Source organism: Marinobacter flavimaris, assembly GCF_045057155.1.
Taxonomy (GTDB): Bacteria; Pseudomonadota; Gammaproteobacteria; order Pseudomonadales; family Oleiphilaceae; genus Marinobacter; species Marinobacter manganoxydans.
Genome location: NZ_CP171359.1, coordinates 2,617,856 through 2,675,287, shown reverse-complemented (window position 1 = coordinate 2,675,287; position 57,432 = coordinate 2,617,856). Strand labels below are relative to the sequence as shown.

The window sequence follows — 57,432 nt, the reverse complement described above, 5'->3', positions numbered from 1 at the left end:
CAGATCAATGGTCTGGTTCGGTGCCAGTGGGTTGGGTCCGGTCACTGTCTTGGCCGGGGAGTAAAAGGCCATGCCAGAGACATCGAGGTTTTCGGTGAAGCTGTGGGTGAATCCGCCAGTCAAGTGCCACTCCTGAACGCCCGGCGCCAGGATGTTGAACAGCACATCTTCGTCGGAGATAGGATTCTCTCCATAGCTGACGCCGGCCCGCCAGGCATGCGCCGGTGTTTGCTGCCACTGCCAACCCAGCTTGACGATGGTCATGTCGTCCCAGCCAAAGCCTGCGCCGTTATCATCGCCAAGCTGTGCGGTCTGCAGATTGGGCAGCAGCGGGTTGCCCACGCTGTTGATCTCGCTGTAACGGATGTGTTGGATATCCAGCAGGAACCAGTGGTTTTCAAGTCCGGACCAGGCGATGCCCGCGTTGAACATCTGGCGAATGTCGAAGTCGCCCTGTTCCGCAAAAAGGCCGCGGTATTTGTCGAATTCGTTCATCTTCAGAATGTTGCGCCAGCTCAGGCCGCCGCGGAGGGTGTCGGTGATTTCACCTTGCCAGCCGATCTGGTAACCGTAGCCCCAGGCATCGTCGGTGCCGTTGTTGGAAAGCGCGCCCGGGTCTGATGAGAATGGCGCGAAGCTCTGCAGGCCTTCAGCTTCGAAGCGCTGGTAGGCAATGACTGGTGAAATGCCGAAGGCCTGGTTGTCGGAGAACTCCCAGGACCAGGTCGGGGCAATAAAAAGCTGTTCGAGGTTTACGCCGGTACGGCCTGCATAGAAAGGCCCGCCACTTTCACCAGAGTAGTCGGTGTTCATGCCACGATTGGCATACACTGAAACCCCGAAACGTGTGGTGTCGGAAAGTTCCCGATTAAAGCCCAGGTGGGGGATAACGAAACCGTTGCGGCTGCTTTTGTATGTGCCCGGCTGCAATGAGAACGCAGGGGGAGGAGAGACTGGACCCTCTACGGTGTATTCCCGCCGGGGCGAAAAAACTTCGAACCCACCGTCAATCCGGTTCCCGACAAAAGCCATACCGGCCGGGTTGGTTGCCGCTGCAATGCTGTCCTGGGACAGCGCAGTGCCTGCGCCGGCCATGCCTTTGCTGATGGTGCCGTAGCCGTGACTGAAATAGCCGTTGGTGGCCAGGGCAGTCATCGGTGAGAAGGCGGTAAGTGCAGCAACGCCCAGAGCAAGTTTGATTCGCATAAGAAAATACCTGGTCAGAAAATACCATTTCTTGAATAGCGGCCTTTTTACAGAAGATCTGTTATAAGAGGAGGTAATAAATGATGATATGGTTATATTGGATGTGTGTCCCTCGCAAACTGCCGTTAATCGGCCATACTCTGGTTACACCGGATATCTGACTGATAATCTGAACAAAACATGGAACGACAGGACCTAAAGTGGCTTCATTCCAATTAAAAGACCGGCTTCAGGCAGCTGAGCGCTGGATTCTGGCGAATCCCAATCCGCCCCAGAGTTGGCCCTGGACCTGGTTGTACAAGGTCGGCCGCACTGCCTATGCGATGGCCCGGGATGTTCTCAGTGGACAATTGACTCTCCATGCCATGAGTCTTGTGTACACAACCCTGCTGAGTATCGTGCCTCTGCTTGCCCTTAGCTTCTCGGTGTTGAAGGCGCTGGGAGTGCATCAGCGAATGGAGCCGTTCCTGTTCCAGTTCTTTGAACCGCTGGGACCCCAGGGGATAGAGCTCGCCGAGCAGATTCTCGGATTCGTCGATAACATGAAAGTCGGAGTGCTCGGTTCTGTGGGGCTGGCGTTGTTGGTCTACACGGTGGTTTCCCTGCTGCAGAAAATAGAACGCTCCTTCAACATGATCTGGCGCGTCCCGGATATGCGCTCCATGGCGCAGCGCTTCAGTAACTACCTGAGCGTGATCATGGTGGGACCACTGCTGATGGTTTCGGCCATTGGCGTCAGCGCCACCATTTTTTCCTCAACCATTGTCCAGAAGCTCATAGAAATTGAGCCGTTTGGTTCGGTAATTCTTGTTGCCAGCCGTTTCACCCCATTTTTCCTGGTGGTTGGCGCATTCACGTTCGTTTACGTGTTCATGCCCAATACCCGGGTCAAGTTGCGTTATGCGGCCATCGGCGGTCTGGTGGCTGGTGTTTCCTGGCAGGCAGGCGGAATGCTGTTTGCCTCCTTTGTGGCGGGCTCTGCCAAGTACGCAGCAATCTATTCCAGTTTCGCCATCGGCATCATCCTGCTGATCTGGATCTATCTGAACTGGATGATCCTGCTTCTGGGTGCCAGCCTGGCGTTCTATCTGCAGAATCCGGGATCAGTGGCCAAGCGCCGGCAAGTGCAATTGGCGCCGGAACTGCAGGAGAATGTAGCGTTAGCGACCATGTGGCTGGTGGCCAAACCCTTCAGCGAGGGTAAGCCGGCACCTCAGCAGGAGGTGTTGGAACACCAGTTGAGGGTGCCAGGCGAAGTAACCCGCGCGCTCAGTGACAAGTTGATCCGGGCGGGGCTGCTTAGCCTGGCCGGCAGCCAGGGCGATCGACTTGTGCCGGGGCGTGCGCTGGATCTGATCACCGTGGGCGAGGTTTTGAAAGTGGTGCGCAACGATGAGGACCGGATCGTTGACCGGTTACCAAAGGTCATCCCTGCCGAATTGATAGGCCCGCGCAAGGTGGAGGAAACGCGAACCTTCGCTGAGTTGTTGCGGGCCGGTGATGACCTGGAGAAGCCCAGGCGTCGCGCTCAGGCGGAACCTGTGTCAGCTTCTGACAGTTGAGCGGCCGCCCTCCCGGAGCATCTTCTGCAGCGCCTGTCGCACGCTGCTGATTTGCTCCGGGGTCAGGCGCACCACTTTGGGCAGATCCTCTTCCGCAAGATTCCGCTGGTGGGCGTGCCTGAGTACTTCCCGGGTACCAATGACCATGCCATCGGTCAGAGGCGTGTGCTTCTGTCTGGGGGCTGGTCGTTCTGCCGCCAGGAGATAGGCGTGGTACTTGGGAGGAAGGTTCCATTCATTCGCAAGTAGCTGGCAGGTGGCCCACTGGTACCTCGCCAGGGCATGGCGTATAAGCGCCGGCTCCGGTTCACCAGTTGCTGTGCGTGACCGGCAGATACGCTGCAATTCCCGACGGATAGTGATGTAAGCCAATGAGGGCAGCAAACCCACCATGAAGTGCGCACTGGTGTCCTCGCCCTGTGTTCTTGCGATCAGTTCCGCTGCCCGGGCACAGGTCAGACCCCAGCGCCAGGCGCGCTGGCCAAATAGTGCTTCACGGCTGTTCCTCGCCGCCATCATGGGGCGCATGACGGCGGCGGAAATGACGTTCCGGATGCCATCCACCCCAAGCACAAACACCGCCTGGTCTACCGATTCAATGGCATGATCACTGGTTCGGAAGTAGGGGCTGTTGGCAATCTGGAGTAGCTGATCGGTCAGCGACGGATCACCAAGAATGATTTCTGTGAGCCGATGGCGGTCGGTTGATTCATCGGACAGGGCCCGCATGAGCATCGGCAGGCTCATGGGTTGGCGGGGAAGCTCTTCCATCCGGTTGTTGGTAAGGCGCTTGTATAGCTCTTCCAGCACCTCATCCCATACTGAAAGATCGGCCCGCAGGGTTGCGGGTTCTGCATCCAGCAGCCAGGAGAACAAGTGGTCTTCCAGATGTTGGGCGAGTTCCGGGCCTGTGTCCGGAGTGTCGTTGGCCGGGTTCTCCGGAGACGGATTGAACAGCCGCGCTTCCGGAGCCGGCGGTGCAGGCTGCTTTGTTGCGAATAATCCTGAAATCCAGGAGAGAAAACCTGGCATCCGTTGCCTCCGGGTCGAACCTGTTCGAAGTAATGAACCTCCGTTTCCGAGAGTATAGATGTACGACGCATCCTTGCACAGGTTTTAAGCCCGTGAATTATTGCAGGAATTTACAGGAACGACTCCCCGAACACGAACACCAGTTGGCAGACACCGGCGCCAAAGCCGAGGAATGCGCCCACCAGGATCAGTTTGATCTCATCTTCCTGGAAACAGGGCCGGAGCAACTCCTGAAACTCTTCGGAAGACAGGGCAATCATCCGCTCGACCATGATGGATTCCACGGCCCGGGCCCGGTCCTTCTCGAACACCGGGTTGTTGAACGATGTCTGCGATATTTCGATGGCTTTTTCGCCGACCTTGTTCTTGAGGGTGGCAAAGCCGGTGGGCCCGAAGGCCATCTGGGTCAGCGCCTTGCCCATGCCAGCGGTTTCATCCACCAGCGGTTTGATGTGTTTCTTGACCATGTTGCGGGCGCGGTCGCCTTTGGGGCCGTCGAGAATGGCGTTGATAATGTTGCCAACGGTGAGAATCTCGTGGGTAACAATGTGACAGAAGGACTCCGCCACGGCCGGCTGGCGTTTCAGGAACAGGCCCTGAATCCGGAAGGGGCCGACTTTTTTCGCGTGCAGCGGCCGGAAAATCACGTTCAGGGCAATCCAGTTGGTGGCCCAACCCACCAGAAGGCCGAAGAAGGGAAGCACCCACCAGCTCGGGTAGAGATACCAGACCGCCATCTGGATCAGGCCGAACAGGAAGCCGAAGTAGAGCCCCGAGTTGATGATGAACCGGAATTCCACCTCGCCGCATTCAATAAAGATCCGGTTCAGCAGCTCCTTGTCGGCGGCCAGGCGCTCGATGACCATGCCCTTGATATCCAGCAGGTCCTCGATGTTGTCGGACACGTCTTCCACCAGATTGTCCACCAGCTGAGGCGTGGATTTGCGGACGCGATCGTAGACCATCTTCCGGGCCGAGGCCGGCAGGTTTTCCCAGAAGGTGGGGTACTCCTTGAGCATCATCTCATCCACATATTCTTCGATGCGGGGTTCGACGGAGTGAACGATATGGGTGGCGAGGACTTTCGGATCGATCTGCTGGAAGATCTCTCGAACGGTGCCGATCTTTGAAATGGTGGCATCGACACTGATGGCCGCCATTTTTCGCGCCTTGGAGGGAATAATGCCTTGCCAGCCCAGTAGCGGTGGTTTGCCGATGAATTCCAGGGGGTAGAAGGTCATCTTGATGGCGAGCCAGTTGGTGCTCCAGCCGATCAGGGCGGCAATCACCGGGATACTGAGATATTGCCAGAATTCTTGGGTGTTTAGCAGGCTTGTCATCCTGGTACTCGCAGTCTCTTTAGTATTTTTGCTCTGACTCTGAGCGGGCGCGGGCAGGCGCTTCTGAAACACGCTGTGAATACGTCCCTGTATGCTCGGCTCCGCCATCTATGGCTCCGCACGGTTTCAGAAGTGCCCACCCGCTGTCAATGACCTGGGCGCCAGCTTGCGACGGCGGCACGGTCGGGGGTTGATCAACCGCTGATATTGCCTCATAACCATTTCCGGGCAGGAAGTATGTGTTCAGTCTGGATTCAGCTTGATCACATAGACTGGACACTAACGGTTAGCAAGAGCCGAAAGCTACACGCTTTCACCTCGTCCTGTTCTGGCCCATGGGTCGAGCAGATTCCCGTATCGCGGTGAGAGATTGAAGTGCGGATTTTGGCAATGTCTTCCTCGGGGTGGCCCTCGGTTTCATACTGGGCAAAACAGTTGGGGGTGTTCATCTTCGCTTGGCTGGCAATCCGGCTGCGCCTCGCAGAACCAGCTTAACCAAACCATATCCTGACACTGAGAGCTAAAACGACTATGAATACCAAGCTAACGAGAGACAAGGGGCCCGACCCGATGGTCAGGTCTGACAAACAGGCCACCATCCAGAGCAACCCGGCGGCGGAACTGTTCGCCTACCAGACCGACCTGTGGCGGCGCTGGGTGCGCTACCTGGACACCCTGCGCGAGCGAGCCAATAACATGCTCGAGCATGAGCAGGCCGGCAAGCCACCGCTACTCGACTTCGACTATGAAATGATCCTGGACGGCCGCCGACTGGAGCGCCCCGCCAATTATGCCCTGCTACGTATCACCCGGGTCGGCGAGGACTGTCTGGAAGACTGCCTTGACGAGACCAAACCGCCGGTGATGATCGTCGATCCGCGCGCCGGTCATGGCCCCGGCATCGGCGGTTTCAAGCAAGATTCCGAAGTAGGCATGGCACTCCACGAGGGGCACCCGGTCTATTTCGCGATCTTCTTCCCCGAGCCCATGCCCGGGCAGACGCTGGAGGACGTGTTAAACGTACTGCGGCGCTTCGTCGAGACGCTGGCCGAGCGCCATCCCGGCATGCCGCCGGTGCTCTACGGCAACTGCCAGGCGGGATGGGCCATCGCACTGCTCTCGGCTGATTGTGAGGGCCTGGTCGGGCCGGCGGTGCTTAACGGCTCACCGCTGTCCTACTGGTCCGGCGAATCCGGCGTTAATCCCATGCGCCTCGCCGGTGGGCTGTTGGGCGGCGCCTGGATGACGCACCTGCTGGCGGACCTGGGGGGTGGGCGCTTTGATGGCGCCCATCTGGCGGCCAACTTCGAATCCCTTAAGCCGGCAAATACCTTGTGGCAGAAGGACTACCAGTTGTTAGCCGACATCGACGGCCAGCGCGAGCGATTCCTGGACTTTGAGCGCTGGTGGACCGGCTTCTATAGCCTGAGCAAGGAAGAGATTGTCGCCATCGTCGAGAATCTCTTCATCGGTAACAAGCTGGAACGTGGCGAGTTTGAAGTCCATCCCGGTTGCACCGTTGACCTCAAGCGCATCCGCAACCCGCTGGTGATCTTTGCCTCCAGTGGCGACAACATCACCCCACCGCACCAGGCGCTCAACTGGATCCCAGCGGTGTACCCGGACACCAAGGCACTCAAGGCCGCTGGCCAGCGCATCGTCTACCTGATCAACCCACACGTTGGCCATCTGGGAATCTTCGTTTCCGCCAAGGTCGCACGGCTGGAGCACCGGGCGATCCTCGAGAGCATCGGCGATCTCAATGACCTTGCCCCCGGGCTCTACGAGATGAAGATAGACAACCCCACCGGCGACCCGGACTGTCACAAGCCCCAGTTCCAGGTGCGTTTCGAGGAACGTCAGGTGGAAGATCTGGAGTACCCGGACCAGGCACCGGAGTTCGAGCGCGTAAAAGCCCTCTCCAGGCGCAATGTGGCCCTCTACGAGACCTTTGCCGGGCCCTGGGTACGGCGGGTCACCACCCCCTGGTCGGCCGAGATGCTGCGCCAACTGCATCCGGCAAGAACCAGCCGCCTGATGTTCTCGGAGCGCTTCGCGCCCTGGATGGGCGGGGTCAAGTGGCTGGCCGAGAGGATGGAGACCAGGCCAACGCCGGTCAATAGCAGTAACCCCTATCGGCAATGGGAGACGTCAATGAGCGACTCCATCGCCTCGGCACTGACGCTTGCGGGCACGGCCCGCGACAGTGTCTTCGAGATGGCGTTTAAAAGGCTCTATGGCGGGTTATGGCCCGGCAAGGACAAAACAGATACGCGAGGTGATCAATCATGAAAGAATCCAACGTCGTTCTCTGCGCCCCGGTACGCACAGCCATCGGTACCTACGGTGGCACACTCAAGGCCATACCGGCACCCGACCTCGGTGCTACTGCCATCGCCGAGAGCCTGCGCCGCTCGGGCCTGACCCCCGACGATGTGCAGAGTGTGGTGCTGGGTCAGGTGGTTCAGGCCGGCGCCAGGATGAATCCGGCGCGCCAGGCTGCGATCCACGCCGGATTGCCGGTGTCGGTGCCGGCCATGACGGTCAACCGGGTCTGCGGCTCCGGCGCCCAGGCGGTGATTAACGCCGCGCAGGAGGTGATGCTCGGGCATCGTGACTGTGCTATCGCCGGCGGAATGGAGAACATGGATCTTGCGCCCTATCTGGATCTGCACGGGCGCTGGGGCCACCGCATGGGCAATGCCGAGATTTACGACAGCATGCTGCGCGACGGGCTCAATGATGCCTTCTCTGATCAGCACTCCGGGTGGCACACCGAAGACCTGGTCAGCCGCTTTGACATCAGCCGCGAGGACCAGGACCGTTGGGCGGCGCGCAGCCAGCAACGCTTCAGCGAGGCTCAGGCGGCAGGACGCTTCGACGCCGAGATCGTGCCGGTCGAAGTCACATCCCACAAGGGCACGGCGGCCTTCGGGCGCGATGAGCACAATCGCCCCGACGCCACCGCCGAGGGCCTCGGCAAACTCAGGCCGGCCTTCCGCAAGGACGGCACCATTACCGCCGGTAACGCCCCTGGGCTGAACACGGGTGCGGCAGCAATGATCGTCGCTGATCGCGCCTGGGCGGAACGCCGTGGCCTTGAGCCCATGGCGCGGCTGGTGAGTTACGGCATCGGCGCGGTGGAGCCCGGCTATTTCGGCCTGGGCCCGGTACCGGCGGTGCAACAGGCACTGGCACGTGCCGGCTGGAGCATGGGTGATATCGAGCGCATCGAGATCAACGAAGCCTTTGCCGCCATCGTCCTTGCCCTGACCCGGGAGCTCGGTCTGGCCGAGGATATCGTTAACGTGGAAGGCGGCGCGATTGCGCACGGCCATCCAATCGGAGCCACCGGCGCTGTGCTGACCACCCGGCTGTTACACGCCATGGCCCGGGATGGCGTGCGCCGTGGCGTGGTTACCCTGTGCATCGGTGGCGGCCAGGGGGTAGCGCTGGCGTTGGAACGCCTGGCGTAATCACGAATCAACCCGCACGCGCAGCTCGATAAGCTCACCGATGCGGTGGTCTGTTAATGGAAAGGCGCAGCAAAATCTGCATTATTGTGAACTGTAAAAGAGAGAGGGCAACAATGAAACGCGGACGAGAAGAGCAAAAATCTTTCGAGGATCCGGTCTGTGGCATGCAGGTCAGCTACAAGACAGCCCCTGCGGAGTCCGAATACCAAGGTAAACACTATTACTTCTGTGCGACGGCTTGCCGCGAACAGTTCGACGCGGACCCCGAACGGTATGTTCGGGCGCACCGGCAGCATGGGTCAAGGCGTGGGTGAACCTGGCAGCATTCGTGACCGTGATCGGCAACGCCCTGGCTGTTGAGTGATGCCCGGCTTTGCTGCAGGCTGACAGGGATTCTGTCGCCGACCCCTCTATGTCGATGACGTGGGCGCCAGATCGAGACGGCGGCACGGTCGGGGTTGGTCAGCTGCCGATATCGCCCCACAGCCATTGGCAAAGCGCCATGGCCGCAACCGGTGCGGTTTCGGTTCTCAGTACCCGGGGGCCGAGGGCCACCGGCAGGAAACCTTCTTTTTCCGCCTGGGCGATTTCCTCGGGGGAAAGTCCGCCCTCGGGGCCAATCATCAGGGCGACGCGTTCGGGGGGGATAATGGCTTTGAGTGCGTGCTTGGTGCGGTGGTGAAGGACAAGACGCACCTCGCAGTCCCGGCTGTGTTCCAGCCACTCGGAAACGGTCATCACCGGCAGGATCTCGGGCACCCGGGCGCGGCCACATTGCTCGGCGGCGCTGATGGCGACGGATTGCCAGTGGCGCAGGCGCTTGTCTTCCCGGTCGCCCCTGAGTTTGACGTCACAACGTTCGGTGGTTAACGGCACGATGCGGGTGGCGCCCATTTCCACGGCTTTTTGCACGGCGTAGTCCATGCGGTCGCCTTTGGAAAGGGTCTGGCCAAGGACGATTTCCAGGGGGGACTCGGTGGCGTTGGCTTCCGGCGTGCCCACCTGTACTTCAACGTTTCTTTTGCTGGCACTGATAATCGTGGCGGGGTAGTCGTTGCCGTTACCGTTGAACAGCAGCAGTTCCTGCCCCGGCTGCATGCGCAATACCCGGCCCACGTGCTGGGCGGCATTGTCATCAAGATCAGCGGTTGCGCCCTCGCTGAGGGCGGAATCGGTGTAGATGCGGGGTATGCGCATGGATGGTTCTCTCAGGTTACGGGACGGTTCTCAGTCCCGAACCGCGATTTCTATGCCTTCCGTTGCGACCTGGGCGAGGTGCCGGATCTGTTCTTCGGTGATTACGTAAGGCGGCATGAAGTAAACCACATTACCCAGGGGGCGAAGCAAGGCCTGGCGGGTCAATGAATGCTGATACACCCGGATTCCCCGCCGTTCCTGCCAGGGGAACGGGGTTTTCGATGCCTTGTCTTTCACCATCTCTACGGCGAGGGTCATGCCGTGCTGGCGGATATCTCCCACGTTGGGGTGGTCCGCCAGGTGGGCAACAGATTCGGCCATGCAGGTGGAGAGCCTGCGATTGCTCTCGATAACGTTGTCGTCCCGGAAGATGTCCAGGGTGGCCAGTGCCACAGCGCAGCCAATTGGGTTGCCAGTGTAGCTGTGGCTGTGCAGGAAGGCCTTGAGGGTTTCATAGTCGTCGTAAAATGCGTTGTAGACATCATCGGTGGTCAGCACTACGGACAGCGGCAGGTAGCCAGCGGTCAGCCCCTTGGACAGACACATGAAATCCGGGGTGATGCCCGACTGCTCGCAGGCGAACAGGGTGCCGGTTCGGCCAAAGCCCACTGCAATCTCATCGGCAATCAGGTGCACGCCATAGCGGTCGCAGGCTTCTCTCAGCCTGGTGTGGTAAATCGGGTGGTGCATGCGCATGCCGCCGGCGCACTGGATCAGGGGCTCCACTACCACGGCACAGATTTCGTGGTGCCGTTCGGCCAGCAGCTTGTCCATGGCTTCGAACTGGCGCAGGGCGTAGTCTTCATCGGTTTCTCCCGGCTCCTTGTTGTAGGCATCCGGCGAGGGTGCGGTGAGCACTTCCATCAGCAGCGGCTGGTAGGTGTCTTTGTACAGGGCAACATCGCCCAGTGCCAGCGCGCCCAGGGTTTCGCCGTGGTAGCTGTTGCTGAGGTTAACGAAGTTCTTCTTGCCCGGATGGCCCTGGTTTTTCCAGTAGTGGTAGCTCATCTTCAGGGCGGCTTCGATCGCGGACGAGCCGTTGTCGGCGTAAAAGCATTTGTTGAGTCCTTCCGGAGTTGCCTCAATCAGGCGCTCGGACAGGTTGACCACGGGCTCATGGGTAAAGCCGGCCAGGATGACATGCTCAAGCTGGCCAATTTGTTCCTGGATCGCGGCGTTGATTCTCGGATTGGCATGGCCGAACAGGTTGACCCACCAGGAGCTCACGGCGTCGATGAACCGGTTGCCCTCAAAGTCTTCCAGCCAGACACCTTCGCCCCGCTTGATCGGGACCAGTGGCAGGGTTCCTTCATGGTCTTTCATCTGGGTGCAGGGATGCCACACGGATTTGAGGCCACGGGCGACGAGGTCAGCATTGCGCATGAGAATTCTCCATCAGACGGTCGTGTTCTGGATTGTCGGCGGTTAACCTGTGCGGATATTACCGTTAACAGCGGCGACTGGCCAATGCCGACAAACTTCCAGAGCCTCGGAATTCCTTAAGAAAGACTAAGGGGACGCTGATGGGACGGGGATTAAAAAATCCCAATAATATACTGTAGCAGGATTTCAGGACGCAGGCCCATTGACCGGGCCTGCTTTCACTTGACCAAAATCACTGGAAAAGCGTCCGTAATCAGAAGCTTTTACTCCAGCCAAGCCAGAATTTCGGATCATCCGAGTTGACGGAGCCAAGGGCGCTGTCCGGGTCGATATCCGAATATTCCAGATTGATACTGACGGAGCCGAGCGTTCCCGCATCCTTGGTCACGTTGACGGCGGCGTGTCCATAGCTCGCCTCGCCCACGGACGGTTTTTTGTCGTCGGTAAAGTCGTAGTAGCCTAATGTAACACCTGCACTGAAATCATTTTCCAATGGCATGTGGGCGCTCAGGTAATAGAAGATATCACCTTCCACGAACAGCCCTGGTGTGCTGTTGTCACTGTTTACTGTATAGGCTAGCCCCGCGGATAAATACCCGTAACTCAGCTGCCCGTATATCTCCCCGAAATCAATAGAGGCGGGAGCGTCCGGGTAAGCATAATATATATACCCGACGTCATATCCGATATCGTTGATAGCGCCCGAGTAACCCGCATAGAGGTCAAACTCATAACTGGTCCCGTCGCCAAAATCCACATTGGAACCCCATACACCGGCATACAAGCCGGACGCATGCTCGTAGTCGAGCCCACCCTGGACAGCAGCTGAATTGTCTGTTTGTGTCACGCCACGGAAGAGGTAATTGCTGGAGACGCCTACATTGGCGCTTACGTCAGCGCTGACCATTGAAGGAGTTGCCTGAAGAACTGCAAACAGACCAACACCGAGCAATCCGGATTTTCTGAGAACTTGCTTATCCATTATGTACACCTTTTTAAGTTGCGCTTTTCGCATTCCTCAAACGCAAACAAGGTGCCAATCATTATAACTTATTGTTTATTATAACTTTAATTCTAAAAAGCAGTGGCGAAGTCCGATTCATAAATCCGCGGCGCCCCAAAATGGAGCGATATCCATCGTTCGATCAGGGTGGCGCTCGATTTTAGTGCCAGCCTGGTCGCCCTTGACCTTTTTGCGCCCAAAGTCATCCGGCCAGTCCCGGCGCTGTGCCGGAACAACGCCGGTCAACGCGCTGCGCGCCATGTCGGGCGCACCATAAAAAAGGGGCAGAAAAATCTGCCCCTGAAACCTGATTAACTCTTTATCTCGCCAGTATCAGCGCCAACGCGGACAGAACCCAAACCCAATAACCATCTTGCTGTTTATACAGCAATTTTACCATTTGGCTTGAGCCTTACATAAGCGGAACCGGGGATCATGCATGATCAAAACGCATACTGGAACCGCGCACGGACCTCATCTCCGCTTTCGCCGCTGGCTTGCTCGCCATCCATGTAGCTCATGCCGAGTCGGACATTCTTATTGGCGTAGTAGTTGACACCCAGCGTCGTTTGCTCGCCGTCGGTTGTGGCCAGCCCCACGTCACTGTATTTTCCATCACCCTCTTCAAAACGGGCGATTACTTCCCAGGCACCTCTGGGCGATGACGGCTTTACCCGCTTAAACACGCCCGCTTTGTAGGGGCGACTCTCTCCGGTAATGACCCAGCCGAGCTGCACGTAGTAGCCATCAACATCCAACTGCCCTTCCTCGGAATCGAAGTATTCGGCCTGAGCGTGGAAAGGCCCCATACGGCCAGCCAGTTCCAGATTGTAGGTATCGATTTCATCAGCCTGAACATCGGCCTCACGCGTGGTATAACCCGCGCCAAGATGAACAACGGCATCATTCGTTTGAATCGGCGCAAACGTACCCCGTGCCGTTATCGCCGTATTATTGAAGTCGTTGCTGCCGTCACCATCCGCTTCAAAATAACCGATACCGTAGGTCCAGTTACTTCCCTTTCCGCTCAGCTGAATACCGCCACTGCGTCCGGGAGCATAACGCTCGGTCATGGCGGAGCGCTCTAGCGCGGAAATGTCTTTCGAGCTTGTCAGTTCTTCCAGGCCGAAAGGCTCTTTCTGCTTACCGATGGTGACGCTTGCAACTGAGCCAAACCCCAGGTACCGAATGTAAAGGTCTTCGACGTCACCGCCGTCGGCACCCTCACTTTCCGCGACGTTAAACTGAGTCTTGTAGGCCCAGTCGCCATAATGGCCCTTGACGTATAAGCGTGCACGCCGCACATCAAAATCCTTGGTATCAACGCCGTTGTCATCCGACTGCGTTGCGTCGTAATCCCACTGGATACGGCCACCAAGCTGAAAGGATGCCAAATCATCAGACGTTTTGACCTCAATACCACTCTCGGTATTGATCACCAGGTCCTCACCGTCAGTCGTAACAGTACCGGCCTGTGCGGAAACAGCGGAAACCGCCAGCATCAAGCTCAAATATTTCTTAGCCATGGTTTTCTCTTACCTTGTCGGTTTGCTTGTGTATTTTGGAACACCGGGGTAAGTAAATTTGGCTAACATTGCGAAAAAGTTACAGAAAACCAATTAGTCGACCCTGAAAAAAGAAAAACCTGAAGAAAAGCCCCCGGAAGCAGGGGCTTTGCCTGGGCGGCTTAGCTCAGTGCGCGAGTACCCGTGACAGGAATGACTGGGTGCGTTCGTTCTGGGGGTTGTCGAAGACGTCTTCGGGTTTGCCTTGCTCGACAATCTGGCCCTCGTGGATGTAGATCACCCGGTCGGCCACTTCGCGGGCAAAGCCCATTTCGTGGGTGACGACCATCATGGTCATCCCTTCTTTGGCCAGCTCGCGCATGACGTCCAGCACTTCACCGATCATTTCCGGGTCCAGGGCTGAGGTTGGCTCGTCGAACAGCATGAGGCGCGGTTCCATCGCCAGCGCTCGGGCGATTGCGACCCGCTGTTGCTGGCCGCCGGACAGCTGGCTGGGGTACTTGTCGGCCTGGTTGCCGATGCCCACACGGTTGAGCAACCGCTCGGCGGTGGCATTGGCAACAGTTTCCGGAGCATCCTTGACCTTCTTGGGCGCCAGCATGATGTTCTTTTTCACCGTGAGGTGAGGGAAGAGGTTGAACTGTTGGAATACCATGCCGACTTCCTTGCGGATTTCAGCCAGAGCTTTCGGATTGCCGCTCTTGGGCGCGAGCTGTTGGCCGTCCACTTCCAGTGTTCCGGATTCATATTCTTCAAGGCCGTTCACACAGCGAATCAGGGTGGATTTGCCGGAGCCGCTGGCGCCGATAATAACCACCACTTCGCCCTGTTCAACGGTAAGGTCAATATCTTTGAGGACATGCAGTTTCCCGAAGTACTTGTTCATGCCCTTCATTTTTACAATCTGAGTCATGGGTAACGTTCCTTCAGACAGAAGCCAGTCCGCGGCGCTCAACGAAGCGGAGAATGATGGACAGGGACAGGGTGATGGCCAGGTAGAGGATCGCGACCACAAAATACACCTCGAAGGCGGTAAAGGTGTTGGCAATATAGATCTGGCCCTGGCGGACCAGCTCGCCGACGCCGATCACCGAGAACAGGGATGTGTCCTTGATGCTGACAATGGCCTGGTTACCCAGCGGCGGAATCATGCGACGGAACGCCTGAGGCCACACGACAGACCAGAAGGTCTGGGTTCGGGACAGCCCCAGAGAAAGCCCGGCTTCGGTCTGGCCCTTGTCGATGGACTGAACGCCACCCCGGACCACCTCGGATATGTAGGCGCCGGAGTTCAAAGCGATGGCCGCGATGCCGGCCGTCAAGGGATCAATTGGACCGCCAATCAGGTCCGGCAGGCCGTAGAAAATAAAGAGGACCTGAACCAGGATCGGAGTGCCACGAAAGATTTCGATGTAGGCGGTGGCCGGCCACCGCAGGAACCACTTCTTGTTGATGCTCAGCAGGCCAAAGAAAATGCCCAGAGCAAAACCGATCAGAAGACCGCCGAAGGAAATCAGCAGGGTGTAGGGGATCCCTTTTATCAGAAAAGGGATGGAGTCGATGGCTGCCTGCCAGTCGAACTGAAACTGGAATTCCACAGTGAGAGTCTCCGCAGAGTTTTGGAGTCACGAAGTGCCGGGGCAGTGAAGCCCCGGCAAAGGGAATCAGACCTCTGGGGCCCGGGAGCCCTTACATGCCCTCGGGCATCGGGCCAAACCATTTTTCGTAGATGGTTTTGTAAGTACCATCTTCCTTCATTGCGGCAAGGGCTTCGTTTACATCATCAACCCACTCACTGCCACTCTTGAGGGCGATACCATACTGCTGGCCTTCGTAAAGCGGGCCGACGGTTGTCACCTTGCCTTCACCTTTGGTGCGGGCAAAGTAGCCTACGTTTGGCGCATCGTAGAACACTGCATCAATGGCACGGGACATCAGCGCCATGTACATATCAGAGCTGCCCGGGTAGGGGGTTACACCGTCATCGGCGTCAAGGTTCTTGACCAGGTAGTCATAACTGGTGCTACCAATCTTGGTGCCGATTTTCTTGCCTTCGAGGTCGTCGAATTCGCTAACGTCGTCATTACCCTCGCGAACGAGGATTCGCAGACCCGAGTCGTAGTACGGGTCGGAGAAATCGACGATTTCTTCACGCTCTTCAGTAATCGTGATGCCGGCAATGGCAATGTCGACGTTGCCGGTTTGCAGGGCCGGGATGATGCCGTTGAAATCCATGGTGTTGAGGTCAATTTCGAAACCTGCACGGTCGGCTACCTCGCGGATGATCTCCATATCGAAACCGATCATCTCACCGGTTTCCTGGTCCATCATTTCAAACGGAACGAAACTCGGGTCAGTGACGACGCGCAGGGTTTCTGCGCTGACGGTTCCTGCGGCAACGGTCAGTGCCAGGCTGGCGCTTACGGTCTTCAGCCACTTCGTGCTCATACATTCTCCTTTTCTTTCTTATGAGGCTCCATTTGCCCGGTAAGGCAAGCCGGACCAATCACTGCTGTTGACTGCGATCTCCGGGGAGCGTTGATGGAACTGCATCACATACACTCTAGACTATTACGCAGATGTATACAGGAAATCAAATGCTTGGCGGGGAGGTCCCGCCGGACGGGGAATAAAAAAGGGGCAGATGAAAGTGTTCATCTGCCCCTTTTATTTCGTGGAGAGCGGATAGCGCGAAGCCTTAAAACGCAATCTTCTCCCGCCCACTGATGCCCAGATTCTTCCAGATGCTGATGCTGGGCTCTACCTGATTCAGGGTGTAGAAATGCAAGCCCGGCGCGCCTGCTGCCAAGAGCTTCTCGCACATTTCAGTAACCACTTCCTCACCGAACTTGCGGATGGAATCGCTGTCGTCGCCGTAGGCTTCGAGCTGCTTGCGAATCCAGCGGGGGATTTCCGCGCCGCACATGTCGGAGAAGCGGACCAGGCTGGAGAAATTGACGATGGGCATGATGCCCGGCACCACCGGAATGGTAACGCCCATTTTCTCCAGCCGGTCGATGAAGTAGAAGTAGCTGTCCGCGTTGAAGAAGTACTGGGTGATGGCGCTGTTGGCACCGGCCTGAACCTTGCGGGCAAAGTTCTTCAGATCTTCTTCGGCATTGCGGGCCTGGGGATGAAACTCAGGGTACGCTGCTACTTCCAGGTTAAAGGTATCGCCGCTGTGCTCGCGGATAAACTCCACCAGCTCGTTGGCATAGCGCAGCTCACCGGCGGCCCCCATACCGGAGGGCATATCGCCCCGCAGGGCGACAATCCGGTTGATTCCGTGCTCCCGGTACAGATCCAGCAGCTCCCCGATTTCCTGGCGGGTGCCCCCGACGCAGGAAAGGTGAGGTGCCGTGGAAACCCCCTGGCTGTGCAGGTTGAGCACGGTCTCAATGGTGCGGTCCCGGGTGGAACCACCGGCGCCGAAGGTGACGGAGAAAAAGTCCGGATTCACCTCGGCCAGCTGGTTGCGCACGTTCTGCAGCTTTTCCTTGCCCAGGTCGGTCTTGGGCGGGAAAAACTCAAAGCTGAAACGGCGCTTGAACTGTTTCTGGGATTGCATCTGTTTACCCGATCAGTACTTGTAGCTTTCCGGCTTGTACGGGCCTTCGACCGGTACACCGATGTATTTGGCCTGCTCTGGGGTCATCCTGGTGATCACGCCACCAAAGCCTTCCACCATGGCCCGGGCCACTTCCTCGTCCAGGTGCTTCGGCAGAACCTGCACATAAACGCCTTTCTCCCGGGCATCTTCCGGCAGGTCGGCGAACTTGCGCTCGAACAGGTACATCTGGGCCAGAACCTGGTTGGCAAAGGAGCCATCCATGATCCGTGACGGGTGACCGGTGGCGTTGCCCAGATTCACCAGGCGGCCTTCGGAGAGCAGGATCAGATGGTCGTTGGTGGCCTTGTCGCGGTACACAACGTGAACCTGCGGCTTTACCTCGTCCCATTCCCAGTTCTTGCGCATATAGGCGGTATCGATCTCATTATCGAAATGGCCGATGTTGCATACCACGGCACCGCTCTTGAGCGCCTTAAGCATGTGCGCGTCGCACACGTTCATGTTGCCGGTGGTGGTGACCAGCAGATCGGTGTTCTGCAGCAGGTCGCGGTTCACCGCAGCCTCGGTACCGGTGTTCACACCGTCAATGTACGGAGACACAACCTCGAAGCCGTCCATGCAGGCCTGCATGGCACAGATCGGGTCTGCTTCGGTGATCTTCACGATCATGCCCTCCTGGCGCAGCGACGCGGCGGAGCCCTTGCCCACATCGCCGTAACCAATCACCAGTGCCTTTTTGCCGGCCATCAGATGGTCGGTAGCGCGTTTGATGGCATCGTTCAGGCTGTGGCGACAACCGTATTTGTTGTCGTTCTTGGCCTTGGTGACCGCATCGTTCACATTGATGGCCGGAACCTTCAGCGTGCCCTCGCGCAGCATTTCCTGCAGGCGGTGCACACCGGTAGTGGTTTCTTCGGTCACGCCGTGGCAGTTCGCCAGCACTTCCGGATACTTTTCATGGAGCAGAGCGGTCAGGTCACCGCCGTCGTCCAGAATCATGTTCGGTTCCCAGCCATCCACGTCGGCTCCGACGGTGCGCTCGAGGCACCAGTCGTACTCTTCATCGGTCTCGCCTTTCCAGGCAAACACGGGGATGCCCTGAGCCGCGATGGCGGCGGCGGCCTGATCCTGGGTGGAGAAGATGTTGCACGAAGACCAGCGCACGTTCGCACCCAGTTCTACCAGCGTCTCGATCAGTACGGCGGTCTGAATGGTCATGTGAATACAGCCCATTACATTGGCGCCTTTCAGGGGCTGCTCGGCTTTGTACTTATTGCGGAGCTTCATCAGGGCAGGCATCTCGCCTTCGGCGATGTTGATTTCCTTCCGGCCCCAGCCGGCCAGGGAGATATCGCGGACCTTGTAGTCGTCAAAGCTGTTCAGTTTTTCTGCGGGAGTGCTCATGGTGTTCTCCTGTCAGTCAGTTTGGCTTGGGCGTATGCCAGATGACATACGCCCCAAATCGGTTTAGATACCAGCAGCATCCTTGAGGGCGGCCGCGCGATCGATTTTCTCCCACGGGAACGCCGTGAAGGTCTTGCCACCGACGGTCATCTCATAGGGCTCGCGACCGAAGTGGCCGTAAGCTGCCGTCTGTTGATACATCGGGTGCAGCAGATCGAGCATGTTGGTGATCGCGTACGGGCGCAGATCGAAGTTCTGGCGGACCAGTTCAATGATCTTGTCATCGCTGATCTTGCCGGTACCGAAGGTGTTCAGAGAGATAGAGGTCGGCTGCGCCACGCCGATGGCGTAGGAAACCTGGATCTCGCACTTGTCGGCCAGCCCGGCGGCCACGATGTTCTTGGCCACATAACGGCCGGCGTAGGCGGCGGAGCGGTCGACCTTGGACGGATCCTTGCCGGAGAACGCGCCACCACCGTGGCGGGCCATGCCGCCATAGGTGTCTACGATGATCTTGCGGCCGGTCAGACCACAGTCACCAACGGGACCACCGATCACGAACTTGCCGGTCGGGTTAATGTGGAACTGGGTGTCTTTGTGCAACAGCTCTGCCGGCAGGGCATGCTTGACGATCAGCTCCATCACCGCTTCTTTCAGGTCTTCCTGGGTAACATCTTCATCATGCTGGGTGGAAAGGACCACCGCGTCGATGCCGGCAACCCGGCCATTTTCATAGCGGCAGGTCACCTGGCTTTTCGCATCCGGGCGCAGCCACGGCAGCAGGCCGCTCTTGCGGGCTTCGGCCTGGCGCTGTACCAGACGGTGGGAGAAGGTGATCGGCGCCGGCATCAGTACGTCGGTTTCGTTGCTGGCGTAGCCGAACATCAGGCCCTGGTCGCCGGCACCCTGGTCTTCCGGCTTCTGGCGGTCAACGCCCTGGGCAATATCGACGGACTGCTTGCCGATAATATTGATGATGCCGCAGGTGTCGCCGTCGTAGCCCACTTTCGAGGAGGTGTAGCCGATGTCTTTGATCACACCGCGCACCAGGTCTTCCAGATCCACCCAGGCGCTGGTGGTGATCTCACCGCCAACGATGGCCACACCGGTTTTTACCATGGTCTCGCAGGCAACGCGGGCATGGGGATCGTCGGTCAGGATGGCATCCAGCACGGCATCAGAGATCTGGTCTGCCAGTTTGTCCGGATGGCCTTCAGAGACCGATTCGGAAGTGAAGATGTTGTAGTCAGCCATAGCGCATGCTCCTCTGTGAGCGATTCAAATTCAGGCCGGTAAGCGGTTTTCTTAAAGCGCTTTCCGGTATCCGGTTTGTTGGTCTGTGTGAGGATACGTAAAACTACGTATCCGTATATCAAAATTTGTTGATATTGCGATCCAGGTCGTCAAATCTGACCGCTGTGTTTCCAGAATTCCCGAACCTGGATCTGGAACCCGTTCCGCAAGCCGATAAACAGCTGTTCTCCGGCAACCAGGCCGGCGTCCGCGGCCCAGGTGGTAAGCTCTTCCGGCTCAAACCCGAGCCAGAGATCACCGCAGTTTGCTTTTGCCCAGTCCTGGTCGTGACTGCACAGGTCGCTGATTACGAAGCAGCCGCCGTTGTTCATCAACGCCGCGGCATCAAGGAAGATGTCAGCGGGGCTGGGCACGTGATGCAGAACCATATTCGCAACGACCAGGTCGAAGGCGTCGCCCCTGGCCAGCAGGGTATCGGTAACACCTTCTATCAGGTCGATGTTGTTCAGCCGTTCGTCAATGCAGGTGCGGGTTGCCTTGGCCAGCATGTCCCGGCTGTTATCCAGTGCAACCACATGCCCACAAAGCTCTGCCAGAACCGGTAGGAAGGCACCTTCGCCGGGGCCGATTTCCAGTGCGGCCTGCCATTGATGTTTGCGGGACCGTTTGCGGATCATTTCCGCGACCGGCTCTGCGTAAAGATCAAAAGCGGCGATCAGTTCCTGCTGCTCGCGGAACTGCTCCGCATGCCGGGCGAAGAAAGCCTGGGACTGGTCTGCGCGCTGTGTGCGGATGGCCTCAATGCGCTCCTGCAGATGTGGTGGCAGTGGCACCCGGTCTACCGCTTCAAATATCTGTCGGATGGTCTGGTCGGTTGGCTTGTCGCTGTCCAGGTGCAGCGGGCGACGGTAGAAAATCGCATTGCCTTCACGCTGGGGCTCAAGCAGACCAGCCTTGTTCATTACCTTCAGGTGGTGGCTCATACCGGACTGGCGCATATCAAACAACTGGCTGAGCTCCAGAACTCCGAACGTATCCCGTCTCAACACACGCAGAATCTCCAGGCGCAACGGATCCCCGCCTGCTTTGAAGATCGGGGCCAGTGCGTCCACGGAGGACAGGTTGTCGGCGTGTGTGTTCATGGATGTCATGGAAACGAAGTGTAGGGGGCTTCGGGTGGTCAATCAATAGGCATATCAAAAAATTTTGATATAGACTTATCGTTCTTTGAAATCAGACCTTTCGGAAATCCACAGGCAAACAATCGTGAAACAGGCACATGCCGATTTGCCCCGGCACACACTAATCGGCGAAAATACGCGCCTCATTTTGATCGCCCTTTAATCACTGCGAATTCTTTTCCTGCAAAACACTGGAGAAACGTCAATGCCGTCTCGTAAAGATCTCGCCAACGCCATTCGCGCGCTGAGCATGGATGCGGTTCAGAAAGCCAAGTCCGGCCACCCGGGTGCGCCCATGGGTATGGCGGATATCGCCGAGGTTCTGTGGAACGATTACCTGAGCCACAACCCGGCCAACCCTCAGTGGGCCAACCGGGACCGCTTCGTGCTGTCCAACGGTCACGGCTCCATGCTGCAGTATTCCCTGCTGCACCTGAGCGGGTACGACGTTTCCATCGACGACATCAAGAACTTCCGCCAGTTGCACTCCAAGACGCCGGGCCACCCCGAGTACGGCTACACCCCGGGCATTGAAACCACCACTGGTCCTCTGGGCCAGGGCATTGCCAACGCCGTTGGTTTTGCCATTGCCGAGAAGTCCCTGGCAGCGCAGTTCAACCGTCCGGGCCACGAGATTGTTGACCACTACACCTACGCGTTCCTCGGCGACGGCTGCCTGATGGAAGGCATCTCTCACGAAGTTGCCTCCCTGGCAGGCACCCTCGGCCTCGGCAAGCTTGTGTTCTTCTATGACGACAACGGCATCTCCATCGATGGCGAAGTGGATGGCTGGTTTACTGATAACACCCCGCAGCGTTTCGAGTCTTACGGCTGGCAGGTGATTCCCGCAGTCGACGGCCATGATGCTGACGCCATTCGCGCCGCGATCGAAGCCGCCCGTGCCAACACCGAACAGCCCACGCTGATCTGCTGCAAGACCATCATCGGCTTTGGTTCCCCGAACAAACAGGGCAAGGAAAGCTGTCACGGTGCCCCCCTGGGTGACGACGAAATCACCCTGACCCGCGAGCAGTTGGGCTGGCAGTACGGTCCGTTCGAAATTCCGGCCGACATCGCCAGTGCCTGGAACGCCCGTGAAAAAGGTGCCGCTGCCCAGTCCGAGTGGGAACAGAAGTTTGCCGCCTACGAAAAAGCGGAGCCGGAACTGGCGGCTGAGTTCAAGCGCCGCATGGCTGGCGACCTGCCCGCCGACTTTGCCGAGAAGGCCCAGGCTTACATCCAGGAATGCCAGGACAAGGCCGAGACTGTGGCTTCCCGCAAGGCGTCCCAGAACACTCTGAACGCTTACGGCCCGCTGCTGCCGGAACTGATGGGCGGCTCTGCCGACCTGGCCGGTTCCAACCTGACTATCTGGTCCGACACCAAGGGTCTGACCAAGGAAGATGCCAGCGGTAACTACATCTATTACGGTGTCCGTGAATTCGGCATGGCTGCGATCATGAACGGCATCGCCCTGCACGGCGGTTTCGTGCCCTACGGCGCGACCTTCCTGATCTTCATGGAATATTGCCGCAACGCCGTGCGCATGGCTGCGCTGATGAAGCAGCGTTCCATCTTCGTGTTCACCCACGACTCCATCGGCCTGGGTGAAGATGGCCCGACTCACCAGCCTATCGAGCAGATGGCCAGTCTGCGCACCACGCCCAACATGAGCATGTGGCGTCCGGCGGATACTGTTGAATCCGCAGTGGCCTGGAAAGCAGCTCTTGAGCGCACCGATGGCCCGACCGCCATGGTCTTCTCCCGTCAGGGGCTGCCGGCACAGCCGCGCGATGCCCAACAGCTGGCGGACGTAGCCAAGGGCGCCTATATCCTGTCAGACAGCGAAGGCACGCCGGACCTGATCCTGATTGCCACCGGCTCCGAAGTCGGCCTGGCGCAGGATGCGGCTGCCCAGCTTCGTGATCAGGGCAAGAACGTGCGCGTGGTTTCCATGCCGTCCACGGACGTGTTCGATGCCCAGAGCGCCGAGTACAAGCAGCAGGTCCTGCCGCTGGATGTCACCAACCGCATCGCCATTGAAGCCGGCATTGCCGATTACTGGTACAAGTACGTTGGCCTGGACGGTCGCATCATCGGCATGACCACCTTCGGTGAGTCCGCCCCGGCCGGTGAGCTGTTCAAGGAATTCGGCTTTACCGTCGACAATGTCCTGGAAGTGGCTGCTGAGCTTCTGGACGCCTGATGACGGACTCTGCGCCTTTTCGTGTCGCCATCAACGGGTACGGCCGAATCGGCCAGTGCGTGTTGCGTGCGCTTTATGAAAACGGCTTCCGCGATCACCTTCAGGTGGTCGCGATCAACGAGTTGTCGGATATCGACACCATTGCCCACCTGACCCGATACGATTCCACCCACGGGCGTTTCCAGGGTGACATTTCGGTATCGGGTCAGGACCTGATGGTCAATGGCGATGCCATCCGCGTGTTGAGTCACGCTGACCCGGCAGAGCTGCCCTGGCGCCTGCTTGATGTCGATCTGGTACTGGAATGTTCCGGCGCCTTCTCGGATCGTGCTACGGCCGAGAAGCACATCGATTCCGGGGCCAGACGCCTGCTCTTCTCGCAGCCGGCCGAGTCCGATGTGGACCGCACCGTTGTCTACGGGGTCAACCACGCTGATCTCACACCGGAAGACGTGATCGTTGCAGCCGCCTCCTGCACCACCAACTGCCTGGTGCCTGTGATCAAGGTGCTGGACGACGCCTTTGGCGTGCAGCAGGGCAGTACCACCACGATTCACGCGGCCATGAATGACCAGCCGGTTATCGATGCCTACCACCACCAGGATTTGCGACGAACCCGCAGCGCCCTGCACAACATCGTTCCGGTGGAAACCGGTCTTGCGAAAGGTATTGAGCGGTTGCTGCCGAGCATGGAAGGCAAGTTCAGTTCGGTCGCCATGCGGGTGCCGACCATGAATGTCTCCGCCATCGACATGGTGGTGAACGTGGGCAAAGCCACCAACGTGGCAGCGGTGAACAACCTGTTAGAAGAGGCCGCCAACGGCCCGTTAAAGAGCATACTCGGCTATACCGACGAACTGCTGGCCAGCTCCGACTTCAACCACGATGCCCACTCCGGCGTGGTGGATGGCGGCCAGACCCGGGTCACCGGGGGCACCATGGTGAAAGTGCTGTGTTGGTTCGATAATGAGTGGGGGTTCGCGAACCGGATGCTCGATGTCAGCAAAAGCTGGTTAACCAAACATTCTTAATCTGAAATTTTGTTGAAGGGACGAACGTTATGGCCATCAAGAGAATGACCGACCTTAACCTCGCCGGTAAGCGAGTGCTGATCCGCGAAGATTTGAACGTGCCGGTCAAGGACGGCAAAGTCTCCAGTGACGCCCGCATTCGCGCGTCACTGCCCACCATCAAGGCGGCTAAAGACGCGGGCGCCAAAGTCATGCTGATGTCCCATCTGGGCCGCCCGGAGGAAGGCGTTTACGACGAAGCCTCCTCCATGAAGCCGGTCGCCGACCACCTGACCAAGGTGCTGGGCCAGGAAGTTCGCCTGATCAAGGACTATCTGGACGGCGTTGAAGTCGCCGATGGCGAAGTTGTCCTGTTCGAGAACGTTCGCTTCAACAAGGGCGAAAAGAAAGACAACGAAGACCTCGCGAAGAAGTACGCGGCCCTGTGCGATGTCTACGTCATGGACGCCTTCGGCACGGCGCACCGCGCCCAGGCCTCCACCCACGGCGTGGCGAGATTCGCCCCAGAGGCCTGCGCCGGCCCGCTGCTGGCGGCCGAGCTTGAAGCCCTTGGCAAAGCCCTGGACAACCCGGCCAAACCGGTGGTTGCCATCGTTGGCGGCTCCAAGGTTTCTACCAAACTGGACGTGCTCAACGCCCTTGAGAAAGTGTGTGACTCCATCATCGTGGGCGGCGGCATCGCCAACACCTTCCTGGCCGCGGCCGGTCACCCGGTCGGCAAATCGCTATGCGAACACGACCTGATCGACACCGCCAAAGACATCGCCAGTCGCGTTGAAATCCCGCTGCCGGTCGACGTGGTTGTTGCCAGCGAGTTCGCCGAAACCGCCACCGCAACCGTCAAGAACATCTCCGACGTCACCGACGACGACATGATTCTCGATGTGGGCCCAGAGACCGCGGGCGAATTCGCTGAACTGCTGAAAAACGCCAAAACCATCCTCTGGAACGGCCCGGTTGGCGTTTTCGAATTCGACCAGTTCGGCAACGGCACCAAAGCGCTTGCTAATGCCATCGCCGAAAGTGACGCCTTCTCCCTCGCCGGCGGTGGTGATACCGTCGCCGCCGTTGACAAGTACGGCGTTGCTGACAAAATCTCGTATATCTCCACCGGTGGTGGCGCGTTCCTGGAATTCGTAGAAGGAAAGACGCTCCCGGCAGTAGCGGTGCTGGAAGAACGCGGCGCGTAACGAGTTACTGAAAGAATCCAACTATCCCCAAAGTCCAAATGAAGGAGACGACCCATGGCCCTGATTTCGATGCGGCAAATGCTGGATCACGCCGCCGAGCATGGTTACGGTGTGCCAGCCTTTAACGTCAACAACCTGGAACAGATGCGCGCCATCATGGAAGCCGCCGACAAAACCGATTCGCCGGTGATTGTCCAGGCCTCCGCCGGTGCCCGTAAGTACGCCGGTGCGCCATTTCTGCGCCATCTGATCCTGGCGGCCATCGAGGAATTCCCGCACATCCCGGTGGTCATGCACCAGGACCACGGCACCAGCCCCTCCGTGTGCCAGCGCTCCATCCAGCTGGGCTTCAGCTCCGTGATGATGGACGGCTCCCTCGGTGAAGACGGTAAAACCCCCACCGACTACGAATACAACGTTGATGTTACCCGTCGCACCGTTGAAATGGCCCACGCCTGCGGTGTCTCCGTAGAAGGCGAGCTGGGTTGCCTGGGTTCTCTCGAAACCGGCCAGGCCGGTGAAGAAGACGGCATCGGTGCCGAAGGTACCCTGGATCACAGCCAGATGCTGACCGACCCGGAAGAAGCGGCGGACTTCGTCAAGAAAACCCATGTTGACGCCCTGGCCATCGCCATCGGCACCAGCCACGGTGCTTACAAGTTTACCCGTCCGCCCACAGGCGACATCCTGGCCATCGACCAGATCAAAGCCATCCATGCCCGCATCCCGGACACCCACCTGGTTATGCACGGCTCCAGCTCCGTACCCCAGGAGTGGCTGAAGATCATCAACGAATACGGTGGTGAGATTCCGGAAACCTATGGTGTGCCGGTCGAAGAAATTGTAGAGGGCATCAAGCACGGCGTGCGCAAGGTCAACATTGATACCGACCTGCGTCTGGCCAGCACCGGCGCGGTCCGTCGCTTCCTGGCTGAAAACCCGGCCGAGTTCGACCCGCGCAAATTCCTCAAGGAAACCATGAAGGCCATGACCGACGTATGCGTGGCGCGTTACGAAGCCTTTGGTTGTGCCGGCAACGCCAGCAAGATCAAGCCGGTGAACCTTGAGCGCATGTTCGAGCGTTACGCCTCCGGTGAGCTGGATCCGAAAGTTAAGTAAGTTATGTTATTCATTTGGGGCGGATCTCCGCCCCAAATGCCTGACCCACCTCAAGTACGAACGACCTTCCCCTTGTAATTTCCCCAATCTCATCAAATATAGTGGTTAGTAAGCGGGCGTACGCCCAGCAGAATAACCAGTGGTGAGGATCCTGATGGACTTCAAAGACTATTACGCCGTGCTCGGTGTGAGTGAGTCTGCCTCCGCCGAGGAGATAAAAAAAGCCTACCGAAAGCTGGCACGGAAATACCATCCGGATGTCAGTAAGGAAGAGGACGCCGACACCAAATTCAAGGAAGTGGGTGAAGCCTACGAAGTACTGAAAGATCCCGAGAAGCGCGCGGAGTACGACCAGCTGCGTAAATACGGCGCCAGGGCGGATGGTTCTTTCGAGCCGCCTCCGGGCTGGCAAAGTGGTGCCGGTTTCGGTGGCGGAGGTTATACCGATGCCGACGCGCGCCAGTTCAGCGACTTCTTCGAGGAGATATTCGGAGGTGGTCGCCAGGGCGGTTTCTCCGGGGGCTACGGTGGTGGCGGTTTCCGCCAGAACATGAGAATGCGCGGTGAGGATGTGCATGCGAGGCTCGCCCTGTTCCTCGAAGAAGCGTTTCACGGCTGTGAAAAGCAGGTTTCTTTTGCGGTACATGAGGCCGATGAGCATGGCCGGGTGATGCCGCGGCAAAAGACCCTGAAAGTGAAGATTCCCGCAGGCATGCGCGAGGGCCAGCATATTCGCCTCAAAGGCCAGGGGGCGCCGGGCGTTGGTGGCGGAGAACCAGGCGATCTGTTCATTGAAGTGGAGCTGGCACCCCATCCGCATTTCACGGTGGAGGGCCGGGACGTATTGGTCACGGTTCCGATCGCCCCCTGGGAGGCCGCTCTGGGGGCAACGGTGACCGTGCCAACGATTGGCTCAAAGGTGAATGTGAAGGTGCCGAAGGGCTCCACCAGTGGACGGAAGCTGCGCCTCAAGGGTAAGGGTTTCCCGGGCAAGCACCCGGGCGATCAGATTGTCATCCTGCAGATTGCCATGCCCGAGAAACACAGCCCTGAGGCCGAAAAGCTCTACGAGCAGCTGGCCGAGGCCGAGAAGCAATTCAATCCACGCAGCAAGCTTCACGTGTGAGCGGGAGTAAGGTATGAGCAATAAAGATCATGTGCTGACGGTAGAGGTACTTGACCAGAGTGGCAGCACCTTCACCCTGCGTGAAATATGCGAGCGTGGCGAGTGCCATGCCGAGTTTGTCATAAAACTGGTGGACTACGGGATCATTGCCCCGCTGGAAGATTACCCGGAGGCACGGCAATGGGAGTTCGATGTCGCTGCCCTGAGCCGATTGCGCAAAGCGCAGAGATTACAGAGGGACCTGAAAATGAATCTGCCCGGCCTGGCCATGTCTCTGGAACTGCTCGATGAGGTGGAGGAAATGCGTCGGGAAGTGGCCCGTCTCAATCACCGCATCCGGCAATTGATGGGGGAGTAAACGCTCCCCCCGCTTATTTCTTTTCGTCCAGCGCCTGGATCTCGGCGTAGATCTTTTCTGCCTCCTCCATGAGGGTTCCATGAGTTCTCAGATCGCCATTGCGCTGGGCATCCAGTGCCTTGGCGAGCTTCGCCTCGTATTGTTTCTGCAGTTTTTTCTTCGGATCGCCTTTCAAAAATCCCAACATCGTAATGAACCTGTTTTGGCTGAACGTTCAAAGATTTACGTTTTTTGCTCCATAAAGTTCACAAAATTTTCATGATCAAAAACTGGACAGCCATAAATAATGGGATTAAATTCCCAAACAAAGATATGGGAAAAAAATCCCATTTTATTGTCGGGTGCTAAGACGTGGTCGCCCGGGGACGCAACAACAAGCCTGGAGAAGAACGATGAATCGCAAACCTTTAGCAATTGCAGTGAAACTGGCCATGACCGGCGCTCTTGCTGGCGCGCTCGCCGCTTGCGGAGGCGGTGGCTCTGGAGACGCCTCAACAAGTGATGCTTCATCGGGGACCAGTGTCGGGGCGGTATCCGGTTTCGGCAGTGTTTACGTGAACGGTACCCGATTTGAGACCAACGGCAGCGTTAGCAGCGACGATGGCCTGGAACGCGAGGATCAGCTCGAAAAGGGCATGATCCTCAAAATTGAGGGCGATTGGGATGACAGTGGTCAGGGGCGGGCGGACAAAGTCAGTTATGACGATACCCTGCGCGGGCCGATTTCCGGCATGAGCTGGGATGAGGTTACCCGCACCGGAACTCTGACCATGCTTGGCCAGAGCATTGCCCTGGATGGCAAAACCGTCTTCCGCGGCGCAACACCAACGGCTCTTGCCGACAACCCCCAGGGCTATCGTATAAGGGTCAGCGCCTGGCGTCTTGAGGATGGCAGCTTCCGGGCAAGCTTTGTTGGTGCCCGGGCCATTGGCCTGGAATTCGATGACAACAACGAAGTAGAAATCGAAGGCGTTGTTGCCGATCTGGACACAAGCGCCCAGACCTTCACCATCAACGGTTTTATTATCGATTACACCAGTGCGGTAGGAGACGATGATTTCTCCCTCGATGACCTGGCAAACGGAATCGCTGTCGAAGTGGAAGGGACGCTGAACGGCAACACCATCTTGGCCGAGGAAATCGATGATGAGGATGACCTCTTCGACGATGATGACGATGTCGAAATCTCCGGAAGCATTTATGACTATGACGCCGCCAGCGGACAGTTCTCGGTAAATGGGGTGCGCGTCCAGATTGATGGGGGCACCGAGTTCGACGATCTCCGCGAAAGCAGCCTTGCGGATGGCCTGTTCGTGAAAGTGGAAGGGGATTTCCGCAATGGCGTCCTGGTGGCTGAAGAGATCGAAGGCCGGGATTCCGATGCCGAGCTGGATGGTCGCATCGAGTCTCTTGATCTGACCAATGAAACCATGGTCGTCAGTGGCGTCCGGGTTCAGCTGACCGGCAACACCCTGATTGATGACGACGACGATGACGAAGATGGCCTTCGCAGTCGCGTCCAGGATATCCAGAGCCTGCAGGTGGGTGACTATCTCGAAATTGAAGGTCGCCAGCAGAGCAGTGAAGGCGGATTCCTCGAGGCCATCAGCATCGAGCGTGAGGATGACGATGACGATGACGATTTTGAGCTTGAGGCACGGGTGAGTGCCATCGGAGCCGATTCCATCACCATCATGAATCTTGAGGTGCTCCGAAATGGCTACAGCCTGTCCGGCGCCCAGGTTGGTGATGAAGTGGAAATCGAGTATCGCCAGACCAGCGGTGGCGAGTATGAGCTCACCGACAACGTCGAAGTCGATGACGATAGTGACGACGGCAATGGCAGCAATGATGATTGATCAGTGAGCCGAAGGTGCGGGTCGGACAGTTGTCGGCCCGCATCCTGGCTTTCGAAGTCGCTATGGGAATACAATCCCAAACATGAAAAAGCCCAACCCCCTGCATCAAGCGCTGTTTCGCATTCTGCGCCCTCTGGCGAGGTTGCTGTTGCGCAATGGTATTCCTTTTGGTGAGTTCTCCGAGCTGGTTAAACGTGCCTACGTGGAAGCCGCCCTGGAGGACTTCACCGACGACCGGAGAAAGCCCACGGACTCACGGGCTGCAGTCATGACCGGGCTGACCCGCAAGGAAGTCAAACGCCAGCGGGAGATCCTGGCAGGGGAGGATGCTGGGAGCCGCGACGTGCTCCATACCAACCGGGCGTCCCGGGTGGTATCGGGCTGGGTCCACGATGCGGTGTTTCAGGCCAAGGACGGAGAGCCTGCCATGCTGGCTTTCGACGGGCCTGCAAGCTTCAGCGAGCTGGTCAAACGCTACAGCGGCGACATGCCGCCCCGTTCCGTGCTGGATGAACTGCTTCGGGTGGGGGTGGTTTCCGTGGAGGGGGAATCTGGCCGCCTGGTCCTGCAGCAAAGGGCCTTTGTCCCGGCCGGAGACAGCGAGGAAATGCTGCAGATTTTCGGTGAGGACGTATCGGATCTCATCGCAACCATTGATCACAATCTGGTCAGTGACGAGTCCGGGCAGCCACCTCTGTTCCAGAGAACCCTGACCTACAACAATATCCCTCCGGAAGTGATGGAGCGCTGGCGCAGGCATGCAGCCGAACGTTCCCAGTCTCTTCTGGAAGAACTGGACAAGTGGCTTGGTCCCCATGATCGGGATATATCCGGTCAAGAGCCTGAAAGTGTATCCGGTGAGCCCGTCCGAACCGGCGTGAGCATCTTCTTCTTTGAAGAGCCCGCCGGAAAAGGCGGCCGGGGTGGGGAATAAAAAAGTTTCCGCAGGCGCTTTAAACAAGCGATATGACAGATGCCGGCCAGGAACGCCGGTTACGGAGATAAAGGTTATGAAACGGCACTTCTGCAATCGTGTTATTGGGCTGGCAGCCGGCACAGTGGTCTTCGGGGCGATCTCCGCCTGCGGTGGCGCTGGCGGAGGCCTTGATGTTGCCGATGGTGGTATCCGGGGCACCGGGTCCAGCGTTGGTCCGGTTTCCGGATTCGGAAGTGTTTTTGTTAATGGCGTTGAATTCAGCACCGATGACATTCCGAATCGGGAAGTGGAAAGCAATGACGGCATCACTGCTGAAGGCCTTCTGAGTGAAGGAATGATTCTCAGGGTTGAAGGCGAGTGGTTTGATGATGGCGAAGGCACGGCCGAGAAGCTCAGTTACGACGATACATTGCGGGGTCCGGTAGACCTAGTGACCGCCGATCCAAGTGGTGCCGGTGAATTCGTGACCCTTTCAGTGATGGGGCAATCCGTGCGGGTTGATCGCCAGACGGTGGTTCGCGGCACAACTTACGCCACACTGCTTGGCGAACCCTCTATCACAGATCATGTCCGTGTCAGCGCCTGGCGTCAGGCCGATGGCTCCTATCGGGCCGGCTACATCGCGGTCATCAATCCGGATCTGACTAGTATCGAGTTGGAAGGCACATTGTCAGCGGTGGATATATCCCAGAATCAATTCACGATTGGCACGATCACCGTTGAATATGATGAGAACAGCGTCAGTTTCGGATCAGACCTGACCGAGGCGAACCTGATCAACGGCGCTGTCCTGGAGGTAGAGGGAACCCTGTCAGGAAGCGTGTTGACTGCCGCTACCATTGACCGGGACGACGCCCGACGCTTCAGTCGCAGCAGTGCTGACGATATCGAGTTCACCGCGATAATTGATGCGCCCTATACCGCTTCCGGTATCAGCTCACGCCCGGGAGAGTTTACGATGGGAGGTCTGACCGTTCGGGTGACAGATGCAACCGAACTGGATGACAGCATTACTCTCGACGAGCTTACCGAAGGGCTCCTGATACAGGTGGAAGGGCAGTTCGTCTCGGATACGGTTGTTGAAGCGGAGGAAATTGAACTCCGGGACGGCAATGCGAAAGTGAAGGGAGTAGTTTCTTCCTCTGCTGACAACTCTTTCCTAGTCGGCGGTGTTGAAGTTCGGATTTCGTCGACGACTGCCTTCACTGTCGAAGACGGCTCTGGTATCTCATTCCAGACCCTCCCCATTGGTTCGACCACAGTGGAGGTCGAGGGCATTGAGAAAGAGCAGGGTGCAGATGTATTTATCGAAGCTTTGAAGGTGGAGGTTGATGACGAAATTGCAGATTTCGATGATCGAGATCTTTACGAGCTTGAAGGAAAGCTTACGAGCATCACTCCGAGCACCATCACGGTTCTCGGTGTATCGATCGATGCCGGACCAGCGGTTTACGACAGTAATACTCAAAGTGAAATTATTGATCGTTTTGATGATGGCGAGCTTTTGATTCTCGAAGTTGAATATTCGAGGAACGGGAACAACTTCATCGCCGACGAAATCGATCTGGAAGAAAGCGATGACGATTAACTACAAAACCCGTACATAAATGCGGCCCACTCCGGCCCGGGTTTTGCTATACATACGGACACGCCAGGCAGGGACGCTGTTGCCGACTGTGCAGGATGCATGAAGCACACATGCTAGCGGAGTCCGTATGTCACTCAGTTTTATCCGGCGGCTGATCTCTAGCCGCCTTCTCCGACCGGTTTTTGTTGTTCTGGTCGTTGCCGGTCTGGTTCAGGTCCTGGTCAGCCAGTGGCTGATTTCCAGCCAGGTAGAGCGCCTGGTAGACACCGCAGGGTCCGCCCTTGAGGCCAGCAGCCAGCAGGTCAGTGCCTCCTTCGGGGATACCCGTGAGGATGTCCGATCCCGCCTGGAGACCATGCGGCAGAAGACCACCGAGGAACTCTCCGCCGAACTCACCCGCCAGCAGACGGCGCAGCAGGAACGCGTTGCCGGCAACGTTCGCACTGCTGTCATGGCGGAAGCCCAGGGTCTGGCTGATGTCCTCGCCGCTGTTGCGGCCCCGCTGATCTGGGATCGGGATGTCCCACGCCTCACCGATCTTGTCGAACTGGCCGACGCCCGTGAATCGGTTCTGTTTGCCGTGTATTACGACCAGTACGGTGATCGGCTGACCCGTTATGTGGACCGCACCGACGACCGGGTGCGCACCTTAATGGAGCAGGGGGAAGGTCGCGGTGCGGCAAATCGGGTCCTGGATGCGGCAAGTCGCGACCCCAACGTGGTCATCATTACGGCCGATATCGCCCCCCAGGGTTCCGCCATTGGTCAGCTGAAGCTGGGGCTGTCGCTCGAAGGCATCAATCAGGACCTGGCGGCTCTGGAGCAGGAGTTCAGCGCTACCATCACCGGCAGCATCGACGCGCTGCATGACACCCTGGAAGCAGAAACCGAACAGGTTAACCGGCGCCTTCAGCAGCAGTTGGCGAGTATGGACGCTGACACTCGCTCCAGAATCCAGAACACTGTGGAGGCGTTGAATACCGAAGCTTCGAGCCTCTCCGCCAATTTGAGCATGCTGGCAATCGGTTCCGTGGTGGTTCTGATCCTGCTGGTGGCCCTGGTGCTCGGCGGAGGCTTGCTGCCCAGAGTTTTCCGTTTGAGCTCGGCGATCTGGGGTATCGCCGATGGCGAGGCCGATCTCACCCGCCGGGTTTCCATGAAAGGCAAGGATGAGCTCACGGAAATGGCGCAAGGCGTGAACCGCTTTATTGGACGAATCCAGGAGCTGGTCTCGGAAGTCAAAGAGTCCGCTGAATCGGCAGCCGGCCAGGCCCAGGCTCAGGGCGACATAAGCCGTAGTGCCGTGGCCGCGGTGAATCGTCAGGAGCAGGACGTCGCCGAGGTGTCCGGCACCATGGAAGCCATGTCCCGCAGCATCTCTGAGGTGGCTGAGAACATACAGGACATCGCCGGATCGGTGAGTAATGTCAGTTCCGAGAGCGAGGCCACCGCCGGTATTTCCCGGGATGTGCGAAACCGGCTGGATCAGGTGGTCCGTAACGTTGAGCAGGCAGTAGATGCGGTTAATCAGCTGGACCACCAGAGCAAGGAAATCGGTTCGGTGCTGTCGGTGATCGGTGCCATCGCAGAGCAAACCAACCTGCTGGCACTGAACGCCGCCATCGAGGCTGCCCGTGCAGGAGAATCCGGCCGGGGCTTTGCGGTGGTGGCCGATGAGGTCCGCACCCTGGCAAGCCGGACCCAGGAATCCACCACCGAAATCCAGTCCATCATCGAACGCCTGCAGCAGGGCAGTCGACAGGCGGTCAGCGCTATCGGTGAAGTATCAGGCCAGGTTGCGGAATCCTCCTCGGAGTTCCGCCGGGCCGATGAACATTTCGATCGGATCAATCAGCTGCTCAGCAGCCTTCAGGATCGGGCCCTGGCGATTTCATCCGTGGCAGAAGAGCAGGGCCGGCATGCCAGTGAGGTCAGCGTGAGCGTGAGCGATATTGCCGGTTCCTCCCGCCAGACGGTTGAAGCCATTGAGCGCTCCGATGAGGCCAGCGGCCAGATTGCCAGGACGCTGACCTCGTTGAAGGACAAAGCCTCACAGTTCCAGGTTTAGGAGCCTTCAGATAGCAGGCGTTCCCGGGCGCTTCTGTATTCGTCGGCCAGGCGGCTCACCAGGTCCGGGACGCTCAGCACGTCGTCGATCTGGCTGACCCCCTGGCCTGCGGACCACACGGTTTTCCAGGCTTTGGCTTCATCATCAATGGGCTTCAGCTTTTCCCCGTAGTTGATCTCGCCGGCCTGGTTCAATTTGTCCATGGGGAAGCCGGCTGCCTCCAGACTCTGGCGCATGAAGCTGGCGGGCACACCGGATACCGCCGGTGTGTGAATAATGTCGCCAGACACCGCCTCGATGATCATGTTCCGGTAGGCTTCGTCGGCCTGGGACTCGAACGTGTTGATAAACCGGGTGCCCAGGTAGGCCAGGTCCGCGCCCATGGCCTGGGCCGCCAGCAGGTCCTCACCGTGGGACAGCCCACCGGCGAGCAGAATCGTGCCATCAAAGACTTCCCGGATTTCGTGCACCAGAACGAACGGGTTGATGGTGCCCGCATGGCCACCGGCACCCGCCGCCACTGCGATGATACCGTCAACCCCCGCCTCCGCTGCCTTGCGGGCATGCTTCTGGTTGGTCACGTCATGGAACACCACGCCGCCATAGCTGTGAACCGCTTCCACCACCTGGCTGGCGGCGCCGAGAGAGGTAATGATGATAGGCACCTGGTGTTTTACACACAGTTCCAGATCCGCCTGCCAGCGGTGATTGGTCCGGTGCACGATCAGGTTAACGGCGTAGGGCGCCGTTGTGACACCCGGATTCGTGCTTCGAAAGGCTACCAACTCTTCATTCATCTGGATCAGCCAGTCTTCAAAGCCTTCGCTGGTACGCTGGTTCAGGGCCGGGAAGCTGCCAACGATACCTTGCTTGCAGCAGGCAAGCGCCAGTTCCGGGCCAGAGATCAGGAACATGGGTGCGGCCACCAGAGGCAGTGAGAGAGAGTCTTTCATGGAAGCGGGCAACGGCATGAGGATTCCTTAATTTTTGTTGGAACTTTTGTAGGATATAAAGGATCTTAGCGTGCCCGGCCGGTTCTGAAAACGGTCGCGAGCTAATTAATTCCGGAAAACCAGAAATACAAAAAGGAGCCCCTCCATGGGTGAAGCAAAACGTCGCAAAGAAACCGGTGCACCGCCTCCCCCAAAAGCAAAATCCAACAAGCCGCTGTATGCCGGCATTGGTTTGCTGGTTCTGGCAGCGGTGCTTTTCGGTGTCTTTTTCCTGACCGCCGCACCCGAACCGACTTCGGACGAACTGCCTGTGGCTGCGCCCAATGCCGAGGAGTTTCCAGCCCAACTGGACCAGTACGGCGTCTCCGTCGGCCCCGAAGATGCCCCGGTGGTGGTGCGTGAATTTGCCGACTACCAGTGCCCCGCCTGCGGCAGCTTTTCCTCTGCCAGCAAGCAGTTGAAAGAGGAATACGTGGACGCCGGCAAGGTTCGATTCGTCTACTTTGATCTGCCACTGCAGCAGCATCAGAACGCCATGCCCGCCGCCCAGGCAGCCCGCTGCGCCGGTGACCAGGATGCCTACTGGGAAATGCACGATCGCCTCTACGGTTTTCAGACCGAGTGGAGTGCTTCGAACGATCCGGTCGCAACCTTTACCCGTTATGCCGGGGATCTCGGGCTGGATGAGCGCCGCTTTCGCCGGTGCATGACCACCGAACTGCACCGCGAGGCTGTCGAGCAGAGCCGCCAGGTGGCCATGCAGTTACGAGTCACCAGCACACCGACGGTTCTGGTGGATAACATTCGCCTGACCCGACCGGGCTGGGGTCAACTTTCCGCCGTAGTTGAGCGTGAACTGGCTGATGAGGCGGACTGACGATTTGATCCCCGGGTAACCCCGCACTTGATCGTGAGCCTGAGTTGGTTAAAATTTGCGCCCTCTCAGGCTCCAGCCTTTGATACTTTCAACCAGTTCCGAAACCATGCTCCGGATTTACGGTCCGGCCCGCAGGAGAAAATGATGAGCAACAACGTTGTTGTCTGCGCACTGTACAAGTTCGCAGTCCTGAATGATTATAAATCCCTCCGCCAGCCGCTGCTGGACCTGATGCTCGAGAAAGACGTGCACGGCACTTTGCTGCTGGCGCGCGAGGGCATCAACGGCACCATTGCCGGCAGCCGCGAAGGCATTGATGCCGTGAAAGACTGGATCGCCAGCGACGAGCGGTTCGACGGCATTGATTACAAAGAGTCCTTTGTGGACATCCAGCCGTTCAAACGCACCAAAGTGAAGTTCAAGAAAGAGATCGTCACCATGGGTGTGGACGGTATTGATCCGAAGCGGATTGTCGGCACGTATGTGGATCCGAAAGAATGGAACAAACTGATTTCCGATCCGGATGTGGTGCTGGTGGATACCCGCAACCAATACGAAGTCGAGATCGGCACCTTCCAAAACGCGCTGAACCCCGCCACAGACACCTTCCGGGAGTTTCCGGACTACGTGAAACAGAACCTGGACCCGGCCAAACACAAAAAGGTTGCCATGTTCTGCACCGGCGGCATCCGATGTGAAAAGTCCACCGCCTACCTGAAAGAACAGGGGTTTGACGAGGTGTATCACCTCAAGGGCGGCATTCTGAAGTACCTGGAAGAGGTGCCTCAGGAGCAGAGCCTGTGGCAGGGCGAGTGTTTTGTATTCGACGACCGGGTTACCGTCAACCATAACCTGGAGCGTGGTGATTACGACCAGTGCCACGCCTGCCGCCGGCCCATTACCGAAGACGATAAACAGCGCCCGGAATACGAACAGGGTGTGAGCTGCCACCAGTGCATCGACTCCCTGACCGAGGAACAGAAAGCCCGGTTCAAGGAGCGCGAGCGCCAGATGCGTCTGGCCGAGGAACGTGGCGAAGCCCACGTGGGTGGCGAAGCGGCCCGCATTATTGCCGAGCGCAAGGCCCGAAAGAAGGCCGAGCGCGAGCAACAGGCCCGCAGAAGTCTGGAGGGGGAAAACGCACGTAAGTCTACGTCGAATTAAAGAAAACTCAACCAAGGAGAAACTATGTTGATCAGGAAACCGCTGGTAGTCGCCTGTATGGCACTGGCCCCGATGGTTCATGCCCAGGAAAGCGGAAACTGGAAAGGCGAAGCCGAACTGGGTGTGTTGATGGCCACCGGTAACAGCGAGGAAACCAAGGTGAACGGCCGGCTGGGGCTGATTCACGAAACCGGCACCTGGCGTAACAGCGGCGATTTCAGTTCCAGGTACACCGAGGCGGAAGACCAAACCACTGCCGAGGAATACAAGGCTGCACTGGAAGCCAACCGCAAGTTCGACGACCATCAGTACTGGTTTGTTCGCGGGTCCTGGGAGGATGACCGTTTCTCCGGCTACGACTTTGAATCCACCCTGACCACCGGTTATGGCAACCGGGTGTGGCAGTCTGGCGACCGTTCCTTCCTGGACCTGTCTGCCGGCGCCGGTTATCGCTACAACAAGCTCATGCAGGTGGACGTGGACACCGGTCGTGACGTGGAAAAAGAAGCCATCGCGCGGCTGGCAGGCCAGTTCGATTACGGTTTGTCTGAAACCTCCCTGTTCCGGCAGAAACTGAGCACGGAAATCGGCCTGGATTACAACAACACCATCACTGAGTCTGAGACCTCCTTGCAGAGCACCATCGTGAACAGCCTGTCCATGAAAGTGGCGTTCCGGGTGAAGTATGTATCGGATGCGCCGGAAGGTTCAGACAAGACCGACACCGAAACGTCGCTGTCTTTGCTCTACGGTTTCTGAGCAGCGTCGGTTAAAAAAAACGGGACAGGTGGTTCAACCATCTGCCCCGTTTTTGTTTGCGGAAACCGGTTATACGTTGTTTCGCAGCCCCAGCTCGTCCGGGTAGGGGGTCAGGTATTTCTGGGTGTGCAGGTAGTCTACCGGCTCCTTGCGCTGGGCCAGGCGCAGCAGCGTCATCGGCACTACCAGCGGGATCTCCCCGCGCCGGTAGGCTTCAATCTGCTCCAGCAGCACCGTTTTCTCTTCGGCGGACATACCGTCTTTCAGGTAGCCCAGCAAATGCTGCATGGCATTCACGTGGGAGCCCCGGCTCACTTTCTGGGTCATGGCTTCCATAAAGCCGTGAATATAGCGCTCGGCAATCTGCGCCAGCGGCTCGGATTTCAAATCGGCCAGCATCGGCCCCAACTGGCGGTAGATCTTTTCAGAATGTGCCAGCAGGGTGAACTTGTGGCGCTGGTGGAACTCCAGCAGTGACTGCTTGGTGAGCTGGTCGCCGGCCACGTTCTGCATCCAGTCGTCGTAGGCGAACACACGCTCGATAAAGTTTTCCCGCAGCATGTCGTCGTGCAGGCGGCCCTCTTCTTCCACCGGCATCAGCGGGTAGGCTTTCATCAGGGCATCCGCGAACATGCCCCGGCCATCGCGATGCATGAAGGCGCCCTCGGCGTTATGGATCTTGATGCGTTCCATGCCGCAGCTGGGGGATTTCGCCATCAGGATATAGCCGCGCAGATTCTCCAGGGAGGGCAAAACCTGCTGGATGAAGTCCTGCATGGGTTGTGTGTGGTCTTTGGTGCCTTTGCTTTCAACCAGGTGCAGGCCGTCTCCGTGCTCGCGCAGGTGAATGGCCGGGCGGGGCACGCCAAGGCCCGCTTCCAGCTCCGGGCAGATAGAACGGAACTCGAAATGCTTAGACAGCACCTGGGTGCAGTAACGGGAATGTTTATGGCCGCCATCATGGCGAACTTCCTTGCCCAGCAGGCAGGTGCTGATTCCGACGGGGATGCCGCTCACGTTAGTCTCCGATAATAACCAGGTCTGATAGCTAAAACTGTCTTTGTAATACGTGAATTCAGTCTAGCCCGATCAGGCCGCTGCGGAAAACTGTAACCCCACCTATTCAGGATGGATTATCGAGCCTTTTCGTTTCTTCGCGGCCATGGCGAGTGTGGTGGCGTAGATGGTGCGGACGTCTTGGGCGAACTGCTCCACTGAGTAGTCCCTGGCAAATTCCAGGGCCTGTTCGGAGAGTTTTTCACGCAGATCGTCGTCTTCCAGTAGCTTTTTGACTTGCGCCCGCCACTGGTCCTGTTTTTCCGGCGTCTTGAAGCCGTTGAACCCGTGTCGGACAACGTCTTCAATGCCACTGGAGCGAACCGCTACGACCGGCAAACCGGCAGCCATCGCCTCCAGAATTACCATGCCCTGGGTTTCGGAGATGGAGGCGAACAGGAAGGCATCCCCCAGTCGGTACCAGGTGGCCATTTCGTCCGGCGGCACGGCACCAACAAGGGTGAAGTGTTGTTGAAGTCCCAGGTCTTCGATCTTCTTCTGCAAGCGGTCCTTTTGGTGGCCATCGCCGATCATCAGGAACCGGAAGGGCACATGGGTTTCCCGCCGCAGGGCATCAATGGCCTCAATCATGAAGTCGATGTTTTTCTCGTTCGAGAGCCGGGAAACACTGACAAACACTTTCTCATTCCTGAGCTTCAGCTTCTCCCGGAGTTGCTCGACGTCCTTTTCCTGAACCTCCTGGAACTTGTGATATTCAATGCCGGTAGGCTGCACGAAGGTCGGTGTTTTAACCCCGATCATCCGCAGATATTCCTCCGTGGAGTAGGTAGGCACGATCACACCGTCGCACTTGTTGGCAAAGCGTTTGATCAGCGCGTGCGAAATCAGGTTCCGGAACAGCATGCCGGGTAGCGGCACGAAGTGGGCGTAATGCTCCAGGCGGGTATGGTAGGTGTATATGGCCGGGATATTCAGGGTGCGAGCCACGAACAGGCCCAGCGACCCCAGCCAGAACGGATGGTGCAGATGGATGATATCCGGCTTGAACGCCCGAACCCGTTTGCGAATCCGCCCGAGGAAAATATTGGCCAGCCGGAATTCCCGCTTCTCGCCCATGGCCAGTAGCGAGGGCACTCGCAAAACGTGGGATTCGGTTTCCGGCTGCCCCTTGTAGCGGGGCGCCACGACCAGCAGTTTATCGCCAAGCGCTTCCAGGCCCCGGCGCAGGCGTTCAATGGAAATGGGTACCCCGCCGATGAAGGGCAGGTAGTTGTTGGTAAACATGGCCACCCGCATCGGTTTGTCCAGCCAGGGCGAGGGGTCCAGGTCGTAGTCCGGGTAATAATCCTTGCCGATGAAAATGGCGCCGTACAGCTTGATCGCAATGGCCGCAAACACGGCGACGATCAGAATAAAGTTGAGGTAACCGGTGTAGAACAGGGAGTAGATAAAGAACCAGAGACTTTCCAGCCGCTTCAGAACCGGGTGCTGGCCCACTTCCAGTCGCTGCAGACGGTGTGTTACCTCGCCATCTGAGTCTACATTCACCTGCACGTAGTGATAGAAACTGGTGTCGTTGTTCATAACCAGGCCACCGGCGCCACCCGTGGTAACGAAGGTGGTGTCTTCTACCGTCTTTTCCGAATAGAGCGAGAGGTTGGCTGAAAATACCCGGTCAACGTCATGCTCCTCGATGGCCTGTAGAAGGGCGTCCCGGAACTCGGGCGGCGCCAGGTAATCATCCTTCTGGTCGAACGGGGCATTCTCGTCCGGATGAAGGGGAGGGTGCCCGATGAACAAGATCCTCGCCTTCGACGTGTCCTGGGCCAGCAAATCCTTCAGCCAGCGGATCTGCCAGCGCCAGGGAGTTTTACCGGTGCTGTCCAGAAAAATCAGCCGGCTATTGCCCGCTTCGATACTGAAGAAGTGCGGGCCGAAGTGATCGTAGAAACGGAAACTGCCAAAGTCCTCGTACTCGTGGGCACCGAAGGTCAGCAGATAGGGGATCTCCAGGTGGCTCAGAGTGCCGTAGAGTGCCCGGTACTTGTCTTCGCCGCCACCACTGACAGCGTTCCCCGCCGAAACCAGAAAATCCAGCCCGGATCGATTCAGCTCCGGGATGATGCGGTCCTCGAAGATGCCCACCGAATTATTGATATTGCCCACCACCGCGAAACTGAAGGGCTCGCCGGGTTCAAGTGCCTGATAAATCCGTTCTACCTGCTCGGTATGAACCCCCTCGAAATCCTCCGTGAACAGATTCAGGTAGGTTTTGTAGCCAACCAGCAGAAACACCACCAGAAGACAGAGGTAAAACAGCAGCTTGAGTGGGTTTCGGAAGATCATCCGGCTCTCCTGCGATTGGCAACAAGTTCCTTCTGTAGCACCACCAGCCCGATAATCATGCCCAGATAGATGGTCAGCAGACGCCAGCAGACGATGACCAGAATCAGGTGGTTTCCCGAGAGGATATCCCGGAAGAAGCTCCCGAAAACACCCTCCGAGATGCCTGAGGCGCCCGGCGTGGGCGAGAAGTACATCACGAAGGTGGTCACAACCAGCAGGCCCACGGACATCACATAATCAACACTGTAGTCCAGGCTGTGCATCAGCAGCGCCGGGAAGCTGAACAGGCTAAGCAGAAACACGGCGGTGAACAGGATGGACAGCCAGACGAACACCGGAGCACCACGCAGGTAATCACCAAAGCTCCGTGACAGCCGCAGCATTTCCCGGCGTGCCTTGAACTGCCAGCGCCGATGGCGGGGTTCACTTATCAGATGGAGCCGACGCGCGGCCCTCAGCAGCCGGGTCAGGGGGCCGATCAGCCAGCGGGTCCGGAACAGCAGAACCAGGAAAAAGCCGAGGTACAACACAATCAGAACTGCCAGAGCGGTGCCGATATCGCCAGTAATGGAATTGCCGTCCAGGGGTTTGAGCGTGAGCAGGAATACCGGCGTCAGCGAAAATATGAACAGCACCGCCAGGATCGTCCGGATCGTGGTCGCAGCCGTCGCACGCCCAATCGGAACGCCATGGTGGCTCAGAAACCAGATCTGGGCGAAACCGCCACCGGTGGCCATCGGCGTGATGTTGGAAAAGAACAGATTGATAAACACCAGCCGCACCATGGCCGGCAGGGGAATCCTGTGCCCCAGGGCTCTCAGCGTAAAATAGAGCCGAAGGCCATCCGAGATGAAATAAACCAGCAGAAGGCCAGCCACCGATAACAGGGTTCCCGGAGCGATCAGCCTGGTATCGAAGGTAAGGGTGCGTTCGGCGAACAGATGGTAAACGGTATACAGCCCGGCAGCGGTGAGTACCAGAAACAACAGACTGAACATCGCCAGTCTTTTTCCAGAAGCGCGCTTTGAATAGCTGATTTCAGTGGAGTCAGTCATGGGCTGCCCGTCAGAGTGAGACGGGCAGTTTACAGCGTAGGGTGTGGTGGGTGTCCAGTGTCGCTGGCGGCGAACCCCATGGATTCCAGGGTCGAGGTTAAGAAGTCAGAGCCTGGTGAATGAGAGACTTCTGGTGCTCCGCAAACTCCCGAATCAACACCTGCGCCTTATCCGAATCCCGCGCCAGCACCGCCTGCGGCAGATTGGCAAAAAACTCACTGGTCTGCGTCAAACCTCGACGATACCGATCGGCACTCAGATAATAGGCCCGACTGACCGCCGGCTTGAAATTCGACAGTGCCTCCGTGAGATACGGATTCCCCACCACCTCACAACAGGCATCCATCACATCAAAACTCGCCTCAACCACCCCGGAGATGTCGGCAGATCCGTCGTTTATCTTGTCAACAACCTTGCTCACCGCCCCAAGCACCAGAGGCTTGTCGCGTTCCTGCCAGCGCTCGCACAAACGCACCGCCATCATCATCAGCAAGTGCATATAAACATCGTAGAGCTCCGAAGCATGGGCCGCATCCAGCCGGGTTGCCGAAGCGCCCTTACGGGGCGTGATCTCCACCAGATGCCAGCGCTCCAGGGTGTACAGGGCTTCCTTCACCGATGCCCGGCTCACCTTCAGTTTACCGGCGAGCGTGGCCTCCTGAATCCGCTCACCCGGACGAATCTGCCCGGTCATGATCCGTTCTGCAAGGTAATTGGCAATCTGCTCGGCCAGTGTGTTCGGCACCTGAAAATCCATAAAGGCTCTCTGGACAGGTCGTAAAAACCGGTCGGCTGCTGCAGTAAGCCGACCGGCGGAAGAGTATATGCGCATGAGTTTATCACAGCCTCGGAGTGCGATAGCGACAACGCCTTGATTCGGCGGGGCTTCCTGACAATTGTCAAAAAACCTCGCCAGAAATGTTGACGACTGATGTATTGTAGGACAATAATGCAGAAAACAACAGGTGATCAGAGTTTCACCAACAAGCATTTGATGGAGAGAACCCAATGAGCACAACGCAGTTATCGGTCAATCGCGAGGCCACCCGCCGAAGGATATTGCTGACCCTCAAGAAGTACAGCTACCTGATCGCCATGGTGCCCCTGTTGCTGCCGCCTCTGCTGCTGGCCGCCGGCCAGGCCACTGATCTGGTGAACCTGTTTTCCTGGGGCGTCCCCGTGGTCGTGTTCGGGATCATCCCGGTACTGGACATGCTGCTCGGCAAGGATTCCCTGAACCCGGATGAAGAAACCGACGTGCCGCGGATGGTCGGCGAACGGTTCTATAAAGCCATTACCCTGGGCTGGGTGGCAGGCTTTGCAGCCTTACTGGTCTGGAGCATGCTGGAACTGGCGTCCGGCACCTTCAGCCTGGTGGGCAGTATTGGCTGGATCGTCTCCATCGGCATCGTCGGAGGCCTCGGCATCAACGTCGCCCACGAACTCATCCACAAAGACGAAAAACTCGAAACTCGGGCCGGCGGCTTCCTGCTGTCACTGGTCTGCTACGCCGGTTTCAAAGTCGAACACCTGCGCGGCCACCACGTACACGTCTCCACCCCGGAAGATGCCTCCTCGTCACGCTACAACCAGTCCCTGTATAACTTCTTGCCCCAGGCCTACATGCGCAACTTCCTGAATGCCTGGAAACTGGAAGCCGAACGCCTGCAACGCAAAGGCCACAAAGCCCTCAGCTGGCGCAACGAACTGATCTGGTGGTACAGCATCAGCGCCCTGGCACTGGCTGGTTTCACCATCGCCTTCGGCTGGCTCGGCGCCGTCTTCTTCCTGGGCCAGAGCTTCATCGCCTTCACCCTGCTGGAAATCGTCAACTACCTTGAACACTACGGCCTGCACCGGAGAAAACTCGAAAACGGCCGCTACGAACGCACCGGCCCCGAACACAGCTGGAACAGCAACTACTTCCTCACCAACGTCTTCCTGTTCCACCTCCAACGCCACAGCGACCACCACGCCTGGGCCAAACGCAGATACCAGATCCTCCGCCACCACGACGTGGCTCCCCAACTACCGGCCGGCTACTCCGCAATGATCGTCCTGGCAATGTTCCCCCCACTCTGGCGGCGGGTAATGAACCCAAGGGTAGAGGCTTATTACGAAGGAGAAGAACACCAGTTGGCCTGAAAGCGGGCCACTCCAAAGGTTCGGTCGGCAGGGGTGTGAGGGGGTTCTTTCTGCAGGGAAACGACTGTCTGAGCGAAGCGAGTTCGGATTCCCGGAAGAAAGAACCCCCTCATGGCCCTGCCAGCCACCGATCTTCAGAGCGTCTCTGAAGAAACGCCGGCCTAAAAAACCGGCCCTCAAGACCCCGGCGGTTCGTCTCTGGCCCCGGGGTCTTTTTTCACGCCCTTGAAATCTCCCTGAAACGCACACAGGTATAACCTTTGAATCCTGCGAAAAAAAGGGAAAACCAACATGCCCAAGCATTTCGAACAGGCCCCTGGCCTATACGAAGAAACCGTTCCCGAAACCGAAGGTTACGTCTTCAACCAGACCATGATGCGCATCAAGGAACCCGAGCGCTCCATGGACTTCTACACCCGAGTGATGGGCATGCGCCTCGTTCGCAAACTGGACTTCCCCGAAATGAAGTTCACCCTGTATTTCCTTGGCTACCTGGATGATCGCCAGGCCGGCCTCGTGCCGCAGGACGATGCCCACCGCACCACCTACACCTTCGGCCGCGAAGCCATGCTTGAGCTCACCCACAACTGGGGCACCGAAGACGACAACGACTTCGGCTACCACAATGGCAACGACGAACCTCAGGGCTTCGGCCACATCGGCGTAGCGGTGCCAGACGTTTACGCCGCCTGCGACCGCTTTGAAAAGCTCGGTGTGGAGTTTGTGAAAAAGCCGGACGACGGCAAGATGAAAGGCCTGGCCTTTATCAAAGACCCGGACGGCTACTGGATTGAAATCCTGCAGCCGGACATGCTTGAGAAACAGCGCAAGGAAGACTGATCTTCCTTACTCCGCACCGGCCTCCTGGCCGGCTGCGGGTTTACGGCCGTAGCGGGAGGCCACCACCACCGCTGCGGTCAGTATCAGTGCCCCCGCAATACCAATCGGCCCCAGAATCTCCTCCAGAAACACCCAGGCCAGCAGCGCCACAAACAGCGGTTCCAGAGTCACAATGATGCTGGAGAGCGTGGCCGGTGTCGTTTTCATGCCAGAGAAAAAGCACACATAGCCAATACAGGTTGGCACCACCCCCACATACACCACCATCAGCCAGTGCCCGATACTGAGAGTTTCCAGCCCCTCGAAACCGCCAGACAGGGCAACCACCGGCAACAGAATCAGCGCCGCAGTGAAGAAGCAGATAAACGCCGTGGTGAACACCGGTGTCCCGGCAGAGCTGTAACGGCTGGTCAGCGTGAAACCGGTGTACACGCAGGCGGCCAGTAACGCCACCAGAATGCCCGCAAGCCGAAGTGTACCGGTGGTGTCCATATCGCTGAGAACCAGCATGCCCGTGCCCGCGATGGCGGCAAACAGCGACAGAACCGTCAAAAGGCTGGGCTTCTCTCCCAGAAGAGGCGCAGCAAGAATTGCCACCAGCACTGGCGGAAGGCAGAGCGCGATCAGGGTGGCGATGCCGGCACCGGTGAGGTCCACGGCCAGAAGGTAGCTGCCCTGGTAGAACGCCTGGAACAGGCCAAGGGCTGCCAGCGGAATCAGGGTCTTGCGGGTGAGGCTCCGTAGCGAACTGCCGGGCACTCTGGCGCCCGGGTTGGCGCGCTCAAGGCGTATCTGCTCCCGCCGCATCAGTAGCCAGAAAAACGGCAAGGCCACCGCCAGTCGCAGGAAGCCCAACGTAATGGCCTGCAGTTCGGTACCGGTAAACAGAAATTTCGCAACAATGCCCGTGGTCGCCCATAGCAGGGCAGCCAGGGCGATCAACAGGGCGCCTTGGATCATTCAATAATCAACACAATAAGCTCTTTGGGACCGTGAACACCGTAGGCAAGGGTTTGCTCGATGTCGGCGGTTTTGGAAGGGCCAGAGATTAGCAGGGCATTGGTCGGCATGCCAGCAGCCCAGTTCTGGGCCTTCATGGCTTCGTGGAAGGTGGTATAGAGCTCCGCGGCCCGGAGCACGGCAATGTGCACCGGCGGCACCAGGCTCATTAGCCGTGGCTCGTCCTCGTTTGGCCACAGGATCAGCGAGCCGGTTTCGGCAATACCGCCGCGGGTGGACGTAATGCTGGCGTCCACCTCGTTGAACAAATGCGACTGCCAGCTTTCGATAGGCTCGTCGTAGATCAGCAGTTCCGGCAGATCGTTGCGACCGGCAGTGCGAAGGGACTGTCCGATTTCGTGTTGCTTTGGAATCAGCAGATTCCTGGCGCCGCGGGTGTTCAGCACCTCGGCCAGGCGGTCCATCCACATGTCTTCGGTGCAGTGGTGCACCTCGCCGTGAACCGACTCGATCATCTTCTCGAACCGCTCGATACGCTCCTTTGTCGACCAGTCATCCCGTACCAGAACAGAGAAGTCGCATTCCGGCACCGTCAGTTCACCGCCGGTTCGGTTGCGCAGCCGCTGCAGAATCGTTTCCCGGGAACTCATTGGCCACGCTCCTTCATCCGCTGGTGCAGGGTTTTGGCCGCCAGTTTGGGCGCCGTGCGGTAATCGGTCCAGGCGCCGGCTTTCGAGGGCTGCAATGCCCTGAATTTGCTGGCGGCACCGGTGCCGAAGCGATAAATGCCGGGGCTGGCATGCATCCAGGCCCAGCCTTTCCAGATCATCGCTTCCATGGAGCTTCGCTTGGCCCCGTGGCCACGGACCTTGGCCGGGTGGAGCTTGTCGCCATCCACCGATTCCTGGCGCAGTCGCACCAACAGATCGGGAATGGGGATTTTCACCGGGCAGACCTCACCGCAGGCGCCACACAGGCTGGAGGCGCTGGGCAGGTGCCGGCCTTCGTCCAGGCCAATCAGGTGCGGCATCAGGATCTTGCCGATCGGGCCCGGATAGGTGGTGCCATAGGCATGGCCGCCTACCCGTGTGTACACCGGGCAGTGGTTCATGCAGGCGCCGCAACGGATGCAGCGCAGGGTGTCCAGCAGCTCGTCGTCCTGGTAGATCGACGAGCGGCCGTTATCCACCAGCACCAGATGCACTTCCTCCGGCCCGTCCAGCTCCTCGGCCTTGCGCGGGCCGGAAATCATGTTGAAGTAGGTGGTGATGTGCTGGCCGGTAGCAGACCGGGTCAGCAGGGCGAGCAGGGCAGAGACGTCCTCCATGCTCGGCACTACCTTCTCGATACCGGTAACGGCAATGTGGCATTTCGGAACTGTGGTGGTCATCCGGCCATTGCCTTCGTTTTCCACCAGGCACAGGGTGCCGGTCTCCGCCACCGCAAAGTTAACCCCGGAAACGCCCACATCGGCATTCATGAACTTTTCCCGCAATTGCAGGCGGGCACTGGCGGTGAGGTATTCCACATCGTTGGAGAGATCGGTGCCGGTTTTGTCATGCAATAACTGGGAGATCTCGCCGGTGTTCTTGTGAATCGCGGGCATGATGATGTGCGATGGCGTTTCATCCGCCAACTGCACAATGTACTCGCCCAGGTCCGATTCCAGGGCTTCGATGCCCTGTTCCTCCAGGTAATGGTTCAGTTCCATTTCCTCGGAGACCATGGACTTGCCCTTGATTACCGTCTTGGCATCCCGCGCCTTGCAGATATCCCGCACAATCCGGCAGGCCTCGTCGCCGTCCACCGCCCAGTGCACCTTGATGCCGTTTTCGGTCAGCTTTTTTTCAAGCTGCTCCAGCAAATCTGGCAGATTGGCCAGGGCGCGGAGGCGAACGTTGGCACCGAGATCCCGGAGGGTTTCCAGATCCCAGCCCTCGAACGCCGTCTTGCGCTTGGACATCAGCCCGTCCATGGCGCTGCGGAAATTCTTGCGGATCTTGGGATCGTGAATGGCCGCCTGAGCCCGCGGGTGGAATTCTTTTACGTCGATGTGATGGCCAGTGTGCTCGGCTGTCTCACTCATGACTGCTGCCCCCCTTTGCCCTGGGTGCGCGACCACAGGAAACTGAGAATGTGCTGGCCTTCAACAGGCTTCTGGTTCTTCTCGGCGTAGCCGGCGATGTTCATCAGGCAGCCGCAATCGGTGGTGACAAACTGCCTGGTGCCGGTATCCACCAGTGCGTCCACCTTCTCGCTCACCATGGCGCTGGAAATCTCCGGGTGGCGAACCGCAAAGGTACCGCCAAACCCGCAGCATTCCTCCGGCCGGATCTGCTCTACCAGGTTCACGTTTTTGAGCTGGCCCAGCAGTTTTGGTCCAACCTCGGCCACGCCCATTTCCCGGCGGGCGGAGCAGGAGGTATGCATGGCCACGGTGGTGGGTTCACCCAGGTCTTCCAGTTTGATGTGGCACACGTTGAGCAGGAAATCCGTCAGCTCCCAGACCCGGCCCGCAACCTCAGCGGCTTTCACCTCATCCGTGGTGTCCTTGAACAGGTCGGGGTAGTGCTTGCGCATCATCCCGCCACAGGAGCCGGATGGCACCACAATGGGCCAGTCGCCGGGGAACAGGTCGAGCTGCGCCCTGGCTACTGATCGGGCCTCGTCGTGATAACCAGAGGTGTAGGCTGGCTGGCCACAGCAGGTCTGGTTCTGGGGAAACAGCACCTCAATGCCTTCACGCTCCAGAAGTTCCACGCCGGCAATGCCCGCATCGGGGTAAAACATGTCCACCAGACAGGTGCCGTAGAAATAGACTTTCGCGGGTTTTGCAGGATAAACCTTGATCGGATCAACCATGTGCGGATGCTCAACGGTTTTTGAATTGTTATCCAGCAATAATAGGGTGGCGAGCGCGGTGTTGCCAGACGACTTTATGGGTAGCCGGAAAGAGGGAGGAAAGGGATTCAGAAAGAGGAAGGGCAGCGGCAGCGCGCCACTGCCCGGGGTATTACTTCACGGTGAGGCGAGCGGCATTTTTCTCGATGGTACGTTCGCCAATGCCCTTCACATTTGCCAGGTCTGCGGTAACTGCAAAAGGACCATTCGCTTCGCGATAGGCAACGATGGCTTCGGCCTTGCTCTGGCCAATGCCGTTCAGGCTGGCGAGGGTAGCCACATCGGCCGTGTTGATATTGATAGCGGCGTCCTGGGCGTAGGCAAAACCGGTAACCAGGCTGAACAGCAGAACGAGTGTTGCGAAAAGCGGTGTGCGTTTCATAGATACGAGCTCCTGAAGCTGTGTTGCGTTTTTTGGTTTTGTGCCAGGGCGCAAAGCAGCAGAAGCGAAATGTAAAGAAGAGAGCAGAAATGTCTGTGGGTACGGGGAGTGCACGGACGGGACCACATTCCTTGTGATCCCCGATTCCGTGGCTGACCCCTGCCTGTTCCCTCAGGCGTGCGACTCATCCTGAGCGCGTCTTCCCTGTGATCATCCCTGTAAGCCCCGATCCTTCGGGCAACTCCTCGTCCGTGGAGTGCTCTTCCCTGAAGTCCTCATCCTTGAGCCAACGTTCCTTGCTGGCTTGTCATCCCTGACACTGATCATTCTACTGTGTATCGAATTCCTACCTATCGGAGAATCGCTCCATGGTTTGTGCGATATATCTTACGAATCTGTAAGCGTTTCGGCGGGTTCAATTATGAACCTGGGTTCAGTATTTTCGGGGCCTGAGAGGCAATTTATTGCTCACTGCGGTGGGCGGCAGCCGCCTCGCGGATTCGCTCCATGGTGATTTCCCGCACGGCCTTCTGGCTGGCACGGATATGACGGGTGAGACGATCCGCCGCCTCGCTTGCCTGCCCGTTGCGCAGTGCCTCCAGAATCGCGGCATGCTCCACGTAAGTGGCATCAATACGCTCGTCCCGGCTGAAGTCCAGGCGCCGCACAATTCTCAGCCTGTCGGTGATCTCACGATGAATTCGTGTCATCTCCCGGTTTCCGGCAGCGGCCACCAGATCGCAGTGAAAGCTCTCGTCCAGCATTCTGACGGTGCTGCCCACCGCGCGCTCGGATGGGTGGTCCGGGTTCCAGAGGGCTACCAGGGTTCGCAGTGCTGCAGGCTCTTCAGGCAGGTTGCAGATCTTGTGCACGGCCACCCGTTCGAGGGTGATACGCAGGTCATAGAGTTCCTCCACCTGCTGAAAATCGAATGGCTTTACCTGCCAGCCACTGCGGAACAGCACCTCCACATGGCCCTCCCGCTGCAAGCGGTACAGTGCTTCCCGCACCGGTGTCCGGCTGGCGTTCAGGCGGGTTCCGACATCCCCCTCGCTGAATCGGTCGCCGGGGATCAGGCGGAACTCGAAGATGTCCTCTTTCAGGGCCTCATAGACCCTGTCGGCTACGGACTCTTTTCGTCTAGGGTTTGCCATTGGCACCGTTTCCCCTCGTGGAGCGCCAGATTGCCCCGGTATGGTCAGGCTCTGGAAGCGATATAGGCGCGCCAGCCACCGAACTCTGTTACGTCCTCTGCACCCTCGAAGCCGTAGCCCTCGCAAATAAAACCGTTTACCCATCGGCCATCAGCCAGCTCGACGTTGCCAATGCCCAGAGGCGCAGGAATCAGGTCCACAAAGGAGCCAAAGGCCGAGGCGGGCATTTCCCAGACTTCCACAATGATTTCCCTGCCTTCGCCAGGGGCCGCCCGTTTCAGCCCGGGCTTCGGCGGTGTGGTGTTTGGCAGGGCGAACAGCCGGTAGTTTGCGGACGTTGTGGTTTGCTCAAGCAGAACCGCGTAGCGCTCACTGAGCTGGGTGTTCAGGGGCATGCCACTGAGGTGGGCACCAACAACGGCCACCTTGATGGTGGGGGTCGAGATGGCGGCCCCGGGGGCTTCTTCGGGGCGGTCGTTGCCTGTAGTGCCCAAAGGGGTCGGGTGGGCATTCAGCCACTGGCACGCCAGGCGTTGCAGCTCGGTGTCTTTCCAGGCGCCACTGATCAGGGTTAAGCCAAAAGGCAGGCCGTCGTCCCGGAAACCGGCAGGAACAGCAAGTGCGCTCATGTCGGCCAGGTTAACGAAATTGGTGTAGGTGCCGAGTTGGCTGTTCAGTGTAACCGGGTCCGCGTTTACCGCTTCGATGGTGGGAGCCGTCGGAGCCGTGGGCACCAGCAGGGCATCCACATCGGCTAACAGTTCATCGATCTGGCGCTGCAGCTCTTCCTTGCGGTACTGGGCCTTGAAGGTATCCGTGGCGCTGAAATTCCCGGCCTTGCTGATAATGCCTTTGACCACCGGGTTCATGTCATCGCCGTGGCTGGCCATGAACGATTCCACCGCCGCGTGGCGTTCAGCCACCCAGGGGCCTTCGTAAAGCAGTGCAGCCAGTTCCAGCATGGGGCTGAAATCAAGCGGCACCAGTTCCACATTCTGTTGTCGCCACTGGCTGATGGCGGTATTCCAGGCCGCTTCTGCCTGCTGATCACCAAACCATTGCGGGTGGTCGGGAATCGCCAGTCGTTGAATGGGGCCGGGCCGCCGAAGGGCCGGGCCATCCAAGGGCAGCGCATAGGGAGCCTTGCGAGAAAACGCATCATCGGCATCGAAGCCCGCCATGGTATCCGACACCAGGCCGGCGTCATTCACGGTCAGCGCAAAAATGGACACGCAATCCAGTGAACGGCAGGCCGGCACCACGCCGCGAATGCTGAACAGCCCTTTGGTTGGCTTCAGCCCCACCAGATTATTCAGCCCGGCAGGCACCCGGCCGGAACCGGCGGTGTCGGTACCCAGGGCAAAAGGCACCAGGCCTCTTGCAACCACAGAAGCCGAACCGGAGCTGGAGCCGCCGCTCACCACGTCCGGTTTGAAGCTGTTGGGCACGGCGCCATAGGGAGAGCGGGTGCCCACCAGGCCGGTTGCGAACTGGTCCAGGTTGGTTTTGCCGATGACGATGGCGCCGGCGGCCTTGAGCCTGGCCACGGTGGTGGCGTCTTCTTCCGGAGTATAGGCAAAGGCCGGGCAGGCCGCTGTTGTCTCAAATCCTGCCGCATCAATATTGTCTTTGGCGGCAAAGGGAATGCCGTAGAGCGGCAGGTTGTCGATCTCTCCGCCGGCGTCCTGGAGTTTCTGTTTCAACCCGGCAAGTGCCTCATCCAGGCCTTTTTGATCCAGAAGCGAAATCCAGGCAACGTCTGTTTTGTCCAGGCGGGTCAGTAACTCACCCAGCAATGATTCGGGCGTAGCGCCCTCTTTATAAGCAGTCTGCCAATCTCTGATGGTCCATCCGAGCATTGAAGGCATTGGTCATCCTCATGTGCGTAATCAACTTGTATACATGTGGAATGGCAATGCTTGTGCCATTTGCCAATTTTTCTTGATAGTGACCAGAAAACATAAGGTTATGAGTATTTTTGAGGCACAAGACGGTTCAGGTCTGCCCACATCAGGTGCGGCCGCACCAAAAACGCTCAAGAATGCTGCACTCCGGAGGCGTATTCAGGAGCGCGGATGCCTCTTATTTGCCTTGTATACTAGATAAGCCTCTGTTTTTAATGGAGATATAAGGGTTATGGAACAGCAGATGCAAAGGCCCTGCTGCGTTTGAAGACGAACTGCATACCCAACTAAGAAAAGGACGCCTGAAATGAACCTCAAAAAACACGTGAAACTTGGCCTCTCTGCGCTCGCTCTCTCCATCTCTTTTAACTCCGTTGCAGCGGAAGATCCCATCAAGGTGGGCATCCTGCACTCACTGTCCGGCACCATGGCCATCAGTGAAACCGTTCTGAAAGACACCGTTGAAATGCTGATCGAACAACAGAACGCCAAGGGCGGTGTGCTCGGTCGTCAGATGGAAGCGGTTGTTGTAGACCCGGCCTCCAACTGGCCGCTGTTTGCTGAAAAAGCCCGCGAGCTTCTGGCCCAGGAAGAAGTCGACGTGATTTTCGGTAACTGGACCTCGGTTTCCCGTAAATCCGTACTGCCGGTGGTGGAAGAGCTGAACGGCCTTCTGTTTTACCCGGTTCAGTACGAGGGTGAGGAATCCTCCGAAAACGTCTTCTACACCGGCGCTGCGCCCAACCAGCAGGCGATTCCTGCGGTTAACTATCTGATGAACGAAATCGGCGTGGAGCGCTGGGTTCTGGCAGGTACCGACTACGTCTACCCGCGCACCACCAACAAGATCCTTGAGACCTACCTGATGGACATGGGTGTGGCCAAGGAAGACATCATGATCAACTACACGCCGTTCGGTCACTCGGATTGGCAGAACATCGTCTCCGACATCAAGCGCTTCGGTTCCGCCGGCAAGAAGACCGCCGTGGTCTCCACCATCAATGGCGACGCCAACGTGCCCTTCTACCGTGAACTGGGTAACCAGGGCATCGCGGCCTCCGACATCCCGGTCGTTGCCTTCTCCGTGGGCGAGCAGGAACTCTCCGGTATCGACACCGGCCCGCTGGTTGGCCACCTGGCCGCCTGGAACTACTTCATGAGCGTGGACAACGACGCTAACTACGACTTCATCGACCAGTGGATTGAGCACACCGGCAATGATGAAGCGGTCACCAACGACCCGATGGAAGCGCACTACATCGGCTTCAACATGTATGTGGAAGCGGTCAAGAAGGCCGGCACCACAGATGTTGATGCGGTAAAAGACGCCATCATCGGTGTGACCGTGCCCAACCTCACCGGTGGCTACGCCGCCATGATGCCCAACCACCACATCACCAAGCCGGTGCTGATCGGCGAGATCCAGGACAACGGCCAGTTTTCTGTGGTTTGGGAAACCTCTGGTCTGGTCGCGGGCGATGCCTGGTCTGACTACCTGCCTGGTTCGCGGGACATGATTGCAGATTGGCGCAAGCCGTTGTTCTGCGGCACGTTCAACACCGCAACCGGCACCTGTGGCGCGTCTGCGGGCGAAATGGCCGCTGAAGCCGAGTAAGGCTCAGACGGTAAAGCACCATCGACAGCCGGGGGTAGTTAAGCCTCCGGTTGTTGCCCCGCAACACGCTTGAAACAGACAGGACACTCTCATGAGCATCTGCCGATCGCCCACATTGCTGCTTATCGCCCTGTTTTCCCTGCTATCGCTGCCTGCAACGGCGCAGGAAGACGATTCTGGCAAGGCTCTGCTGATCAATCTCGCAGAGGCGCCGGCCAGTAAAGTGGAAGAGGCGGTGAACGCCATCGTCAGCAGTGGTGATGAAAGAGCCAGGGGCTGGCTCGAAGCCTACGGAAATAACCGCCTGAGCCGGGTAAAAGACACCGGGCAGGTTGTACTGGTACTGAACAACCGGGGCAGGGACTGGGAAATTGCCGATCCGCTGACCGGAGAGAATATGGGTGAAATGTCCCGCCGTGAGCTGGACAGAGTCGCCATCAATAACCGCATACGGGGCCAGCTTGAAGGCATACTGGCCATGCTGGACCTGAATGCCAAAGACCCGGATGTGCGCGAAGCCTCCGCGCAGGACATGATGGGCAAAGTGGATGCTTCCCTGGTCGAGCCGCTTGAGGCTCAGCTGGCGAAAGAAGAAGACGCGGCTGTACGCAACCGCATTGAAGAAGCCCTGGCCATCTACCGGGTGGGCGAGGGCAACCTGGAGGCCGTGGACGTGCTCGCCGGCAGCCTGCATCCCCGGGCCCGCGCCGCTTTGAACGAAGCCGTTCGCGGTGACAACGAGGCGCTGGCTCAACGTGCCGCCAAGGCCCTCGAAAGCATTGAACAGAAACTCCAACTGAACCGCGCCGCCGAGACCCTGTATTTCGGCCTTTCCCTCGGTTCGGTTCTGGTCCTTGCCGCCATCGGCCTGGCCATCACCTTTGGCGTGATGGGCGTGATCAACATGGCCCACGGCGAACTGATCATGCTCGGTGCCTACACCACCTGGGGCATGCAGCAACTCTTCCCCGGCCAACCTGGCCTGGCGCTGATTCTGTCGATTCCCGCCGGGTTCATGGTCGCGGCCACCGCCGGCATCATCATTGAACGCAGCGTAATCCAGTACCTCAAAGGCCGGCCGCTGGAAACCCTGCTGGCCACCTTCGGTATCAGCCTGATCCTGCAGCAGCTGGTGCGCACGGTGATCTCTCCGCAAAACCGCACCGTGGTAACGCCGGACTGGATGAGCGGCTCCCTGGTGATCAACGACGCGCTCTCGCTGACCCTGAACCGCCTCTACGTGTTGGCCTTTGCGCTGATCGTGTTCGCCGGGCTGATGTTGATCATGCGCAAGACCCGCCTGGGCCTGGAAGTGCGCGCTGTTACCCAGAACCGTGCCATGGCGCGCTCCATGGGCATCCGCGCCACCCGGGTAGACATCATGACCTTTGCCCTGGGCTCCGGCGTCGCCGGCCTGGCCGGGGTGGCGCTCTCCCAGCTCACCAACGTGGGCCCGAACCTGGGCCAGAACTACATCATCGATTCGTTCATGGTGGTGGTGTTCGGCGGCGTCGGTAACCTCTGGGGCACGCTCATTGCCGGGCTTTCCCTGGGCACCATCAACCAGCTGCTTGAACCCTGGGCCGGTGCCGTACTCGCCAAGATCATCGTGCTGGTGTTCATCATCCTGTTCATCCAGAAACGGCCGAAGGGGCTCTTCCCCCAGAAAGGCCGGGCAGCGGAGGGTTAAGGTATGTGGTTAACAAGACCCTTACAGGAACGTTCAACCCAGATATTTCTTGGCGTGCTGTTCGCGGCCGTGGTGCTGGTGACCTTCCTTCACCTGTTCATGCCCCAGGACAGCGCCCTGCACGTGAGCGCCTTTACCGTCACGCTTCTTGGCAAATACCTCTGCTACGCCCTGCTGGCAGTGGCCGTGGACCTGGTGTGGGGTTACCTCGGTATCCTCAGCCTGGGCCATGGCGCCTTCTTTGCTCTCGGCGGCTATGCCATGGGCATGTACCTGATGCGCCAGATTGGTGATCGCGGCGTGTATGGCGACCCGATCCTGCCGGACTTCATGGTTTTCCTGAACTGGCAGGAGCTGCCCTGGTTCTGGCACGGGTTCGACATGGCCTGGTTCGCCTTCATCATGGTGCTGCTGGCCCCGGGCCTGCTGGCGCTGGTGTTCGGCTTCCTGGCCTTCCGCTCACGGGTAACCGGGGTGTACCTCTCCATCATTACCCAGGCGCTTACCTTCGCGCTGATGCTGGCCTTCTTCCGCAACGAGATGGGCTTTGGCGGCAACAACGGCCTCACCGACTTCAAAGACATCCTCGGCTTTAACCTGCGTACCGACGCCACCCGCCTCGGGCTGTTCATCGCCACCGGTATCGCCCTGGCCATTGGCTACGTGATTTGCCGGGGCATTGTGACCAGCAAGCTGGGCCGGGTGAGTGTGGCCTGCCGGGATGCCGAGGCCCGTACCCGCTTCCTGGGTTACCGGGTGGAGCGGGTTCAGCTGTTCGTGTTCGTGGTCTCCGCCATGCTGGCGGGTGTGGCAGGGGCGCTGTATGTGCCTCAAGTAGGCATCATCAACCCCAGTGAATTCTCGCCGCTGTTCTCCATCGAGATCGTGGTGTGGGTGGCCCTGGGTGGCCGGGCGACCCTCTACGGCGCGGTGATCGGGGCCATCCTGGTGAACTACGCCAAAACCGTGTTCACCGGCATCATGCCGGACGCCTGGCTGTTCGCCCTCGGTGGCCTGTTCGTGCTGGTGACCGTGTTCCTGCCCAAGGGCATT

The 57,432-nt window shown here is 58.4% G+C and carries 50 protein-coding genes (2 of these 50 only partly in view); 22 read left to right on the top strand and 28 right to left on the bottom strand.

The genetic code is table 11. The features are described 5' to 3' along the window. A protein-coding gene (locus ACGK9W_RS12675; RefSeq protein WP_405417059.1) for an OmpP1/FadL family transporter crosses the window boundary here: on the bottom strand, window positions 1-1,206 show its 5' portion. The gene continues 48 nt to the left of window position 1, outside the view; only the first 1,206 of its 1,254 coding nucleotides appear in the window; the start codon lies at window positions 1,204-1,206; the stop codon falls past the left edge of the window. Window positions 1,207-1,406: 200 nt separating this feature from the next. Between ACGK9W_RS12675 and ACGK9W_RS12670 the strand changes: the two genes are divergently transcribed. Next, window positions 1,407-2,768: a YihY/virulence factor BrkB family protein gene (locus ACGK9W_RS12670; RefSeq protein WP_008175341.1), complete on the top strand. Its 1,362-nt coding sequence runs from the start codon at window positions 1,407-1,409 to the stop codon at window positions 2,766-2,768. Here the strand turns inward: ACGK9W_RS12670 and ACGK9W_RS12665 are convergent. Both ACGK9W_RS12665 and ACGK9W_RS12660 read right to left on the bottom strand, forming a co-directional pair. Continuing rightward, a complete protein-coding gene (locus tag ACGK9W_RS12665; protein WP_405417057.1) occupies window positions 2,751-3,800 on the bottom strand; it encodes an HDOD domain-containing protein in 1,050 nt (349 codons plus the stop codon). The genes ACGK9W_RS12670 and ACGK9W_RS12665 overlap by 18 nt on opposite strands. A gap of 110 nt (window positions 3,801-3,910) precedes the next feature. Beyond that, entirely contained in the window at window positions 3,911-5,140 is a 1,230-nt protein-coding gene (locus ACGK9W_RS12660; RefSeq protein ID WP_405417055.1) for a DUF445 domain-containing protein, read from the bottom strand. 531 nt (window positions 5,141-5,671) lie between these two features. Here ACGK9W_RS12660 and ACGK9W_RS12655 point away from each other — a divergent pair. From ACGK9W_RS12655 to ACGK9W_RS12645, 3 genes are read left to right on the top strand one after another with little or no spacing between them, the layout of a single operon-like run. After that, window positions 5,672-7,432 (top strand): DUF3141 domain-containing protein, encoded by a 1,761-nt coding sequence (locus ACGK9W_RS12655; RefSeq protein ID WP_405417053.1) that lies wholly within the window; start codon window positions 5,672-5,674, stop codon window positions 7,430-7,432. Further along, a complete protein-coding gene (locus ACGK9W_RS12650) occupies window positions 7,429-8,616 on the top strand; it encodes an acetyl-CoA C-acetyltransferase (protein ID WP_273156940.1) in 1,188 nt (395 codons plus the stop codon). The genes ACGK9W_RS12655 and ACGK9W_RS12650 overlap by 4 nt, the downstream gene beginning before the upstream one ends. Window positions 8,617-8,672: 56 nt before the next feature. Next, window positions 8,673-8,930, top strand: coding sequence for a YHS domain-containing protein (locus ACGK9W_RS12645; RefSeq protein ID WP_341582540.1), 258 nt, complete (start codon window positions 8,673-8,675; stop codon window positions 8,928-8,930). Window positions 8,931-9,078: 148 nt separating this feature from the next. On the opposite strand, the gene ACGK9W_RS12640 is transcribed toward ACGK9W_RS12645, so the two are convergent. The 12 genes from ACGK9W_RS12640 to ACGK9W_RS12585 all read right to left on the bottom strand — a co-directional run bounded on the left by ACGK9W_RS12640 (window position 9,079) and on the right by ACGK9W_RS12585 (window position 21,096). After that, a complete protein-coding gene (locus tag ACGK9W_RS12640) occupies window positions 9,079-9,813 on the bottom strand; it encodes a 16S rRNA (uracil(1498)-N(3))-methyltransferase (RefSeq protein ID WP_341582539.1) in 735 nt (244 codons plus the stop codon). 30 nt (window positions 9,814-9,843) lie between these two features. Then, window positions 9,844-11,196: an adenosylmethionine--8-amino-7-oxononanoate transaminase gene (locus tag ACGK9W_RS12635; protein WP_405417050.1), complete on the bottom strand. Its 1,353-nt coding sequence runs from the start codon at window positions 11,194-11,196 to the stop codon at window positions 9,844-9,846. Between the two features lie 253 nt (window positions 11,197-11,449). Further along, on the bottom strand, window positions 11,450-12,178 hold the full coding sequence (locus tag ACGK9W_RS12630) for a TorF family putative porin (RefSeq protein WP_405417048.1): 729 nt from the start codon (window positions 12,176-12,178) through the stop codon (window positions 11,450-11,452). Window positions 12,179-12,295: 117 nt separating this feature from the next. Then, window positions 12,296-12,460, bottom strand: a complete 165-nt coding sequence (locus ACGK9W_RS12625; RefSeq protein WP_405417046.1) for a hypothetical protein — start codon at window positions 12,458-12,460, stop codon at window positions 12,296-12,298. Between the two features lie 182 nt (window positions 12,461-12,642). After that, window positions 12,643-13,725, bottom strand: coding sequence for an OprO/OprP family phosphate-selective porin (locus ACGK9W_RS12620; RefSeq protein WP_008175311.1), 1,083 nt, complete (start codon window positions 13,723-13,725; stop codon window positions 12,643-12,645). Window positions 13,726-13,891: 166 nt separating this feature from the next. Continuing rightward, window positions 13,892-14,638 (bottom strand): amino acid ABC transporter ATP-binding protein, encoded by a 747-nt coding sequence (locus ACGK9W_RS12615; protein ID WP_008175309.1) that lies wholly within the window; start codon window positions 14,636-14,638, stop codon window positions 13,892-13,894. 13 nt (window positions 14,639-14,651) lie between these two features. Then, on the bottom strand, window positions 14,652-15,323 hold the full coding sequence (locus ACGK9W_RS12610; protein ID WP_014578168.1) for an amino acid ABC transporter permease: 672 nt from the start codon (window positions 15,321-15,323) through the stop codon (window positions 14,652-14,654). Between the two features lie 91 nt (window positions 15,324-15,414). Next, the gene (locus ACGK9W_RS12605) at window positions 15,415-16,173 is read right to left on the bottom strand and encodes a transporter substrate-binding domain-containing protein (protein ID WP_008175305.1); all 759 of its coding nucleotides are present in this window, start codon (window positions 16,171-16,173) and stop codon (window positions 15,415-15,417) included. Between the two features lie 250 nt (window positions 16,174-16,423). After that, complete coding sequence (gene metF, locus ACGK9W_RS12600) at window positions 16,424-17,293, bottom strand: methylenetetrahydrofolate reductase [NAD(P)H] (RefSeq protein ID WP_405417042.1); 870 nt, start codon at window positions 17,291-17,293, stop codon at window positions 16,424-16,426. A gap of 12 nt (window positions 17,294-17,305) precedes the next feature. Beyond that, complete coding sequence (gene ahcY / locus ACGK9W_RS12595; RefSeq protein WP_405417040.1) at window positions 17,306-18,700, bottom strand: adenosylhomocysteinase; 1,395 nt, start codon at window positions 18,698-18,700, stop codon at window positions 17,306-17,308. A gap of 63 nt (window positions 18,701-18,763) precedes the next feature. Then, window positions 18,764-19,954: a methionine adenosyltransferase gene (gene metK / locus ACGK9W_RS12590; protein ID WP_405417038.1), complete on the bottom strand. Its 1,191-nt coding sequence runs from the start codon at window positions 19,952-19,954 to the stop codon at window positions 18,764-18,766. Between the two features lie 149 nt (window positions 19,955-20,103). Then, the gene (locus ACGK9W_RS12585) at window positions 20,104-21,096 is read right to left on the bottom strand and encodes a metalloregulator ArsR/SmtB family transcription factor (protein WP_227499645.1); all 993 of its coding nucleotides are present in this window, start codon (window positions 21,094-21,096) and stop codon (window positions 20,104-20,106) included. Between the two features lie 244 nt (window positions 21,097-21,340). Here ACGK9W_RS12585 and tkt point away from each other — a divergent pair, with 244 nt between their 5' ends. The 6 genes from tkt (at window position 21,341) to ACGK9W_RS12555 (ending at window position 28,165) form a co-directional block, all read left to right on the top strand. Then, window positions 21,341-23,341 (top strand): transketolase, encoded by a 2,001-nt coding sequence (tkt, locus tag ACGK9W_RS12580; protein ID WP_092031990.1) that lies wholly within the window; start codon window positions 21,341-21,343, stop codon window positions 23,339-23,341. Beyond that, complete coding sequence (gene gap, locus ACGK9W_RS12575) at window positions 23,341-24,372, top strand: type I glyceraldehyde-3-phosphate dehydrogenase (RefSeq protein ID WP_008175297.1); 1,032 nt, start codon at window positions 23,341-23,343, stop codon at window positions 24,370-24,372. Before tkt ends, gap begins: the two co-directional genes overlap by 1 nt. Window positions 24,373-24,401: 29 nt before the next feature. Then, a complete protein-coding gene (locus ACGK9W_RS12570) occupies window positions 24,402-25,562 on the top strand; it encodes a phosphoglycerate kinase (RefSeq protein ID WP_008175289.1) in 1,161 nt (386 codons plus the stop codon). 54 nt (window positions 25,563-25,616) lie between these two features. Next, window positions 25,617-26,681 carry a class II fructose-bisphosphate aldolase gene (gene fba, locus ACGK9W_RS12565; protein ID WP_209400328.1) on the top strand — a complete coding sequence of 355 codons (1,065 nt, stop codon included), beginning with the start codon at window positions 25,617-25,619 and terminating at the stop codon, window positions 26,679-26,681. A gap of 154 nt (window positions 26,682-26,835) precedes the next feature. Then, on the top strand, window positions 26,836-27,807 hold the full coding sequence (locus ACGK9W_RS12560; protein ID WP_041645533.1) for a DnaJ C-terminal domain-containing protein: 972 nt from the start codon (window positions 26,836-26,838) through the stop codon (window positions 27,805-27,807). Window positions 27,808-27,820: 13 nt separating this feature from the next. After that, the gene (locus ACGK9W_RS12555; RefSeq protein WP_008175275.1) at window positions 27,821-28,165 is read left to right on the top strand and encodes a chaperone modulator CbpM; all 345 of its coding nucleotides are present in this window, start codon (window positions 27,821-27,823) and stop codon (window positions 28,163-28,165) included. A 13-nt stretch (window positions 28,166-28,178) separates the two neighbouring features. Here the strand turns inward: ACGK9W_RS12555 and ACGK9W_RS12550 are convergent, their stop codons facing one another. Next, entirely contained in the window at window positions 28,179-28,352 is a 174-nt protein-coding gene (locus tag ACGK9W_RS12550) for a DUF6435 family protein (RefSeq protein ID WP_008175274.1), read from the bottom strand. Between the two features lie 205 nt (window positions 28,353-28,557). Here ACGK9W_RS12550 and ACGK9W_RS12545 point away from each other — a divergent pair, with 205 nt between their 5' ends. The 4 genes from ACGK9W_RS12545 to ACGK9W_RS12530 all read left to right on the top strand — a co-directional run bounded on the left by ACGK9W_RS12545 (window position 28,558) and on the right by ACGK9W_RS12530 (window position 34,617). Further along, window positions 28,558-30,024, top strand: coding sequence for a DUF5666 domain-containing protein (locus tag ACGK9W_RS12545; protein WP_273083320.1), 1,467 nt, complete (start codon window positions 28,558-28,560; stop codon window positions 30,022-30,024). 82 nt (window positions 30,025-30,106) lie between these two features. Beyond that, window positions 30,107-30,958, top strand: coding sequence for a DUF6502 family protein (locus ACGK9W_RS12540; RefSeq protein ID WP_092031976.1), 852 nt, complete (start codon window positions 30,107-30,109; stop codon window positions 30,956-30,958). Between the two features lie 76 nt (window positions 30,959-31,034). Then, window positions 31,035-32,549, top strand: a complete 1,515-nt coding sequence (locus ACGK9W_RS12535) for a DUF5666 domain-containing protein (protein ID WP_273018217.1) — start codon at window positions 31,035-31,037, stop codon at window positions 32,547-32,549. A gap of 127 nt (window positions 32,550-32,676) precedes the next feature. After that, window positions 32,677-34,617, top strand: a complete 1,941-nt coding sequence (locus ACGK9W_RS12530) for a methyl-accepting chemotaxis protein (RefSeq protein ID WP_405417033.1) — start codon at window positions 32,677-32,679, stop codon at window positions 34,615-34,617. Here ACGK9W_RS12530 and ACGK9W_RS12525 read toward each other — a convergent pair. Further along, complete coding sequence (locus tag ACGK9W_RS12525; protein ID WP_405417031.1) at window positions 34,614-35,588, bottom strand: NAD(P)H-dependent flavin oxidoreductase; 975 nt, start codon at window positions 35,586-35,588, stop codon at window positions 34,614-34,616. The two genes, ACGK9W_RS12530 and ACGK9W_RS12525, sit on opposite strands and share 4 nt — an antisense overlap. 127 nt (window positions 35,589-35,715) lie before the next feature. Here ACGK9W_RS12525 and ACGK9W_RS12520 point away from each other — a divergent pair, with 127 nt between their 5' ends. From ACGK9W_RS12520 to ACGK9W_RS12510, 3 genes are all read left to right on the top strand, one after another. Continuing rightward, entirely contained in the window at window positions 35,716-36,447 is a 732-nt protein-coding gene (locus ACGK9W_RS12520; protein WP_405417029.1) for a DsbA family protein, read from the top strand. A 144-nt stretch (window positions 36,448-36,591) separates the two neighbouring features. Then, the gene (locus tag ACGK9W_RS12515; RefSeq protein ID WP_405417027.1) at window positions 36,592-37,611 is read left to right on the top strand and encodes a rhodanese-related sulfurtransferase; all 1,020 of its coding nucleotides are present in this window, start codon (window positions 36,592-36,594) and stop codon (window positions 37,609-37,611) included. A gap of 24 nt (window positions 37,612-37,635) precedes the next feature. Then, on the top strand, window positions 37,636-38,370 hold the full coding sequence (locus tag ACGK9W_RS12510; RefSeq protein ID WP_405417025.1) for a YdiY family protein: 735 nt from the start codon (window positions 37,636-37,638) through the stop codon (window positions 38,368-38,370). 69 nt (window positions 38,371-38,439) lie between these two features. Here the strand turns inward: ACGK9W_RS12510 and ACGK9W_RS12505 are convergent, their stop codons facing one another. From ACGK9W_RS12505 to ACGK9W_RS12490, 4 genes are all read right to left on the bottom strand, one after another. Next, a complete protein-coding gene (locus ACGK9W_RS12505) occupies window positions 38,440-39,387 on the bottom strand; it encodes a YbgA family protein (RefSeq protein WP_405417023.1) in 948 nt (315 codons plus the stop codon). A 102-nt stretch (window positions 39,388-39,489) separates the two neighbouring features. After that, window positions 39,490-41,733 (bottom strand): glycosyltransferase, encoded by a 2,244-nt coding sequence (locus tag ACGK9W_RS12500; protein ID WP_008175264.1) that lies wholly within the window; start codon window positions 41,731-41,733, stop codon window positions 39,490-39,492. Continuing rightward, window positions 41,730-42,788: a YbhN family protein gene (locus ACGK9W_RS12495; RefSeq protein ID WP_405417021.1), complete on the bottom strand. Its 1,059-nt coding sequence runs from the start codon at window positions 42,786-42,788 to the stop codon at window positions 41,730-41,732. Before ACGK9W_RS12495 ends, ACGK9W_RS12500 begins: the two co-directional genes overlap by 4 nt. Before the next feature lie 97 nt (window positions 42,789-42,885). Beyond that, window positions 42,886-43,545 (bottom strand): GntR family transcriptional regulator, encoded by a 660-nt coding sequence (locus tag ACGK9W_RS12490; RefSeq protein ID WP_273157349.1) that lies wholly within the window; start codon window positions 43,543-43,545, stop codon window positions 42,886-42,888. Window positions 43,546-43,796: 251 nt separating this feature from the next. On the opposite strand from ACGK9W_RS12490, the gene ACGK9W_RS12485 reads away from it, so the two are divergent. Continuing rightward, window positions 43,797-44,933 carry an alkane 1-monooxygenase gene (locus tag ACGK9W_RS12485; RefSeq protein ID WP_008175258.1) on the top strand — a complete coding sequence of 379 codons (1,137 nt, stop codon included), beginning with the start codon at window positions 43,797-43,799 and terminating at the stop codon, window positions 44,931-44,933. Between the two features lie 291 nt (window positions 44,934-45,224). Further along, window positions 45,225-45,773, top strand: a complete 549-nt coding sequence (gene gloA, locus ACGK9W_RS12480) for a lactoylglutathione lyase (RefSeq protein ID WP_008175256.1) — start codon at window positions 45,225-45,227, stop codon at window positions 45,771-45,773. Window positions 45,774-45,779: 6 nt separating this feature from the next. Here gloA and ACGK9W_RS12475 read toward each other — a convergent pair whose 3' ends face one another. The 7 genes from ACGK9W_RS12475 to atzF form a co-directional block, all read right to left on the bottom strand. After that, the gene (locus ACGK9W_RS12475) at window positions 45,780-46,733 is read right to left on the bottom strand and encodes a DMT family transporter (RefSeq protein ID WP_092031973.1); all 954 of its coding nucleotides are present in this window, start codon (window positions 46,731-46,733) and stop codon (window positions 45,780-45,782) included. After that, window positions 46,730-47,383 carry a lactate utilization protein C gene (locus ACGK9W_RS12470; protein WP_405417018.1) on the bottom strand — a complete coding sequence of 218 codons (654 nt, stop codon included), beginning with the start codon at window positions 47,381-47,383 and terminating at the stop codon, window positions 46,730-46,732. The genes ACGK9W_RS12475 and ACGK9W_RS12470 overlap by 4 nt, the downstream gene beginning before the upstream one ends. Beyond that, window positions 47,380-48,819 carry a LutB/LldF family L-lactate oxidation iron-sulfur protein gene (locus tag ACGK9W_RS12465; protein WP_405417016.1) on the bottom strand — a complete coding sequence of 480 codons (1,440 nt, stop codon included), beginning with the start codon at window positions 48,817-48,819 and terminating at the stop codon, window positions 47,380-47,382. The genes ACGK9W_RS12470 and ACGK9W_RS12465 overlap by 4 nt, the downstream gene beginning before the upstream one ends. Beyond that, window positions 48,816-49,595 (bottom strand): (Fe-S)-binding protein, encoded by a 780-nt coding sequence (locus tag ACGK9W_RS12460; RefSeq protein WP_273044517.1) that lies wholly within the window; start codon window positions 49,593-49,595, stop codon window positions 48,816-48,818. Before ACGK9W_RS12460 ends, ACGK9W_RS12465 begins: the two co-directional genes overlap by 4 nt. 151 nt (window positions 49,596-49,746) lie before the next feature. Further along, on the bottom strand, window positions 49,747-50,016 hold the full coding sequence (locus ACGK9W_RS12455; protein WP_008175232.1) for a ComEA family DNA-binding protein: 270 nt from the start codon (window positions 50,014-50,016) through the stop codon (window positions 49,747-49,749). A 461-nt stretch (window positions 50,017-50,477) separates the two neighbouring features. Further along, window positions 50,478-51,170, bottom strand: coding sequence for a GntR family transcriptional regulator (locus ACGK9W_RS12450; RefSeq protein WP_273044519.1), 693 nt, complete (start codon window positions 51,168-51,170; stop codon window positions 50,478-50,480). 44 nt (window positions 51,171-51,214) lie between these two features. Beyond that, window positions 51,215-53,029, bottom strand: a complete 1,815-nt coding sequence (gene atzF / locus ACGK9W_RS12445; protein ID WP_405421064.1) for an allophanate hydrolase — start codon at window positions 53,027-53,029, stop codon at window positions 51,215-51,217. A 352-nt stretch (window positions 53,030-53,381) separates the two neighbouring features. On the opposite strand from atzF, the gene urtA reads away from it, so the two are divergent. The 3 genes from urtA to urtC all read left to right on the top strand — a co-directional run. Beyond that, window positions 53,382-54,689 carry an urea ABC transporter substrate-binding protein gene (gene urtA / locus ACGK9W_RS12440; protein ID WP_008175225.1) on the top strand — a complete coding sequence of 436 codons (1,308 nt, stop codon included), beginning with the start codon at window positions 53,382-53,384 and terminating at the stop codon, window positions 54,687-54,689. A 91-nt stretch (window positions 54,690-54,780) separates the two neighbouring features. Continuing rightward, entirely contained in the window at window positions 54,781-56,379 is a 1,599-nt protein-coding gene (urtB, locus tag ACGK9W_RS12435; RefSeq protein ID WP_405417015.1) for an urea ABC transporter permease subunit UrtB, read from the top strand. 3 nt (window positions 56,380-56,382) lie between these two features. Further along, window positions 56,383-57,432, top strand: partial view of an urea ABC transporter permease subunit UrtC gene (gene urtC, locus ACGK9W_RS12430; protein ID WP_053112905.1) — the 5' portion only. It continues 75 nt past the right edge of the window; 1,050 of the gene's 1,125 nt are visible here — the first part of the coding sequence; the start codon lies at window positions 56,383-56,385; its stop codon lies beyond the right edge, outside the window.

Bases quoted from the DNA above. Each gene is read 5' to 3' on its own strand.
- ACGK9W_RS12665 (WP_405417057.1), bottom strand. From the start codon at position 3,800: ATGCCAGGTTTTCTCTCCTGGATTTCAGGATTATTCGCAACAAAGCAG.
- ACGK9W_RS12660 (WP_405417055.1), bottom strand. From the start codon at position 5,140: ATGACAAGCCTGCTAAACACCCAAGAATTCTGGCAATATCTCAGTATC.
- ACGK9W_RS12655 (WP_405417053.1), top strand. From the start codon at position 5,672: ATGAATACCAAGCTAACGAGAGACAAGGGGCCCGACCCGATGGTCAGG.
- ACGK9W_RS12650 (WP_273156940.1), top strand. From the start codon at position 7,429: ATGAAAGAATCCAACGTCGTTCTCTGCGCCCCGGTACGCACAGCCATC.
- ACGK9W_RS12645 (WP_341582540.1), top strand. From the start codon at position 8,673: ATGGAAAGGCGCAGCAAAATCTGCATTATTGTGAACTGTAAAAGAGAG.
- ACGK9W_RS12640 (WP_341582539.1), bottom strand. From the start codon at position 9,813: ATGCGCATACCCCGCATCTACACCGATTCCGCCCTCAGCGAGGGCGCA.
- ACGK9W_RS12635 (WP_405417050.1), bottom strand. From the start codon at position 11,196: ATGCGCAATGCTGACCTCGTCGCCCGTGGCCTCAAATCCGTGTGGCAT.
- ACGK9W_RS12630 (WP_405417048.1), bottom strand. From the start codon at position 12,178: ATGGATAAGCAAGTTCTCAGAAAATCCGGATTGCTCGGTGTTGGTCTG.
- ACGK9W_RS12625 (WP_405417046.1), bottom strand. From the start codon at position 12,460: ATGGCGCGCAGCGCGTTGACCGGCGTTGTTCCGGCACAGCGCCGGGAC.
- ACGK9W_RS12620 (WP_008175311.1), bottom strand. From the start codon at position 13,725: ATGGCTAAGAAATATTTGAGCTTGATGCTGGCGGTTTCCGCTGTTTCC.
- ACGK9W_RS12615 (WP_008175309.1), bottom strand. From the start codon at position 14,638: ATGACTCAGATTGTAAAAATGAAGGGCATGAACAAGTACTTCGGGAAA.
- ACGK9W_RS12605 (WP_008175305.1), bottom strand. From the start codon at position 16,173: ATGAGCACGAAGTGGCTGAAGACCGTAAGCGCCAGCCTGGCACTGACC.
- metF (WP_405417042.1), bottom strand. From the start codon at position 17,293: ATGCAATCCCAGAAACAGTTCAAGCGCCGTTTCAGCTTTGAGTTTTTC.
- ahcY (WP_405417040.1), bottom strand. From the start codon at position 18,700: ATGAGCACTCCCGCAGAAAAACTGAACAGCTTTGACGACTACAAGGTC.
- metK (WP_405417038.1), bottom strand. From the start codon at position 19,954: ATGGCTGACTACAACATCTTCACTTCCGAATCGGTCTCTGAAGGCCAT.
- ACGK9W_RS12585 (WP_227499645.1), bottom strand. From the start codon at position 21,096: ATGAACACACACGCCGACAACCTGTCCTCCGTGGACGCACTGGCCCCG.
- tkt (WP_092031990.1), top strand. From the start codon at position 21,341: ATGCCGTCTCGTAAAGATCTCGCCAACGCCATTCGCGCGCTGAGCATG.
- gap (WP_008175297.1), top strand. From the start codon at position 23,341: ATGACGGACTCTGCGCCTTTTCGTGTCGCCATCAACGGGTACGGCCGA.
- ACGK9W_RS12570 (WP_008175289.1), top strand. From the start codon at position 24,402: ATGGCCATCAAGAGAATGACCGACCTTAACCTCGCCGGTAAGCGAGTG.
- fba (WP_209400328.1), top strand. From the start codon at position 25,617: ATGGCCCTGATTTCGATGCGGCAAATGCTGGATCACGCCGCCGAGCAT.
- ACGK9W_RS12560 (WP_041645533.1), top strand. From the start codon at position 26,836: ATGGACTTCAAAGACTATTACGCCGTGCTCGGTGTGAGTGAGTCTGCC.
- ACGK9W_RS12555 (WP_008175275.1), top strand. From the start codon at position 27,821: ATGAGCAATAAAGATCATGTGCTGACGGTAGAGGTACTTGACCAGAGT.
- ACGK9W_RS12550 (WP_008175274.1), bottom strand. From the start codon at position 28,352: ATGTTGGGATTTTTGAAAGGCGATCCGAAGAAAAAACTGCAGAAACAA.
- ACGK9W_RS12545 (WP_273083320.1), top strand. From the start codon at position 28,558: ATGAATCGCAAACCTTTAGCAATTGCAGTGAAACTGGCCATGACCGGC.
- ACGK9W_RS12540 (WP_092031976.1), top strand. From the start codon at position 30,107: ATGAAAAAGCCCAACCCCCTGCATCAAGCGCTGTTTCGCATTCTGCGC.
- ACGK9W_RS12535 (WP_273018217.1), top strand. From the start codon at position 31,035: ATGAAACGGCACTTCTGCAATCGTGTTATTGGGCTGGCAGCCGGCACA.
- ACGK9W_RS12530 (WP_405417033.1), top strand. From the start codon at position 32,677: ATGTCACTCAGTTTTATCCGGCGGCTGATCTCTAGCCGCCTTCTCCGA.
- ACGK9W_RS12525 (WP_405417031.1), bottom strand. From the start codon at position 35,588: ATGCCGTTGCCCGCTTCCATGAAAGACTCTCTCTCACTGCCTCTGGTG.
- ACGK9W_RS12520 (WP_405417029.1), top strand. From the start codon at position 35,716: ATGGGTGAAGCAAAACGTCGCAAAGAAACCGGTGCACCGCCTCCCCCA.
- ACGK9W_RS12515 (WP_405417027.1), top strand. From the start codon at position 36,592: ATGAGCAACAACGTTGTTGTCTGCGCACTGTACAAGTTCGCAGTCCTG.
- ACGK9W_RS12510 (WP_405417025.1), top strand. From the start codon at position 37,636: ATGTTGATCAGGAAACCGCTGGTAGTCGCCTGTATGGCACTGGCCCCG.
- ACGK9W_RS12500 (WP_008175264.1), bottom strand. From the start codon at position 41,733: ATGATCTTCCGAAACCCACTCAAGCTGCTGTTTTACCTCTGTCTTCTG.
- ACGK9W_RS12495 (WP_405417021.1), bottom strand. From the start codon at position 42,788: ATGACTGACTCCACTGAAATCAGCTATTCAAAGCGCGCTTCTGGAAAA.
- ACGK9W_RS12490 (WP_273157349.1), bottom strand. From the start codon at position 43,545: ATGGATTTTCAGGTGCCGAACACACTGGCCGAGCAGATTGCCAATTAC.
- ACGK9W_RS12485 (WP_008175258.1), top strand. From the start codon at position 43,797: ATGAGCACAACGCAGTTATCGGTCAATCGCGAGGCCACCCGCCGAAGG.
- gloA (WP_008175256.1), top strand. From the start codon at position 45,225: ATGCCCAAGCATTTCGAACAGGCCCCTGGCCTATACGAAGAAACCGTT.
- ACGK9W_RS12475 (WP_092031973.1), bottom strand. From the start codon at position 46,733: ATGATCCAAGGCGCCCTGTTGATCGCCCTGGCTGCCCTGCTATGGGCG.
- ACGK9W_RS12470 (WP_405417018.1), bottom strand. From the start codon at position 47,383: ATGAGTTCCCGGGAAACGATTCTGCAGCGGCTGCGCAACCGAACCGGC.
- ACGK9W_RS12465 (WP_405417016.1), bottom strand. From the start codon at position 48,819: ATGAGTGAGACAGCCGAGCACACTGGCCATCACATCGACGTAAAAGAA.
- ACGK9W_RS12460 (WP_273044517.1), bottom strand. From the start codon at position 49,595: ATGGTTGATCCGATCAAGGTTTATCCTGCAAAACCCGCGAAAGTCTAT.
- ACGK9W_RS12455 (WP_008175232.1), bottom strand. From the start codon at position 50,016: ATGAAACGCACACCGCTTTTCGCAACACTCGTTCTGCTGTTCAGCCTG.
- ACGK9W_RS12450 (WP_273044519.1), bottom strand. From the start codon at position 51,170: ATGGCAAACCCTAGACGAAAAGAGTCCGTAGCCGACAGGGTCTATGAG.
- atzF (WP_405421064.1), bottom strand. From the start codon at position 53,029: ATGCTCGGATGGACCATCAGAGATTGGCAGACTGCTTATAAAGAGGGC.
- urtA (WP_008175225.1), top strand. From the start codon at position 53,382: ATGAACCTCAAAAAACACGTGAAACTTGGCCTCTCTGCGCTCGCTCTC.
- urtB (WP_405417015.1), top strand. From the start codon at position 54,781: ATGAGCATCTGCCGATCGCCCACATTGCTGCTTATCGCCCTGTTTTCC.